General features: G+C 44.7%; 72 protein-coding genes, 1 rRNA gene, 1 pseudogene and 2 other annotated features (1 of these 76 cut by a window edge). Of the genes and pseudogenes, 3 read left to right on the top strand and 71 right to left on the bottom strand.

The features are described 5' to 3' along the window. A 16S ribosomal RNA gene (locus tag OTK50_RS18915) occupies window positions 1-124 on the bottom strand; the annotation flags it as partial. A gap of 339 nt (window positions 125-463) precedes the next feature. Here OTK50_RS18915 and pdaB point away from each other — a divergent pair. Continuing rightward, window positions 464-1228, top strand: a complete 765-nt coding sequence (pdaB, locus tag OTK50_RS18920) for a polysaccharide deacetylase family sporulation protein PdaB (protein ID WP_082999148.1) — start codon at window positions 464-466, stop codon at window positions 1226-1228. On the opposite strand, the gene kbaA is transcribed toward pdaB, so the two are convergent. Then, complete coding sequence (gene kbaA / locus OTK50_RS18925) at window positions 1229-1825, bottom strand: KinB-signaling pathway activation protein (RefSeq protein WP_082999147.1); 597 nt, start codon at window positions 1823-1825, stop codon at window positions 1229-1231. Window positions 1826-1932: 107 nt separating this feature from the next. Between kbaA and gerD the strand changes: the two genes are divergently transcribed. Beyond that, window positions 1933-2490, top strand: a complete 558-nt coding sequence (gene gerD, locus OTK50_RS18930; protein ID WP_007615280.1) for a spore germination lipoprotein GerD — start codon at window positions 1933-1935, stop codon at window positions 2488-2490. 32 nt (window positions 2491-2522) lie between these two features. Here the strand turns inward: gerD and OTK50_RS18935 are convergent, their stop codons facing one another. From OTK50_RS18935 to OTK50_RS18945, 3 genes are all read right to left on the bottom strand, one after another. Next, the gene (locus OTK50_RS18935) at window positions 2523-3575 is read right to left on the bottom strand and encodes an Mrp/NBP35 family ATP-binding protein (RefSeq protein WP_224223968.1); all 1053 of its coding nucleotides are present in this window, start codon (window positions 3573-3575) and stop codon (window positions 2523-2525) included. Window positions 3576-3654: 79 nt separating this feature from the next. Beyond that, entirely contained in the window at window positions 3655-4368 is a 714-nt protein-coding gene (cwlD, locus tag OTK50_RS18940; RefSeq protein WP_007615278.1) for an N-acetylmuramoyl-L-alanine amidase CwlD, read from the bottom strand. 60 nt (window positions 4369-4428) lie between these two features. Continuing rightward, window positions 4429-4872, bottom strand: a complete 444-nt coding sequence (locus tag OTK50_RS18945; protein WP_011996201.1) for a DUF2521 family protein — start codon at window positions 4870-4872, stop codon at window positions 4429-4431. Window positions 4873-5002: 130 nt separating this feature from the next. On the opposite strand from OTK50_RS18945, the gene OTK50_RS18950 reads away from it, so the two are divergent. Further along, the gene (locus OTK50_RS18950) at window positions 5003-5476 is read left to right on the top strand and encodes a DinB family protein (protein WP_101670652.1); all 474 of its coding nucleotides are present in this window, start codon (window positions 5003-5005) and stop codon (window positions 5474-5476) included. Between the two features lie 13 nt (window positions 5477-5489). Here the strand turns inward: OTK50_RS18950 and OTK50_RS18955 are convergent, their stop codons facing one another. The 66 genes and pseudogenes from OTK50_RS18955 to radA all read right to left on the bottom strand — a co-directional run. Beyond that, complete coding sequence (locus tag OTK50_RS18955) at window positions 5490-6257, bottom strand: class I SAM-dependent methyltransferase (RefSeq protein WP_105938174.1); 768 nt, start codon at window positions 6255-6257, stop codon at window positions 5490-5492. A gap of 137 nt (window positions 6258-6394) precedes the next feature. Then, entirely contained in the window at window positions 6395-6787 is a 393-nt protein-coding gene (gene rpsI / locus OTK50_RS18960) for a 30S ribosomal protein S9 (protein WP_003225846.1), read from the bottom strand. A 20-nt stretch (window positions 6788-6807) separates the two neighbouring features. Further along, window positions 6808-7245: a 50S ribosomal protein L13 gene (rplM, locus tag OTK50_RS18965; protein WP_003225844.1), complete on the bottom strand. Its 438-nt coding sequence runs from the start codon at window positions 7243-7245 to the stop codon at window positions 6808-6810. A 159-nt stretch (window positions 7246-7404) separates the two neighbouring features. Further along, window positions 7405-8148 (bottom strand): tRNA pseudouridine(38-40) synthase TruA, encoded by a 744-nt coding sequence (truA, locus tag OTK50_RS18970; RefSeq protein ID WP_017419475.1) that lies wholly within the window; start codon window positions 8146-8148, stop codon window positions 7405-7407. A 12-nt stretch (window positions 8149-8160) separates the two neighbouring features. Continuing rightward, window positions 8161-8958, bottom strand: coding sequence for an energy-coupling factor transporter transmembrane component T family protein (locus OTK50_RS18975; protein WP_014304219.1), 798 nt, complete (start codon window positions 8956-8958; stop codon window positions 8161-8163). Then, window positions 8955-9824, bottom strand: coding sequence for an energy-coupling factor ABC transporter ATP-binding protein (locus OTK50_RS18980; protein WP_014416754.1), 870 nt, complete (start codon window positions 9822-9824; stop codon window positions 8955-8957). Before OTK50_RS18980 ends, OTK50_RS18975 begins: the two co-directional genes overlap by 4 nt. Next, window positions 9800-10645 (bottom strand): energy-coupling factor ABC transporter ATP-binding protein, encoded by an 846-nt coding sequence (locus tag OTK50_RS18985; protein ID WP_007615256.1) that lies wholly within the window; start codon window positions 10643-10645, stop codon window positions 9800-9802. The genes OTK50_RS18980 and OTK50_RS18985 overlap by 25 nt, the downstream gene beginning before the upstream one ends. A gap of 131 nt (window positions 10646-10776) precedes the next feature. Next, entirely contained in the window at window positions 10777-11139 is a 363-nt protein-coding gene (rplQ, locus tag OTK50_RS18990) for a 50S ribosomal protein L17 (protein ID WP_003156550.1), read from the bottom strand. A gap of 77 nt (window positions 11140-11216) precedes the next feature. After that, window positions 11217-12161, bottom strand: coding sequence for a DNA-directed RNA polymerase subunit alpha (locus tag OTK50_RS18995; RefSeq protein WP_003156549.1), 945 nt, complete (start codon window positions 12159-12161; stop codon window positions 11217-11219). A gap of 176 nt (window positions 12162-12337) precedes the next feature. Next, window positions 12338-12733, bottom strand: coding sequence for a 30S ribosomal protein S11 (gene rpsK, locus OTK50_RS19000; protein WP_003156547.1), 396 nt, complete (start codon window positions 12731-12733; stop codon window positions 12338-12340). Window positions 12734-12757: 24 nt separating this feature from the next. Continuing rightward, window positions 12758-13123 (bottom strand): 30S ribosomal protein S13, encoded by a 366-nt coding sequence (gene rpsM, locus OTK50_RS19005; protein WP_003156545.1) that lies wholly within the window; start codon window positions 13121-13123, stop codon window positions 12758-12760. 22 nt (window positions 13124-13145) lie between these two features. Then, complete coding sequence (rpmJ, locus tag OTK50_RS19010) at window positions 13146-13259, bottom strand: 50S ribosomal protein L36 (protein WP_003156543.1); 114 nt, start codon at window positions 13257-13259, stop codon at window positions 13146-13148. A 33-nt stretch (window positions 13260-13292) separates the two neighbouring features. Beyond that, window positions 13293-13511 carry a translation initiation factor IF-1 gene (infA, locus tag OTK50_RS19015; protein WP_003156508.1) on the bottom strand — a complete coding sequence of 73 codons (219 nt, stop codon included), beginning with the start codon at window positions 13509-13511 and terminating at the stop codon, window positions 13293-13295. Continuing rightward, a pseudogene (locus OTK50_RS19020) lies at window positions 13489-13813 on the bottom strand (RNA-binding protein). The gene infA and the pseudogene OTK50_RS19020 overlap by 23 nt, the downstream one beginning before the upstream one ends. Before the next feature lie 22 nt (window positions 13814-13835). After that, window positions 13836-14582 (bottom strand): type I methionyl aminopeptidase, encoded by a 747-nt coding sequence (gene map, locus OTK50_RS19025; protein WP_007410408.1) that lies wholly within the window; start codon window positions 14580-14582, stop codon window positions 13836-13838. Further along, window positions 14579-15232 (bottom strand): adenylate kinase, encoded by a 654-nt coding sequence (locus tag OTK50_RS19030; RefSeq protein ID WP_007410407.1) that lies wholly within the window; start codon window positions 15230-15232, stop codon window positions 14579-14581. The genes map and OTK50_RS19030 overlap by 4 nt, the downstream gene beginning before the upstream one ends. Window positions 15233-15283: 51 nt before the next feature. Continuing rightward, entirely contained in the window at window positions 15284-16579 is a 1296-nt protein-coding gene (gene secY, locus OTK50_RS19035; RefSeq protein ID WP_007615246.1) for a preprotein translocase subunit SecY, read from the bottom strand. Window position 16580: 1 nt separating this feature from the next. Next, window positions 16581-17021 carry a 50S ribosomal protein L15 gene (gene rplO, locus OTK50_RS19040; protein WP_003156499.1) on the bottom strand — a complete coding sequence of 147 codons (441 nt, stop codon included), beginning with the start codon at window positions 17019-17021 and terminating at the stop codon, window positions 16581-16583. 30 nt (window positions 17022-17051) lie between these two features. Continuing rightward, window positions 17052-17231, bottom strand: coding sequence for a 50S ribosomal protein L30 (gene rpmD / locus OTK50_RS19045; protein WP_003156497.1), 180 nt, complete (start codon window positions 17229-17231; stop codon window positions 17052-17054). Between the two features lie 13 nt (window positions 17232-17244). Then, on the bottom strand, window positions 17245-17745 hold the full coding sequence (rpsE, locus tag OTK50_RS19050) for a 30S ribosomal protein S5 (RefSeq protein WP_003156493.1): 501 nt from the start codon (window positions 17743-17745) through the stop codon (window positions 17245-17247). A 24-nt stretch (window positions 17746-17769) separates the two neighbouring features. After that, window positions 17770-18132: a 50S ribosomal protein L18 gene (gene rplR, locus OTK50_RS19055; protein WP_003156492.1), complete on the bottom strand. Its 363-nt coding sequence runs from the start codon at window positions 18130-18132 to the stop codon at window positions 17770-17772. A gap of 34 nt (window positions 18133-18166) precedes the next feature. Next, entirely contained in the window at window positions 18167-18706 is a 540-nt protein-coding gene (rplF, locus tag OTK50_RS19060) for a 50S ribosomal protein L6 (protein ID WP_003156490.1), read from the bottom strand. Between the two features lie 30 nt (window positions 18707-18736). Then, entirely contained in the window at window positions 18737-19135 is a 399-nt protein-coding gene (gene rpsH / locus OTK50_RS19065; protein WP_003156489.1) for a 30S ribosomal protein S8, read from the bottom strand. Between the two features lie 31 nt (window positions 19136-19166). Continuing rightward, window positions 19167-19352, bottom strand: a complete 186-nt coding sequence (gene rpsN, locus OTK50_RS19070) for a 30S ribosomal protein S14 (RefSeq protein WP_003156488.1) — start codon at window positions 19350-19352, stop codon at window positions 19167-19169. 22 nt (window positions 19353-19374) lie between these two features. Continuing rightward, a complete protein-coding gene (gene rplE, locus OTK50_RS19075) occupies window positions 19375-19914 on the bottom strand; it encodes a 50S ribosomal protein L5 (RefSeq protein ID WP_003156487.1) in 540 nt (179 codons plus the stop codon). Window positions 19915-19940: 26 nt separating this feature from the next. Continuing rightward, on the bottom strand, window positions 19941-20252 hold the full coding sequence (rplX, locus tag OTK50_RS19080; protein ID WP_003156486.1) for a 50S ribosomal protein L24: 312 nt from the start codon (window positions 20250-20252) through the stop codon (window positions 19941-19943). Window positions 20253-20288: 36 nt separating this feature from the next. Next, window positions 20289-20657 (bottom strand): 50S ribosomal protein L14, encoded by a 369-nt coding sequence (gene rplN, locus OTK50_RS19085; RefSeq protein WP_007410404.1) that lies wholly within the window; start codon window positions 20655-20657, stop codon window positions 20289-20291. Window positions 20658-20697: 40 nt separating this feature from the next. Then, a complete protein-coding gene (gene rpsQ / locus OTK50_RS19090; protein WP_003156484.1) occupies window positions 20698-20961 on the bottom strand; it encodes a 30S ribosomal protein S17 in 264 nt (87 codons plus the stop codon). Window positions 20962-20983: 22 nt separating this feature from the next. Further along, complete coding sequence (gene rpmC, locus OTK50_RS19095) at window positions 20984-21184, bottom strand: 50S ribosomal protein L29 (protein ID WP_003156482.1); 201 nt, start codon at window positions 21182-21184, stop codon at window positions 20984-20986. Further along, window positions 21174-21608 carry a 50S ribosomal protein L16 gene (rplP, locus tag OTK50_RS19100; protein ID WP_003156478.1) on the bottom strand — a complete coding sequence of 145 codons (435 nt, stop codon included), beginning with the start codon at window positions 21606-21608 and terminating at the stop codon, window positions 21174-21176. Before rplP ends, rpmC begins: the two co-directional genes overlap by 11 nt. Before the next feature lies 1 nt (window position 21609). After that, window positions 21610-22266: a 30S ribosomal protein S3 gene (rpsC, locus tag OTK50_RS19105; RefSeq protein WP_003156476.1), complete on the bottom strand. Its 657-nt coding sequence runs from the start codon at window positions 22264-22266 to the stop codon at window positions 21610-21612. 3 nt (window positions 22267-22269) lie between these two features. After that, the gene (gene rplV / locus OTK50_RS19110; protein WP_003156475.1) at window positions 22270-22611 is read right to left on the bottom strand and encodes a 50S ribosomal protein L22; all 342 of its coding nucleotides are present in this window, start codon (window positions 22609-22611) and stop codon (window positions 22270-22272) included. A 16-nt stretch (window positions 22612-22627) separates the two neighbouring features. After that, a complete protein-coding gene (gene rpsS, locus OTK50_RS19115; RefSeq protein WP_003156472.1) occupies window positions 22628-22906 on the bottom strand; it encodes a 30S ribosomal protein S19 in 279 nt (92 codons plus the stop codon). Window positions 22907-22963: 57 nt separating this feature from the next. After that, on the bottom strand, window positions 22964-23797 hold the full coding sequence (gene rplB, locus OTK50_RS19120; RefSeq protein ID WP_003156470.1) for a 50S ribosomal protein L2: 834 nt from the start codon (window positions 23795-23797) through the stop codon (window positions 22964-22966). 31 nt (window positions 23798-23828) lie between these two features. Then, window positions 23829-24116, bottom strand: a complete 288-nt coding sequence (gene rplW / locus OTK50_RS19125; RefSeq protein ID WP_003156467.1) for a 50S ribosomal protein L23 — start codon at window positions 24114-24116, stop codon at window positions 23829-23831. Beyond that, window positions 24116-24739, bottom strand: a complete 624-nt coding sequence (rplD, locus tag OTK50_RS19130; protein ID WP_007615239.1) for a 50S ribosomal protein L4 — start codon at window positions 24737-24739, stop codon at window positions 24116-24118. Before rplD ends, rplW begins: the two co-directional genes overlap by 1 nt. Window positions 24740-24766: 27 nt before the next feature. After that, window positions 24767-25396: a 50S ribosomal protein L3 gene (gene rplC, locus OTK50_RS19135; protein ID WP_007410402.1), complete on the bottom strand. Its 630-nt coding sequence runs from the start codon at window positions 25394-25396 to the stop codon at window positions 24767-24769. Window positions 25397-25435: 39 nt separating this feature from the next. Further along, complete coding sequence (gene rpsJ / locus OTK50_RS19140; RefSeq protein ID WP_003156464.1) at window positions 25436-25744, bottom strand: 30S ribosomal protein S10; 309 nt, start codon at window positions 25742-25744, stop codon at window positions 25436-25438. A 248-nt stretch (window positions 25745-25992) separates the two neighbouring features. Then, window positions 25993-26958, bottom strand: coding sequence for an alpha/beta fold hydrolase (locus OTK50_RS19145; RefSeq protein ID WP_020955221.1), 966 nt, complete (start codon window positions 26956-26958; stop codon window positions 25993-25995). A 103-nt stretch (window positions 26959-27061) separates the two neighbouring features. Further along, window positions 27062-28252 (bottom strand): elongation factor Tu, encoded by a 1191-nt coding sequence (gene tuf, locus OTK50_RS19150; protein ID WP_007410400.1) that lies wholly within the window; start codon window positions 28250-28252, stop codon window positions 27062-27064. Between the two features lie 119 nt (window positions 28253-28371). After that, a complete protein-coding gene (fusA, locus tag OTK50_RS19155) occupies window positions 28372-30450 on the bottom strand; it encodes an elongation factor G (protein ID WP_007410399.1) in 2079 nt (692 codons plus the stop codon). Window positions 30451-30502: 52 nt separating this feature from the next. Continuing rightward, entirely contained in the window at window positions 30503-30973 is a 471-nt protein-coding gene (gene rpsG / locus OTK50_RS19160) for a 30S ribosomal protein S7 (RefSeq protein ID WP_003156447.1), read from the bottom strand. A 39-nt stretch (window positions 30974-31012) separates the two neighbouring features. After that, window positions 31013-31429 (bottom strand): 30S ribosomal protein S12, encoded by a 417-nt coding sequence (gene rpsL, locus OTK50_RS19165; protein WP_003156445.1) that lies wholly within the window; start codon window positions 31427-31429, stop codon window positions 31013-31015. Window positions 31430-31544: 115 nt separating this feature from the next. Beyond that, complete coding sequence (locus tag OTK50_RS19170) at window positions 31545-31793, bottom strand: 50S ribosomal protein L7ae-like protein (protein WP_003156443.1); 249 nt, start codon at window positions 31791-31793, stop codon at window positions 31545-31547. 168 nt (window positions 31794-31961) lie between these two features. Continuing rightward, the gene (gene rpoC, locus OTK50_RS19175; RefSeq protein WP_007410398.1) at window positions 31962-35561 is read right to left on the bottom strand and encodes a DNA-directed RNA polymerase subunit beta'; all 3600 of its coding nucleotides are present in this window, start codon (window positions 35559-35561) and stop codon (window positions 31962-31964) included. Between the two features lie 62 nt (window positions 35562-35623). Further along, window positions 35624-39205, bottom strand: coding sequence for a DNA-directed RNA polymerase subunit beta (rpoB, locus tag OTK50_RS19180; protein WP_003156440.1), 3582 nt, complete (start codon window positions 39203-39205; stop codon window positions 35624-35626). A 244-nt stretch (window positions 39206-39449) separates the two neighbouring features. Continuing rightward, on the bottom strand, window positions 39450-40055 hold the full coding sequence (locus OTK50_RS19185) for a class I SAM-dependent methyltransferase (protein WP_224223967.1): 606 nt from the start codon (window positions 40053-40055) through the stop codon (window positions 39450-39452). Between the two features lie 91 nt (window positions 40056-40146). Then, window positions 40147-40518 carry a 50S ribosomal protein L7/L12 gene (gene rplL, locus OTK50_RS19190; protein WP_003156436.1) on the bottom strand — a complete coding sequence of 124 codons (372 nt, stop codon included), beginning with the start codon at window positions 40516-40518 and terminating at the stop codon, window positions 40147-40149. Between the two features lie 41 nt (window positions 40519-40559). Then, window positions 40560-41060, bottom strand: coding sequence for a 50S ribosomal protein L10 (rplJ, locus tag OTK50_RS19195; RefSeq protein ID WP_007410396.1), 501 nt, complete (start codon window positions 41058-41060; stop codon window positions 40560-40562). A gap of 63 nt (window positions 41061-41123) precedes the next feature. Then, window positions 41124-41266 (bottom strand) — a sequence feature (ribosomal protein L10 leader region). Window positions 41267-41314: 48 nt separating this feature from the next. Continuing rightward, the gene (gene rplA, locus OTK50_RS19200) at window positions 41315-42013 is read right to left on the bottom strand and encodes a 50S ribosomal protein L1 (RefSeq protein ID WP_003156431.1); all 699 of its coding nucleotides are present in this window, start codon (window positions 42011-42013) and stop codon (window positions 41315-41317) included. Between the two features lie 94 nt (window positions 42014-42107). Continuing rightward, a complete protein-coding gene (gene rplK, locus OTK50_RS19205; protein ID WP_003156430.1) occupies window positions 42108-42533 on the bottom strand; it encodes a 50S ribosomal protein L11 in 426 nt (141 codons plus the stop codon). 167 nt (window positions 42534-42700) lie between these two features. After that, window positions 42701-43234, bottom strand: coding sequence for a transcription termination/antitermination protein NusG (gene nusG / locus OTK50_RS19210; RefSeq protein ID WP_003156423.1), 534 nt, complete (start codon window positions 43232-43234; stop codon window positions 42701-42703). A gap of 166 nt (window positions 43235-43400) precedes the next feature. Continuing rightward, window positions 43401-43580, bottom strand: coding sequence for a preprotein translocase subunit SecE (gene secE, locus OTK50_RS19215; protein WP_003156422.1), 180 nt, complete (start codon window positions 43578-43580; stop codon window positions 43401-43403). Between the two features lie 32 nt (window positions 43581-43612). Continuing rightward, window positions 43613-43762 carry a 50S ribosomal protein L33 gene (rpmG, locus tag OTK50_RS19220; RefSeq protein WP_003156421.1) on the bottom strand — a complete coding sequence of 50 codons (150 nt, stop codon included), beginning with the start codon at window positions 43760-43762 and terminating at the stop codon, window positions 43613-43615. Between the two features lie 85 nt (window positions 43763-43847). Beyond that, complete coding sequence (gene sigH, locus OTK50_RS19225) at window positions 43848-44504, bottom strand: RNA polymerase sporulation sigma factor SigH (protein WP_224223966.1); 657 nt, start codon at window positions 44502-44504, stop codon at window positions 43848-43850. 62 nt (window positions 44505-44566) lie between these two features. Then, entirely contained in the window at window positions 44567-45079 is a 513-nt protein-coding gene (gene rae1, locus OTK50_RS19230; protein WP_003156414.1) for a ribosome-dependent mRNA decay endonuclease Rae1/YacP, read from the bottom strand. Window positions 45080-45085: 6 nt separating this feature from the next. After that, the gene (gene rlmB, locus OTK50_RS19235; protein ID WP_003156413.1) at window positions 45086-45835 is read right to left on the bottom strand and encodes a 23S rRNA (guanosine(2251)-2'-O)-methyltransferase RlmB; all 750 of its coding nucleotides are present in this window, start codon (window positions 45833-45835) and stop codon (window positions 45086-45088) included. Then, window positions 45819-46250 carry a Mini-ribonuclease 3 gene (locus tag OTK50_RS19240; RefSeq protein WP_003156412.1) on the bottom strand — a complete coding sequence of 144 codons (432 nt, stop codon included), beginning with the start codon at window positions 46248-46250 and terminating at the stop codon, window positions 45819-45821. The genes rlmB and OTK50_RS19240 overlap by 17 nt, the downstream gene beginning before the upstream one ends. A 4-nt stretch (window positions 46251-46254) precedes the next feature. Further along, on the bottom strand, window positions 46255-47655 hold the full coding sequence (gene cysS, locus OTK50_RS19245; RefSeq protein WP_224223965.1) for a cysteine--tRNA ligase: 1401 nt from the start codon (window positions 47653-47655) through the stop codon (window positions 46255-46257). Next, window positions 47652-48305 carry a serine O-acetyltransferase gene (gene cysE / locus OTK50_RS19250; RefSeq protein WP_003156410.1) on the bottom strand — a complete coding sequence of 218 codons (654 nt, stop codon included), beginning with the start codon at window positions 48303-48305 and terminating at the stop codon, window positions 47652-47654. Before cysE ends, cysS begins: the two co-directional genes overlap by 4 nt. Before the next feature lie 74 nt (window positions 48306-48379). After that, window positions 48380-48613: a binding site (T-box leader), on the bottom strand. Between the two features lie 2 nt (window positions 48614-48615). Continuing rightward, complete coding sequence (gene gltX / locus OTK50_RS19255; protein WP_266122002.1) at window positions 48616-50067, bottom strand: glutamate--tRNA ligase; 1452 nt, start codon at window positions 50065-50067, stop codon at window positions 48616-48618. A 91-nt stretch (window positions 50068-50158) separates the two neighbouring features. Next, complete coding sequence (gene ispF, locus OTK50_RS19260) at window positions 50159-50635, bottom strand: 2-C-methyl-D-erythritol 2,4-cyclodiphosphate synthase (protein ID WP_003156407.1); 477 nt, start codon at window positions 50633-50635, stop codon at window positions 50159-50161. Further along, window positions 50628-51326 carry a 2-C-methyl-D-erythritol 4-phosphate cytidylyltransferase gene (ispD, locus tag OTK50_RS19265; protein ID WP_072588724.1) on the bottom strand — a complete coding sequence of 233 codons (699 nt, stop codon included), beginning with the start codon at window positions 51324-51326 and terminating at the stop codon, window positions 50628-50630. The genes ispF and ispD overlap by 8 nt, the downstream gene beginning before the upstream one ends. A 12-nt stretch (window positions 51327-51338) precedes the next feature. Continuing rightward, window positions 51339-52439 (bottom strand): PIN/TRAM domain-containing protein, encoded by a 1101-nt coding sequence (locus OTK50_RS19270; protein WP_003156403.1) that lies wholly within the window; start codon window positions 52437-52439, stop codon window positions 51339-51341. A 115-nt stretch (window positions 52440-52554) separates the two neighbouring features. After that, window positions 52555-53637 (bottom strand): DNA integrity scanning diadenylate cyclase DisA, encoded by a 1083-nt coding sequence (disA, locus tag OTK50_RS19275; protein WP_007615225.1) that lies wholly within the window; start codon window positions 53635-53637, stop codon window positions 52555-52557. A 3-nt stretch (window positions 53638-53640) separates the two neighbouring features. Further along, on the bottom strand, window positions 53641-54796 hold the 3' portion of the coding sequence (gene radA, locus OTK50_RS19280; RefSeq protein WP_014416742.1) for a DNA repair protein RadA. The gene runs 224 nt beyond the window's last position; 1156 of the gene's 1380 nt are visible here — the last part of the coding sequence; the start codon falls outside the window, past its right edge; its stop codon occupies window positions 53641-53643.

A 54796-nucleotide genomic window follows, 5' to 3' on the forward strand; every position in this document is an offset into this window, starting at 1 on the left:
CCCACGTGTTACTCACCCGTCCGCCGCTAACATCAGGGAGCAAGCTCCCATCTGTCCGCTCGACTTGCATGTATTAGGCACGCCGCCAGCGTTCGTCCTGAGCCAGGATCAAACTCTCCGATAAAGTAGTTTGACTGACTACGCACATCACTGTGCGATTTATTTAAAACTTTGAATTAACAGGTACGTTTTGTCTTGTTTAGTTTTCAAAGATCATTACCGCTTGTTGAAGCAGCTTTATTATCTTACCACTCAGCTTCTTTTATGTCAACAACTTTTTTTAAGTTGTTTCCGAAGCTTTTTGTTGTTGTCTGCTGTTCATCAGCGACGTTTAATAATATACCATGCATTCTTTAAATTTAGCAAGTGTTTTTTTCATTTTTTTAAAACGTATTTCGTTATATTCATCTCCGCCGCAGCATACGATGTAATCAAGCATGGACAAGATAAGGAGGCGTCATCAGTGAATAACTTCTACGTGTGGCACATCAGAAGGATAAAACAGCTGCTTATTATTATCATTGCCGCATTTGCAGCAGCCAGCTTTTTTTATATACAGAGAGCCGTCCCCCTTCCTGTATTTTTAACTGATAGCGGCCCGAAGGCTATTTCAAAAGGGGAGACGAAAGCGGGCGAAGTCGCATTAACATTCGATATCAGCTGGGGCGACGAAAAAGCAGTTCCTATTCTGAACGCGCTAAAAGCAAACGGTATTAAAAACGCCACTTTTTTTCTGTCAGCTTCTTGGGCGGAACGGCACCCGGACACAGTTGAACGTATGATAAAAGACGGACATCAAATCGGCAGCATGGGATATGCGTATAAGAATTATACCAACCTAGAGGACAATGAAATAAAAAAAGATATCCTCCGGGCCCAGACTGCATTTAAAAAGCTGGGTGTAAAGAATGTTCATTTACTCCGCCCGCCGACCGGACAATTTAATAAAAAGGTTCTTACCATTGCACAGCAGTACCACTATTCAGTGGTTCATTACAGCGTTAACTCGCAGGATTGGACAAATCCCGGCCCTGATAAAATCATTGAAAATGTAAACAGTCATATAAAAGGCGGCGACATTGTCCTGCTGCACGCCTCTGATTCAGCAACACAGACTGAAGAAGCGCTCCCCGCCATTATTCACAATTTAAAGCAAAAAGGACTGAAAAACGTGACCGTCGGCGACCTGATCGCAAATACTGACGTCAAGTCATCAGAAGTGAAATAACTACCTCTGGGCAAACTTCGGCAGCATTAACAGCTGAAACGCATTGCAGCCCATCAGCGGAATCAGCATCAAATAAAGCCAGTCCTCATTATTCACTCGTAGCGCAGGAACCCATTCAAGCGCTGTAATAACGACCATTAAAAATAATGATGAAACGAACGTATTTTTTGAGGACTGCTTTTGTTTTATATATGCCGTCAACAGGCCGACGGCAAGCAGAGCCAGCGGCAGCCAGACAAACCCCGAAATCGAGTCATCCCGCTCTCCGAAAAACAAAAATCTGACGTACATTAAATCAAAAGCGACAAACAGAATGATAAACAGCTGAAGCAGATTCCAAAGCGAGCTTGATCTGAGAATTTCAAGGGCAAACCGGTGCACCGTCAGAAAAACGAAGAATCCCATCTGGCTGATCACACTGAAAATCATGCCTACCCCGATAAACCAGATCAGAACGGAGAAAATCTGACCGGCCTCAAAATTCAGAAAGAACCCCTTGTACTCCCCCCACTTCAGAGCAAATCCCACGACGCTTGTAATAAGAGCGCCCACAGCTAAAATCGAAAAGAAAAATCGAACAAGCCCGCGGCTTTTCATCTCTTATTCATCCCCCTGACAATCGCGTTCAGCGATATTTTGTTATGTATAAATCCATTCCGATGAATCATATTAAAAATAAGTACAAGTAAGGAAGGAGCTTATGCATGTCAAAAGCCAAAACGCTATTGATAAGCTGTTTTGTTGTATTATCTGTAACAGCTTGTGCTCCAAAAGACCAAGCAGCGGATATGGATTATGACCAGACTAAAAAAATGGTTGTTGATATATTAAAGACAGATGATGGAAAAAAAGCAATTAAGGAAATATTAAATGATGATGCGATGAATGAGGCATTGGTGATTGATCAAAATGCCATTAAAGGCACAATAGAGAAAACCCTCACCTCTAAAAAAGGGGCGGAGTTCTGGAAAACCATCTTTGAAGACTCAAAGTTCGCCGAGAGCTTTGCAAAAACTCTTCAGCCCGAGCACGAAAAAATCATAAAAAAACTGATGAAAGACCCTGATTATCAGAAAAGTTTTATGCAGATCATGCAGGACCCCGGCATGGATAAAAAATACTATGAGCTGGTGAAAAGCCAAAAGTTCCGCAGTTACTTAGAGGATGTAATTACAGAGACACTTTCCAGCCCGCTTTTCAAAAAGCAATTCGAGGATGAATTGAAAAAAGCGGCTTCAAGCTCTGAAAAAGAAAGCCAATAAAAGGCCGGGCCGTGTTGATCCCGGCCCCTTTTTTATTCAGCTGTTTTTTCAATGACGTTCTGGGCGATCCCCATATAAATTTCCCCGATCGGATGACTTCTGTCATAGACAGAAGGCGCAAATTGATCCTTGTCCCAATCAGGCTGTTTTAAAGGAATTCTGCCAAGCAGCGGCACTTGCAATTCCTCTGCAAGCTTATCTCCCCCGCCTTGACCGAACACATATTCTCTCTCGCCGGTTTTTGCACTTTCATAGTAAGCCATATTTTCAATGACCCCTACAACTTCATGATCGGTCTTAATCGCCATAGAACCCGCTCTCGCCGCTACAAATGCGGCTGTAGGGTGCGGCGTTGATACGATAATCTCTTTGCAGCTCGGAAGCATCGTGTGTACATCGAGCGCCACATCACCCGTGCCGGGCGGCAGATCAAGAACGATATAATCAACCTCTCCCCAGTCAACTTCATGGAAGAAGTTATTCAGCATCTTGCCCAGCATCGGCCCTCTCCACACAACCGGAGCGTTTTCTTCGACGAAAAAGCCCATCGACATAACCTTTACTCCAAATCTTTCGACAGGAAGCAGTTTTTCTCCTTCTACTGTCGGGCGAACTGTAATACCCATCATGTCCGGCACGCTGAATCCGTATATATCCGCGTCAATCAAGCCGACTTTTTTTCCGAGCCGCGCAAGAGAAATGGCCAGGTTGACGGAAACCGTTGATTTGCCGACACCGCCTTTTCCGCTTGCCACCGCAAGAAAGACCGGCGGGTGTTTCCTATTCAGCAGGGTTTCGCTTTCAGCAGCCGGCCGGCTGAATTTCGCCAATGTTTCTTCCGGCAGCTCTTCAAATCGCAGTCCCACAGTTTCCGCACCCGCTTCTTTCAAAACGGATACGATTTCCTGCTGAATACCCATCTGTTCAGCCGTCCCCGTTTTTGCCAATGCAATTTTTACACTGACATGCCGTTTTTCCGGCTTGATCTTTACTTCTTTGATGGCATCCAATTCTCCCAGCGGTCTATGAAGAAAAGGTTCGCGCATGTTTCCGACTATATTTCTTACTTCATCTTCTCTTATCATCGAACCCTCACCCTTTGTGTATTCGTTTACAAATGGTATTATACCATATATTAAACATAGAATCGGCGAAAAACCCTCCTTACTCGGGAGGGTCTCCTTTCTCTGTAAAATATCTCAATACGCCCTTATACACGGAAGAAGCGATTTTGTCCTGATATTTGGGCTGGCCGAGCCTTTTCGCTTCCGCGGGATTGGACAGAAATCCGATTTCCACCAGCGCGCCCGGTTTGGTTACATTCTGCATTAAGTAAATGCCGTGTATCCGTTTCGCCTTTCTCGTTGTATTCTCCAAATTGATTCTCAATTCGTCCTGTATATATTTTGCCACTTTTTCATTTTCTTCGTATTTTCCATAGTAGAAGCTTTGGGCGCCGCTCCATCTCGGTGACGGTATGGCGTTCAGATGAATGCTGATATAAAGCTCCGCCTCTGAACGGTTGATGATTTCCACGCGCTTTCTCAGATCTTCCGCTTTGCGTCTGCTGTAGCCTTTCGTCCCTTCAGGAGCTAAATCAGTATCCGTCTCCCGCGTCATAATGACCAAAGCTCCCTGCTCCTGCAAATAGTCTCTTACCCTGGAGGCCACTTCGAGAGTAATGTCCTTTTCAAGGTGACTGCCTCCCGTGGCGCCTCCGTCCGGCCCGCCGTGTCCCGGATCGAGATAGATGATTTTCCCGCTCAGGGGCAGACTCCACGGCCGCCAGGAATCATCATTTTGGAATTGAAACCGGAATAAACACAATAATATGATAAAGCCAAGTAAAAAACCGAGCCATTTCAGCTTTTTTGTCATACCTTTCCCTCCCGCTTGTCCCCGTTATTAATAAGTATGGGACAAGGGAAGAAATTATGATTATCTCATGCGGAGCTTACATTGTTTTTCTCTTTGCAGAAATCCTTCCGTCCACCAGCTGTTGATAAACCGGCAGGACGCTTCATAGATTTCTTTTTGTTTAACGGAAGAATATTGCTCATGCGTCCAATTGCAAAGATATTCAAAAAAATCGACCGTCAGTTCTTCCTCTTCCTCAGCCGAACGGGCGTTTGCCCTCTGCAAAGACTCACCATAATAGCCAAAGACGCCGAACCTGCCGCCTAATAAATACGCTTCAATTGCAAAATCTATGCATCCTTCACTCAGAATGCCGTTTTCGTCTTGAAGAAAGGGAAACAAAGGGGTAAGACATGCTTTTACGGACTGAATGATCTGCGTCAGTGACAGCTCCTTTAGTAAACTCTTCTCAAGCTCAAAATCCTTCTGCCGTTTCACGTCTGAAAAAGATAATACTTCTGCCATTGCCAGCCACGCTCCTTTTTACTGTTATTTTGAAAGGAAAAGGGAAAAAGCATGCTTTGTTGATAGTGGAAATCCTCCCAAATGAAGGAGTTTTATGTTAACTGGAAGAATAAAGAGCTGAGGTGACGTGATGAAAAAGCTGTTTCAATACAATTGGACGGTGCGTGACGAGTGGTTTATGATATGTGAAAAGCTGAGCCGGGAGGAACTGACGAAAACCCGGACGGGCGGTATGGAGAGCATCTTGCGGACTTTATTTCATATCATTGATGTCGAGATCAGCTGGGCTCGTGCCATTTTAGGTAAAGATGATGTTTTACCTGCTGAGTCTGACTATACGAGCATTCAGGATCTCAGAAAGCTGTCTGAACAGTATCGGGAGGATGTCATTCATGCGGTCTCCCTCAAAAGACCGGATCTTGTTAAGCCGGACTGGATGGACCAAACCTTTCCTAAAGAAGATATTCTCCGCCACATCCTTGCGCATGAGATTCACCATATGGGACAACTGTCGGTTTGGGCCAGAGAAATTGGAATAGAACCGGTTTCGGCTAATGTGATCAGCCGTCCGCAGGAAAAAGCCGCAAAAAAACAGCACCTCTGACGGGATGCCGTTTTTATATTTTAATGCTTCTTGTTACGGAGTATGTATTAATGTATTCATCCAGCACGAGGCCGCCTTTGTCCTCGTAAAAACCGGCAACCATGAAGCCTGCGTCAATCTGACCTTTAATTTGATCCTCCAGCGTATGGCCGAATTCAAGCGCTTCATGATTATCAATAAGTTCCTTTACCTTTTGCTTACTCAGGTCTTTTTCATCCGAAAACGGAATGGAATACTTTACTTTGAGTACACCTTCCTGCTCTAAATCCATATCAAATAAGAACACGACGGGATTTACAAAACCGGAGACTAAAGACCCGCCTTTTTTCAATACGCGATGAGCTTCTTTCCATACCGGAAGAACCGTATCAACAAAGCAATTCGATACCGGGTGCACGATAAAATCAAATGACTCATCATCAAAGCAGCTCAGATCATTCATGCTGCCTTTGACAGTCCGAAGCGTAAGATCGTCCCGCTCGGCAACCATTTTGTCTTGCGCAAGCTGTTTTTCCGAATTGTCAAAGATGGTCACGTCCGCTCCTGCAGCAGCAAGGACAGGCCCTTGCTGTCCTCCTCCTGAAGCGAGACAAAGAACCTTCAGACCGTCTATGGGCGGAAACCAATCCGCCGGCACATCTTTTCCGGGGGTCATTCTGATGCTCCAATTGCCTTTTTTCGCTTCACCAATCGTATGAGAATCAACCGCAACCGTCCATTCATTGCCTGTTTCGACTTTTTTATCCCATGCCTTGCTGTTATGTATGACTAACTTATTCATTATAACTGCGCTCCTTATTGGTAATGAATAGAGTATAACAAACAATTCTAGAAAAACATCGGATAACCTCTTGGATATGAGAAAAAAATACAAAAAAACCACAACCAAGAAGTTGTGGTTTTTGCCATCCAAAACGATTAACGTTTTGAGAACTGAGGTGCACGACGAGCGCCTTTAAGACCGTATTTTTTACGTTCTTTCATACGAGCGTCACGAGTCAGAAGACCAGCACGTTTAAGTGTTGCACGGTATTCTGGATCTGCTTCAAGCAAAGCACGAGCGATACCATGACGGATTGCTCCAGCTTGACCAGATAAGCCGCCTCCATGTACGTTTACTAAAACATCATAAGTACCAGCTGTTTCAGTTAAAGTTAATGGTTGTTTGATATCTTCGATTAGGGCTGGAGATGGAATGTGCTCGCTGATTTCACGATTATTAACGACGATACGACCTTCTCCTGGAACTAAGCGCACACGCGCTACAGAACTTTTACGACGGCCAGTACCGTAATATTGAACCTGTGCCAAATTGGTAACCTCCTTTTTAATTAACCGCGAAGTTCGTAAACTTCAGGTTTTTGTGCTTCATGTGGATGCTCAGAACCACGGTATACGTTCAATTTTTTGAACATTTGACGACCTAGAGAACCTTTTGGAAGCATGCCTTTGATAGCAAGCTCAAGCATTTTCTCAGGGTAGTTTGTACGCATTTCAAGAGCAGTTCTTGATTTTAATCCGCCTGGATGTTGAGTGTGACGGTAGTAGATTTTGTCAGTTAACTTTTTACCAGTTAACTCGATTTTTTCAGCGTTGATGATGATCACATGATCTCCAGTATCAACGTGCGGTGTGTAAGTCGGTTTGTGTTTCCCGCGAAGGATAGATGCAACTTCTGTAGAAAGACGTCCTAAAGTCTTGCCAGCTGCATCAACAACTAACCACTTGCGTTCAATAGTACTTGCGTTAGCCATAGGTGTTGTACGCATTGAATTTCCCTCCTAAATGATCTGTCATTTTCAATAATCTTCGATTACGTTCTATTTCACAACACAATAAGTTCCGGGGCTTATCGTGGGGTTGAAATACATACCATATGATATCTTATAACTTTATGCAGACTCTGTCAAGAAAATGTTACACCTGGTTTAGTTGTCATAGCAAACGCTCCATAAATACAGCCCGTGCCCCGGTGCGGTGCGCCCCGCGGCTTCGCGATCTTTCGCTTCGAGCATTGCTTTTACATCATCGGGAGAAAATTTTCCAGCTCCTGTATCCAATAACGTTCCGGCAATGATTCTGACCATATTATAGAGAAAACCGTTACCGGTGATCCGCATCTGCAGGCCGTCTCCGGTCTCAGTCCAATCCAGCTCGTAAATCGTTCTGACCTTATCCTGAACCGCGGTATCAGCCGCGCAAAAGCTTGTGAAATCATGTGTCCCGATGAGGTGCCTTGAAGCTTCCCTCATTTTCTGCACATTAAGCTGATATGCAAAATGGTAAGCGTAATGTCGTTTAAATACGTCCGGGTGTTTCTCCGTATATACAATGTAGCGATATTCCTTTTGGACCGCGCTAAATCGTGCATGGAACCCATCATCCGCAATCTCTGCTGTTTTGACGGCAATATCATCAGGCAGCAGGGCATTGAGCGCAAACGGCCATTTCTCAGCCGGGATGGACAGCGGCGTATCAAAATGAATGACCTGCCCGGCAGCATGAACATCGCTGTCCGTGCGGCCGGATGAGTACACAGGCACTCTGCCGTCCGTTTTATGGATGACGGCCAGCGCTTTTTCCAATTCACTTTGAACGGTCCGCTTTCCAGGCTGAACCTGATATCCGTTAAATAAATGCCCGTCATAAGCAATGGTACATTTCACTCTCATTCAGCAGCACCTCTAACTTCTTAAGAAAAACAATAACACGGCTAATACGATGATGAGCAGAATAGCTCCGGTATCCTTTCCGGTCCAGACGAGCTTTCTGTATTTCGTTCTCCCCTCACCGCCCTGGTAGCCTCTCGCCTCCATGGCGACCGCGAGCTCTTCTGCGCGTTTAAAGGCGCTGACAAACAGCGGGACAAGCAGCGGAACAACCGCTTTGATTCTGTCTTTCACCGGGCCGCTTGTAAAGTCCGCACCCCTCGCCATTTGCGCCTTCATGATTTTATCTGTCTCTTCCATCAATGTCGGGATAAATCGCAATGATATCGACATCATCAATGCGAGTTCGTGTACGGGCAGCTTCACCTTTTTAAAAGGATTCAGCAGCTGCTCCATTCCATCCGTTATTTCAATCGGCGTTGTTGTCAGCGTCAGCAGCGTCGTCATAAAGATAAGGTAAACGAAACGGAGGGAGATAAAAATCCCCTGTATAAGTCCGCCCTCATATACTTTAAACCAGCCAAGCTGAAAAATGACAGATCCTTCATGCGTCATGAAAATGTGTAATAAAAAGGTAAACGCCACAATCCAGATAATCGGCTTAAGCCCCTTCAGCAAAAAGCTGAACGGCACGCGCGTTAAGGCAATCACCCCGAATGTAAACAAACCGAGCAAAGCGTACGTCTGTACGTTGTTTGCCAAAAAAACAATACATACAAAAAGAAAGATGCTGACAAGTTTTGTTCGCGGGTCCAATCGGTGAATAAGCGATGATCCGGGAACATACTTTCCGATAATCATGCTGTCCATCATTGATCCTTTTCCTCCTGAAAGAAAGCCTTAATTTCACTGGCGGCATCCTGCAGGGTCAGCATGGGTTTCTCATACTTGACGCCGAGAGCCTTCTCAAGCCGTCTCTGAAACTTCACCGATTCAGGAAGATCCAGGCCCATTTCGGCCATCTCTTCACCTTTTACAAACAAGTCACGCGGACTCCCCGTCGCTTTAATGGTTCCTTTGTGCATGACGATCATTTCGTCAGCATAGCGGGCGGCGTCCTCCATACTGTGGGTGACGAGAACGGTTGTCAGGTTTCCCCGCTGATGAAGCGCATAGAACATGTCCATAATGTCCTGGCGCCCTCTCGGATCAAGACCGGCCGTCGGTTCATCCAAAACCAGCACTTCCGGCTCCATCGCGAGAACGCCGGCAATCGCCACTCTGCGCATCTGGCCGCCGCTGAGCTCAAATGGTGAACGATCCAAAATGTCTTCCGGAAGGCCCACAAGCCCCAGCATTTCTTTTGCTTTCCGTTCAGCGTCTTCTTTTTTTACACCGAAATTCATCGGTCCGAATGCGATGTCCTTCAGCACAGTCTCTTCAAACAGCTGATGTTCGGGAAATTGGAAAACGATTCCGACTTTTTTTCGTAAAGTCTTAAGGTCTTTATTCTTTTTACCGGCTGCCAGAATCGTGCTCCCGAGTTCAAGCTGTCCTTTAGTCGGTTTCAGCAAACCGTTTAAATGCTGCAGGAGCGTCGATTTGCCCGACCCTGTATGCCCGATGACGGCAACGTAGCTGCCCTCTTTTATTACGGCATTGATATCATACAGAGCAAGCCGTTCAAACGGTGTTTTCATTTGATAGCGGTGTTCTACATCTTTGATTTTAATGTCCACAGCTCATTCACCAGCCCTTCCTGAGTCAGATGGTTTTTCGTTAACGCCAGTCCGCTTTCTTTCAAAAGCAGGCTGAGCTGGAATGAGAAAGGCAAATCAAGACCGATGCGAACCAAGTCTTCGTTTAATTTAAAAATCTCTTCAGGCGTGCCCTCTGCATATTTTCTGCCGCCGTTCATCACAATGATCCTGTCCGCCCTTGCGGCTTCTTCCAGATCATGTGTTATCGAAATGACGGTGGCCATGCCCTGATCTTTTAAGCGTCTGACAGTATCAAGGACTTCTTCTCTCCCAATCGGGTCAAGCATGGATGTCGCTTCATCCAAAATCATAATATCAGGACGCGCGGCAATAATTCCCGCGATCGCCACTCTTTGTTTTTGACCTCCGGAGAGATGGTGCGGCTCTTGATCAAGAAAATCCTGCATATTGACTTGTGTGACAGCCCAATCTACTCTCTCAATCATTTCTTCGCGCGGAACACCATTGTTTTCTAAACCAAAAGCCACATCATCGCGAACAGTCGTTCCGACAAATTGGTTATCGGGATTCTGAAAGACCATCCCTATTTTTTTTCGCACATCCCACACGGTATCCTCAGTCAGTTTGATGCCGCCGACTTCAATTTCTCCGGCCTCGGGCAAAATCAGCCCGTTCAGCGCTCTGGCCAAAGTCGACTTCCCTGAACCGTTGTGGCCTACGATAGCAAGCCATTCTCCTTCGTATACCTCCAGACTCACACCGTCTAGCGCCGGTCTTTCCGCATCTTTGCGGTATCGGAATAGAATGTCTTTTACGGATATAAGCTGTTTTTGATCCACGGGCGCCTGGCCTCCTCTCAGCTATAGCTCTGCTTGTCTGTCTCATGATAAAAAGTTCTGATATCTAAAAAAAGGGCATAGATCCAGTTAGAAACTGTCCCGCCCTTCTTTAGATACACAAAAATATGTGATTAAACCAATTCGATGATTGCCATTGGTGCACCGTCACCACGGCGAGGACCAAGCTTCATAATACGTGTGTATCCGCCTTGGCGCTCCTCGTAACGAGTTGCAATGTCAGAGAACAATTTTTGAAGTGCATCTTGGTTATTTTCTTCATTAGCAACCTCGTTGCGAATGTATGCAGCAGCTTGACGACGAGCATGCAAGTCACCGCGCTTACCAAGAGTGATCATCTTTTCAACAACAGAGCGAAGTTCTTTCGCACGTGTTTCAGTTGTTTCAATTCTTTCGTTGATGATCAAATCTGTTGTAAGATCACGAAGCATAGCTTTACGCTGTGAACTCGTACGTCCTAGTTTTCTGTATGACATGTGATGTCCCCTCCTTTAATGGAATGCTGTTTCTAAATAAAAAACACACGAAAATCCTAGTTCACATGGAAACTAGATCAATCGTCTTTGCGAAGGCCGAGTCCAAGTTCTTCTAGTTTCGCTTTCACTTCTTCAAGTGATTTGCGTCCCAGGTTGCGAACTTTCATCATATCTTCTTCCGTCTTGTTCGCAAGTTCTTGAACCGTGTTAATGCCCGCACGCTTCAAGCAGTTGTAAGAACGGACAGAAAGGTCAAGTTCCTCAATCGTCATTTCAAGAACTTTTTCTTTTTGGTCCTCTTCTTTTTCAACCATGATTTCAGCATGCTGAGCTTCGTCAGTTAAACCGACGAATATATTAAGGTGTTCAGTTAAAATCTTTGAACCGAGCGCAATTGCTTCCTTCGGTCCAGTGCTTCCGTCAGTCCAAACATCAAGTGTAAGTTTGTCATAGTTTGCAACCTGGCCTACACGAGTGTTTTCTACCTGATAAGATAAACGAGAAACTGGCGTAAAGATTGAATCGATCGGAATCACGCCGATTGGCTGATCGTCTCTCTTGTTCGAATCAGCAGGTGTATACCCACGTCCTCTTTGTGCAGTAAGGCGAACTCGGAAACTCGCATTCTCACCAAGAGTCGCGATATGAAGATCCGGATTAAGGATTTCAACATCGCTGTCGTGTGTAATATCAGCTGCTGTGACAGTTCCTTCGCCCTGTACATCAATTTCAAGCGTCTTCTCTTCATCAGAGTAGATTTTCAATGCAAGCTTTTTAATGTGCAAGATTATCGTTGTAACATCTTCCACAACGCCTTCGATTGTCGAGAATTCGTGCAGTACACCATCTATCTGGATCGATGTTACAGCGGCACCAGGGAGTGAGGATAAGAGGATACGACGTAAGGAGTTACCCAGAGTTGTACCATATCCACGCTCAAGCGGCTCTACGACAAACTTACCAAATTTGGCATCGTCGCTGATTTCAACCGTTTCGATTTTTGGTTTTTCAATCTCGATCATTACTTAAAACCCTCCTTCAAAACGTCGAAACCTCGAATAGAATCATATGAGATTCCATCCGAAATTCCCCATTGTTTAGTCCCGTATGTGCTCAGGCAACGAGTCGGTGCATTCGTTTCATAAATAACTGTATCATAACCCATTATTGACAGGGACACAAAATCTATACAAACAAATTACACGCGGCGACGTTTTGGTGGACGGCATCCATTATGAGGAACAGGAGTTACGTCTCTGATAGCTGTAACTTCAAGCCCGGCAGCTTGTAAAGCACGGATTGCAGCTTCACGGCCAGAACCTGGTCCTTTAACAGTTACTTCAAGAGTTTTAAGTCCGTGTTCGATTGAACCTTTAGCAGCTGTTTCAGCAGCCATTTGCGCAGCAAAAGGAGTAGATTTACGAGAACCTCTGAATCCTAGAGCTCCGGCACTTGACCAAGAAATAGCATTACCATGAGTATCAGTGATCGTAACGATCGTGTTATTGAAAGTTGAACGAATATGAGCGATTCCTGACTCAATATTCTTTTTCACGCGACGTTTACGCGTGTTTTGTTTACGAGCAGCAGCCATTGTTTAGGTACCTCCCTTACTTACTTATTTTTTCTTGTTAGCTACAGTACGACGCGGACCTTTACGAGTACGCGCATTGTTTTTAGAGTTTTGTCCGCGAACAGGCAAACCTCTGCGATGGCGGATTCCGCGGTAGCTTCCGATTTCGATCAGACGCTTGATGTTAAGAGAAACTTCACGGCGAAGGTCACCTTCTACTTTCAGTTTGTCAATAACATCACGGATTTTACCAAGTTCTTCTTCAGTAAGATCACGCACACGAGTATCTTCAGAAACACCAGCCTCTTTCAAGACTTGCTGAGCCGTTGTGCGGCCAATTCCGAAGACATATGTTAAAGAAATAACAACACGTTTGTCACGTGGGATATCTACACCAGCAATACGAGCCATTCTCTGGGCACCTCCTTATTAATTATCCTTGTTTTTGTTTATGCTTTGGATTTTCACAGATCACCATTACTTTTCCTTTTCTGCGAATAACTTTACATTTTTCGCAGATTGGTTTAACTGATGGTCTCACTTTCATGTGTTTCCAACCTCCTTCAGTTTCCGGAGTGCTTTATTTGTAACGGTACGTAATCCTGCCACGAGTTAAGTCATATGGAGATAATTCTACCGTAACTTTGTCTCCAGGTAAAATGCGAATGAAGTGCATGCGGATTTTACCAGATACGTGAGCCAAAACCGTATGGCCATTTTCGAGTTCAACTTTGAACATCGCGTTTGGCAGTGTTTCGACAATCGTACCTTCCACTTCAATTACATCGTCTTTCGCCATTCAAGTGTTCTCCCTTCTTCAAATCAGTAACTTGCTCTCTGACAAATTTCAAAAGAGAAAATCTCAGTTATCCGTTTGTCACACGCCCTGTTTCGTTTATACTGTTCTGAACTTCCGGAGATACGCAATCATAAAGGGTGAATGATTGATATTCTTTTTCTAAGGAGAATGAAATGTACGCTTTTCTCCGTCTGCTTTAGTACACGATGATGAATCTTCATTCCGATGACAGCAGCTAGCCGGTTTTTCTTCCGACCAATTGTAAACCTACAATCTGCCCAGGTGCGGAATGAAAAACATATGTCATGGAATTCATTTCATCATCTAGACTTTTGTCAGTATATCAAAACCCGTTTCCGTAATCGCAATCGTATGTTCAAAATGAGCACACTTTTTCCCATCTACCGTTACAACCGTCCAGTTATCAGCCAATGTTTTCACATATCGGCTGCCAGCGTTAACCATCGGTTCTATAGCGAGAACCATACCAGGCTTCAGCCTAGGTCCTTTGTTTGGCGGACCGTAATGAGGAATTTGCGGATCCTCATGCAAGTCTTGACCAACACCATGTCCGACATACTCCCTAACAACTGAAAACTGCTCATTTTCGACATACGTTTGTATTGCGTGGGAAATATTCGACAAACGTTCACCTGGTTTTGCTTCCTTCAAGCCTTTATATAAAGACTCCTCTGTTACCTCCAGCAGTCGTTTATCATCATCACTGATGTTTCCTACCGGATATGTCCAAGCAGAGTCACCATGATAACCATTTAATTTAGCACCGATATCAATGCTGATAATGTCACCGTCACGCAAAACCCTTTTACCGGGTATTCCGTGAACGAGTTCTTCATTAACTGATACACAGATGCTCCCGCGAAACCCATTATACCCCTTAAAAGATGGGATTGCACCCTGCTTCTCAATAAAACGTTCGGCAATTTGATCCAATTCTTTTGTCGAGATTCCTGGTTTAATGTGCTTTTTCATCTCTTCATGAGTCAAAGCCACGATTCGCCCTGCTTCCCGCATGATGCCAAGCTCACGAGGGGTCTTACAGATAATCATTTGCTCAATCCTCCAAGAAGCTCTTTCACATCTTTGTACACGTCGTTAATGTCCTGCTGGCCATTGACGTTGACAAGATACCCTTTCTCAGAATAAAAATCGAGTAAAGGCTGAGTCTGCTTCATGTTGACCTCAAGCCGTTTTGAGACGGTTTCCTCATTATCATCTGCCCGTTGATAAAGGTCTCCTCCGTCTTTATCACAAACACCCGGCGTTTTCGGCGGATTGAAAACCAAATGATAGGTTGTGCCGCAAACACTGCAAATTCTGCGTCCAGTCAAACGTTCCATTAAAGAGTCTTTGTCTACTTTAATGTTAATGACATAATCAATCGGCTTGCCGTATTCCTCAAGAATGTTTTCAAGAGCTTCAGCCTGAGCGACTGTTCGCGGAAATCCGTCCAGAAGAAAACCTCTTTCACAATCATCTTTGCCGAGTCTTTCTTTGACAATGCCGATTGTGACTTCGTCCGGTACGAGCTCGCCTTTATCAATATAAGACTTTGCTTCGAGTCCGAGTGGTGTTTCTTCTTTCATAGCAGCACGGAACATATCTCCCGTTGAGATATGAGGTATCCCATAATCCTCAACAATTCGTTCTCCCTGTGTGCCTTTACCGGCTCCAGGAAGTCCCATTAAGACTAAGTTCATTCGGATTTCCCCCGTCCTCTCTTATTTAGAGGAATGGTTAAAACCAGTCCTCTAATTTTTCATAAATCCTCGGTAATTACGTTTCACTAACTGGCTCTCCAGCTGCTTCATTGTCTCCAAGGCTACCCCGACGACAATTAACAATGATGTTCCGCCAATCTGTGCACTTTGAGGCAATCCAGCGAATTGAATGAAAAAGATAGGAAGAATGGAAATCACGGCTAAGAATATAGAACCCACAAACGTAAGTCGATACAAAATGCTCGTAATTCTATCTTGAGTCATTTTCCCTGGACGAACCCCCGGGATATAGCCACCCTGTTTTTTAAGGTTATCAGCCATTTGTTCAGGGTTTACCTGCACAAAAGCATAGAAGTACGTAAAGGCGATAATTAATGCGACATAAACCGCCATGCCCACCGGATGTGTATTGTCAAAGTTGGCTTGAATCCACTTTGTCACATTGTTTTCTCCGAAAAATGACGCGATAGTACGCGGCGTAATAAGAAACGCAACCGCAAAGATTACCGGAATAACCCCTGCCGGATTCACTTTAAGCGGAAGGTGAGTTGACTGGCCTCCGCCAACAGGTGAACGACCTTGCCCTTTTGCATATTGAATCGCGATTTTGCGTACGGCCTGCTGAATGAATATAACACCAACAATAACGGCCAAAATCGCAATCACCAGTAAGGCGATTTTTACAATATGAATAAACAGCTGATCGCTGCTGCCGACAAATTGAGTCTCATAAATCTGCCCAACAGTTTTCGGAATACTAGCCACAATCCCCGCGAAGATGATGATCGAAATTCCGTTACCTACTCCATTGGAAGTAATTTGTTCTCCCAGCCACATTAAAAAAGCAGTTCCTCCAGTGAGTACTAAAGCAATAATCAGATATGTCGATATGCCGGATTTCTCAATCAGCATACCGTTTGCCAGGTTGTTAAACCCGTAAGACATACCTAATGCCTGGATAAAACCAAGCACAATCGTAAAATATCTCGTGAACTGAGCTAATTTACGGCGGCCGACTTCACCTTGCTTAGACCACTCGGTAAACTTCGGCACAACATCCATCTGAAGCAGCTGAATGATGATTGAAGCAGTGATGTAAGGCGTAATTCCCATCGCAAAAATGGAGAACTGATAAAGCGCACCGCCGCCAAATGTATTAAGGAGATCAAAAACCCCCATCGAACTTTGTGTCTGCAACGCCTGAGCATTTACATATGGCACAGGGATAAACGCACCTATGCGAAAGACGATAAGCATGAGTAATGTAAAAATGATTTTATTCCGAATATCACTCACACGCATAAAGTTGGAGATTGTCTTAAACAAGTTAGATCACCTCAGCTGTACCGCCAGCAGCTTCAACAGCTTCTTTCGCAGAAGCAGAGAATTTATTGGCTTTTACAGTTAATTTTTTCTCTAATTTACCGTTGCCAAGAATCTTTACTCCTGCATTAAGTTTGCTAATAACACCAGTCTCAAGAAGAAGTTCAGGAGTGACTTCCGTTCCTTCCGCAAAACCGTTCAATTTGTCTACGTTCACAATAGCGTATTCCTTACGGTTGATGTTTGTAAAACCGCGTTTAGGAAGACGTTGGAATAAAGGCATTTGTCCCCCCTCGAATCCAGGGCGTACACCGCCGCCAGAACGAGCGTTTTGACCTTTGTGACCTTTACCAGCTGTTTTACCGTTACCAGAACCAATACCACGACCTACGCGATTGCGTACTTTACGTGAACCTTCTGAAGGCTTTAATTCATGAAGTTTCATTAGGACACCTCCTTAGCCTATAATTTATTTTTATTGTTCTTTAACAGAAACTAGATGAGATACTTTATTAATCATACCGCGGATCGCAGCGTTATCTTCATGAACGACAGTTTGGTTTGTTTTCTTTAAACCAAGTGTTCTTACAGTAACGCGCTGATCTTCCGGGCGACCGATTACACTGCGTTTGAGGGTAATTTCTAATTTAGCCATTAATGTTCCCTCCTTATCCTAACAGTTCTTCTACAGATTTTCCACGAAGCTTCGCAACCTCTTCGGCACGTTTAAGCTCACTTAAACCTTGAAGTGTTGCACGGATCATGTTGATCGGTGTGTTAGAACCTAAAGACTTAGAAAGGATATCAGCAACGCCAGCAAGCTCAAGTACCGCACGTACAGGGCCTCCAGCGATAACTCCAGTACCTTCAGAAGCAGGTTTCAACAAGATATTGCCTGCACCGAAACGTCCGATGATTTCGTGTGGAATCGTAGTTCCAACCATTGGTACTTCAATCAAATTCTTTTTCGCATCTTCAACAGCTTTGCGGATTGCTTCAGGTACTTCTTGTGCTTTACCAGTACCGAAACCTACGTGACCGTTTTTGTCACCGACAACGACTAGAGCTGCGAAACGGAAACGACGACCACCTTTAACAACTTTCGCTACGCGGTTAACCGTAACTAAGCGTTCTTCTAACTCTAATTTGCTTGGGTCAATACGACGCATAATCATGTGTCCCTCCTTTTTTTATTAAAATTTCAGTCCGGCTTCACGAGCTGCATCGGCCAGAGCTTTTACACGTCCATGGTATAAGTATCCGCCGCGGTCAAATACTACGTCAGAAACACCTTTCTCAGAAGCGCGTTTCGCAACGAGTTCACCGACTTTAGCAGCAGCAGCGCTGTCACCAGTGCTTTCCACGTTCAAATCCTTATCGAGAGTAGAGGCACTAGCAAGTGTAACGCCATTTACATCATCGATGATTTGAGCATAAATGTGTTTGTTTGAACGGAACACATTCAGACGAGGTCTTTCAGCTGTGCCTGAAAGTTTAGCACGAACACGGGCATGTCTTTTTTGACGAGCAGCATTTTTGCTAGTTTTCGTAATCATCCTTAGGTCACTCCTTTCTTCACTTTAAGCGGTCTTACTTAGCAGATTTACCTTCTTTACGGCGAACAACTTCACCTTCGTAGCGGATTCCTTTACCTTTGTAAGGCTCTGGAGAACGTACAGCGCGGATGTTAGCAGCGATAGCTCCTACACGCTCTTTGTCTGTACCTTTTACAACTACTTTAGTTTGAGAAGGAACTTCGATTTCGATGCCCTCTTCAGGAACGATCTCAACAGGATGAGAGTATCCAACGTTTAAAACAAGTTTGTTTCCGGATTTAGCCGCACGATAACCGACACCGACTAATTCCAAACCTCTTTCAAATCCTTTAGATACGCCTTCAACCATGTTTCCAAGCAGACTGCGAGTCGTACCATGCAGCGCACGGTGCTCTTTGTGATCAGAAGGACGAGTAACTGTAAGCACGTTGTCCTCAATTTTGATTTCCATATCAGGATGGAAAGTACGAGTTAATTCTCCTTTTGGTCCTTTTACAGCTACAGTGTTGCCTTCGTTCAGCGTTACTGTAACTCCAGAAGGGATCTCAAGCAGTTTTTTTCCTACACGAGACATACTAAAACACCTCCATTCTTGTTAAACTTCTTACCAAACGTATGCTAGAACTTCTCCACCAGCTTGTTTTGCACGGGCTTCTTTGTCCGTTAAAACACCTTGTGATGTAGAAATAATCGCGATTCCAAGACCGTTAAGTACGCGAGGTACTTCATTTGATTTAGCGTATACACGCAAACCTGGTTTGCTGATTCTTTTAAGACCAGTGATAACGCGCTCGTTGTTTTGTCCGTATTTCAAGAAAACGCGGATGATACCTTGTTTGCTGTCTTCTACGAACTCAACGTCACGAATGAAACCTTCACGCTTTAAAATGTCAGCAATTTCTCTTTTCAATTTAGAAGCAGGAATTTCAAGCTTCTCATGACGTACCATGTTTGCATTGCGAATACGAGTCAGCATATCTGCAATTGGATCTGTCATAACCATTATATAATTACCTCCTTCCCATTCTTGGGGATTACCAGCTGGCTTTTTTCACGCCAGGAATTTGTCCTTTATATGCAAGCTCACGGAAACAAATACGGCAAAGTTTAAATTTACGAATGACTGAGTGCGGACGTCCGCAGCGTTCACAGCGAGTGTACTCTTGCACTTTAAACTTTGGTGTACGTTGTTGTTTCGCAATCATTGACTTTTTAGCCACGATTTCGCCTCCCTTTCATTGATTATTTCTGGAACGGCATACCTACTTGAGTTAATAGCTCACGAGCCTCTTCGTCAGAGTTAGCAGTCGTTACAATAACGATGTCCATTCCGCGAACCTTTGTTACTTTATCGTAGTCAATTTCAGGGAAGATTAACTGTTCTTTGATACCAAGAGTGTAGTTTCCGCGACCGTCGAAAGATTTCTTAGAAATCCCGCGGAAGTCACGTACACGCGGTAAAGATACAGAAATAAGTTTATCAAGGAAATCATACATGCGCTCTCCGCGAAGAGTTACTTTCGCACCGATAGGCATTCCCTCACGAAGACGGAATCCAGCAATTGATTTCTTCGCACGAGTAACGACAGGTTTTTGACCTGCGATAAACGTTAATTCTTCAACAGCACTGTCGATTGCTTTCGCGTTTTGAACAGCATCACCGACACCCATGTTGATTACGATTTTTTCGATTTTCGGCACCTGCATAACAGAGTCGTAGTTGAACTTCGTCATTAAAGCAGGTGAAATTTCTTTATTGTACTTTTCTTTAAGGCGGTTCATGAGATAGACCTCCCTTCCTTTAAATACTATTTATCTAAGACTTGCCCAGATTTTTTTGCAACACGAACTTTTTTGCCATCTTCCACTTTGTATCCTACGCGAGTCACTTCACCTGTTTTAGGATCGAGCGGCATAACGTTTGATACATGAATTGGCGCCTCTTGATTAGAAATACCGCCTTGAGGGTTTGCTTGAGTTGGTTTAGAGTGCTTCTTCACCATGTTTACGCCCTCAACTAGAACGCGGTCCTTTTTAGGGAAAGCAGCAAGGATCGTACCTTGTTTGCCTTTATCTTTACCAGAGATAACCATTACTTTATCGCCTTTTTTCACATGCATCCTGATCGCACCTCCTTGAGTAAGGCATTTATTTCATTAGATAACTTCTGGAGCCAGAGAAACAATTTTCATGAAGTTGTTTTCACGTAATTCACGGGCAACCGGTCCGAAGATACGAGTTCCACGCGGGCTCTTGTCGTCACGGATGATAACACATGCATTCTCATCGAAGCTGATGTATGATCCGTCAGTTCTGCGTGCTCCGCTTTTTGTGCGAACGATAACAGCTCTTACGACTTCACCTTTTTTGACAACGCCTCCTGGTGTTGCTTGTTTAACCGTGCAAACAATTACATCACCAATGTTAGCCGTTTTACGTCCAGAACCGCCAAGAACTTTAATAGTAAGTACCTCACGCGCACCGGAGTTGTCAGCAACTTTTAAACGAGTCTCTTGTTGAATCATTATTTGTTACCTCCCTTCGGAAAAAGAATTCCGAACTTTATTAGATAATAACAGCTTCTTCGACAACTTCTACTAGACGAAAACGCTTAGTTGCAGATAATGGACGAGTTTCCATGATCTTTACGATGTCTCCGATTTTAGCTTGGTTATTTTCATCATGTGCTTTGAATTTCTTCGAGTATTTTACGCGTTTACCGTAAATAGGATCCTTTTTGTATGTTTCAACAACAACAGTGATGGTTTTATCCATTTTGTCAGAAACAACACGGCCTTGGTAAACTTTGCGTTGGTTACGTTCGCTCATGCTCACGACCTCCCCTCAGTGATTATTTGTTGGCAGCAATTTCTCTTTCACGAATCACAGTTTTCATGCGCGCGATAGCTTTGCGCACTTCACGAATGCGAGCAGTATTTTCAAGTTGTCCTGTCGCTAATTGAAAGCGAAGATTGAAAAGTTCTTCTTTAAGAGACTTTACTTTTTGTTCAATTTCAGCAGTGGTAAGGTCACGAATTTCATTAGCTTTCATTTGATTCACCACCAATTTCTTCACGTTTTACGAACTTCGTTTTAATTGGCAATTTGTGAGATGCAAGGCGAAGAGCTTCACGAGCTACCTCTTCAGACACACCAGAAATTTCAAATAAAACTTTGCCCGGTTTTACAACAGCTACCCAGCCTTCAGGAGCCCCTTTACCGGAACCCATCCGTACCTCAAGCGGTTTAGCAGTGTAAGGTTTTGAAGGGAAAATTTTAATCCAAACTTTACCGCCACGTTTCATGTAACGAGTCATCGCAATACGTGCAGCTTCGATTTGGCGGTTCGTGATCCAAGAAGCTTCAAGAGCCTGGATACCGTACTCACCAAAATGTACTTCAGTACCGCCTTTAGCGCGACCGCGCATTTTTCCGCGATGCTCTCTGCGATATTTAACGCGTTTTGGTAATAACATATTATTTTCCTCCTTCCTCAGTTTTCTTCTTAGTAGGAAGAACCTCTCCACGATAGATCCAGACTTTTACACCAAGCTTACCGTAAGTTGTGTCAGCTTCAGATGTTGCATAGTCGATGTCAGCACGCAAAGTGTGCAATGGAACAGTTCCTTCACTGTAGTATTCAGAACGAGCAATGTCAGCTCCGCCAAGACGGCCGGAAACCATTGTTTTCACACCTTGTGCTCCAGCACGCATAGTGCGTTGGATTTGTTGTTTCTGCGCACGGCGGAAAGAAATACGGTTTTCTAGTTGACGAGCGATGTTGTCAGCTACAAGCTGAGCATCAAGATCTGCTCTTTTGATTTCAAGAATGTTAATGTGTACACGCTTGCCAGTAAGGCTGTTAAGGGCTTTACGAAGTGCTTCAACTTCAGATCCGCCTTTACCGATTACCATACCAGGCTTAGCAGTGTGGATCGTAATGTTAACGCGGTTTGCTGCGCGCTCGATTTCTACTTTAGAAACAGAAGCGTCAGAAAGGCGTTTGCTAATGAATTCACGAATTTTTAAATCTTCGTGCAGGAAGTCAGCGTAATCTTTACCAGCGTACCACTTAGATTCCCAATCACGAATGACTCCGATACGAAGACCGACTGGATTTACCTTTTGACCCACTACTTATCCCTCCTTCTTTTCTGATACAACGATTGTAATGTGGCTCGTACGTTTGTTGATTTGGCTCGCACGTCCCATAGCACGCGGGCGGAATCTTTTTAACGTTGGGCCTTCGTCAACAAATGCCTGAGAAATAACCAGATTGTTAGCGTCCATCTCGTAGTTGTGCTCAGCATTTGCGATAGCAGATTTTAAAACTTTTTCGATGATCGGAGAAGCAGCTCTCGGAGTTAAGTTCAGGATAGATACTGCTTCGCCTACTTGCTTACCTCGAATCAGGTCCATTACTAGACGTGCTTTACGAGGAGCAATACGGACTGTTCTTGCAACAGCTTTAGCTTGCATTTAAAAGCCTCCTCTCTTAGCGTCTTGTTTTTTTATCGTCACTGGCGTGGCCTTTGTAAGTACGAGTCGGTGCGAATTCGCCCAACTTGTGGCCTACCATGTCTTCAGAAATGAATACAGGCACGTGTTTACGTCCGTCATATACTGCGATAGTGTGACCGATAAATTGTGGGAAAATAGTTGAACGGCGAGACCAAGTTTTTACAACTTGTTTCTTGTCCGTTTCATTTAATTTCTCGATTTTTGTCATCAAGTGTCCATCGACAAATGGTCCTTTTTTCAAGCTGCGAGCCATTTTGGAACCTCCCTTCGTGATTGCACTACGGTCCGAAATGAACCGTAGACAACCCCGTTATTTATTTTTACGACGACGTACGATAAATTTATCAGATTTGTTCTTTTTCTTACGTGTCTTGAATCCAAGAGTCGGTTTGCCCCAAGGAGACATTGGTGATTTGCGTCCGATTGGCGCGCGACCTTCACCACCACCGTGCGGGTGATCGTTAGGGTTCATTACAGAACCGCGGACTGTAGGGCGGATGCCTTTCCAGCGAGAGCGTCCTGCTTTACCAACGTTGATAAGTTCATGCTGCTCGTTACCTACTTGACCGATAGAAGCGCGGCAAGCAGAAAGGATCATGCGAACTTCACCAGAGTTAAGACGTACAAGAACGTATTTGCCTTCTTTACCAAGAACCTGAGCAGATGTACCAGCTGAACGTACAAGCTGTCCGCCTTTACCAGGTTTTAATTCAATGTTATGCACAACTGTACCAACAGGGATGTTGATAAGCGGAAGTGCGTTACCTACTTTGATGTCAGCTTCAGGGCCGGACATGATTTCAGTACCTACTTGAATTCCTTTTGGTGCAAGAATGTAACGTTTTTCTCCGTCTACATAGTTGATTAGTGCAATGTTAGCTGAACGGTTTGGATCGTACTCAACTGTAGCAACGCGTCCAGGTATACCATCTTTATCGCGTTTGAAGTCGATAACACGGTATTGGCGTTTGTGTCCGCCACCTTGGTGACGTACAGTCAATTTACCTTGGTTGTTACGTCCGCCTTTTTTGTGAAGGGGCGCAAGCAAGGATTTTTCCGGCTGGTCAGTCGTGATTTCAGCAAAATCTGAAGTTGTCATGCCACGACGTCCGTTAGAGGTCGGTTTATACTTTTTAATCGCCATTTTGAATTTCCCTCCTTCTTTTTACAGATAATTAAGCTTCAAAAATTTCGATTTCTTTGCTGTCTGCAGTAAGTTTTACGATCGCTTTTCTGCGACGGCTAGTCATACCAGTGTAGCGGCCGACACGTTTTGATTTCCCTTTGTAGTTCATGATGTTGACTTTGTCAACTTTCACTCCAAAGATACTTTCAACTGCATCTTTCACTTCTGTTTTATTAGCTCTTACATCAACTTCAAAAGTATATTTCTTTTCAGTCATTAAATCAGCAGAACGTTCAGTAATGACGGGGCGCTTAAGAACATCACGAGGATCTTTCATTATGCAAGCACCTCCTCTACTTTTTCAACCGCAGCTTTTGTAATCAGAAGCTTCTCGTGGTTGACAACGTCTAACACGTTGATTCCGTTAGCTTGAACAACTGTAACTCCAGGGATGTTGCGTGCAGAAAGAGATACTGCTTCGTTTGCATCCGCAGTTACGATTAAAGCTTTTTTCTCAACAGATAATCCTTTAAGGATAGCTGCCATTTCTTTTGTTTTAACCGTATCAAGAGTAAGATCTTCAAGAACAATAATGTTGTTGTCGTTCACTTTAGAAGACAATACTGATTTGATTGCCAAGCGGCGAACTTTTTTAGGTAATTTGTAAGAATAGCTGCGTGGTGTTGGGCCGAATACGACACCACCTCCGCGCCATTGCGGTGAACGGATTGAACCTTGACGGGCACGACCTGTACCTTTTTGACGCCATGGTTTGCGACCTCCGCCGCGTACTTCAGAACGATTTTTTACTTTGTGAGATCCTTGACGTAAGGAAGCTCTTTGCATAAGAATAGCGTCGAATACTACGCTCTCATTTGGCTCAATTCCAAATACAGACGCGTTTAATTCGATATCACCAGCAGTAGAACCGTTTTGGTTGTATAATGCTACTTTTGGCATGATCAATTTCCTCCTTTCCTAAGAGACTTATTTAGATTTAACAGCACTTTTAACAGTGATTAAAGTTTTTCTCGCACCAGGCACGTTACCTTTAATCAAAAGAAGATTGCGCTCAGCATCTACTTTTACGATTTCAAGGTTTTGGACAGTGATTTGATCTCCGCCCATGCGTCCAGGTAATAGTTTACCTTTGAATACACGGTTAGGATCTACAGGTCCCATTGAACCAGGACGACGGTGGTAGCGTGAACCGTGAGACATAGGTCCGCGAGATTGTCCGTGGCGCTTGATTGCACCTTGGAAACCTTTACCTTTAGATACTCCTGTTACATCTACGATTTCTCCTGCAGAGAAAATTTCAACCTTGACTTCCTGACCAATTTCATACGCATCCATATCCACGCCGCGTAATTCTTTAACGAAGCGCTTAGGAGCAGTTTCCGCTTTTGCAACGTGTCCTTTTTCCGGTTTGTTTGAAAGCTTTTCACGCTTATCGTCAAAACCAAGCTGGATCGCTTCATAGCCATCGTTTTCAGCTGTTTTCTTTTGAAGAACAACGTTTGGAGCTGCTTCAATAACAGTTACCGGGATAAGATCACCGTTCTCTGCGAATACTTGCGTCATACCAATTTTTCTTCCTAAGATTCCTTTGGTCATTCGTCACACCTCCTATTAAGATCATTCTATATTTTAGAATTAAAGTTTGATTTCGATATCGACACCAGATGGTAAGTCTAATCGCATGAGAGCATCAACAGTTTGTGGTGTTGGGTTCACAATGTCGATTAAACGTTTATGTGTACGCATTTCAAATTGCTCACGAGAATCTTTGTATTTGTGCACCGCACGAAGGATTGTGTAAACTGATTTTTCAGTTGGCAACGGAATCGGACCAGATACGCTGGCACCAGAACGTTTTGCCGTTTCAACAATCTTCTCTGCAGATTGATCAAGGATTCTATGATCATATGCTTTTAAACGAATACGAATTTTTTGTTTTGCCATTATTTTCCCTCCTTTTCGCCTACATCACGTTAGACAGTTCTCCGTGAGAAAAACCTGATCACCTTGCCATGGCAAAGCGGCCGGGTGTGTCAGCAACCTCTCACTTCATCGCAGTCAAAGACCAACATACACTATTATACAGAAAATAGACGCATGTTGCAAGGTTTATTTAAAGAACCTTGTGGTTTTCACACTTTGATTATTATACAGGTGATACCATGATTAATCAAGGATATGCCTGTTTTCTTTCAGAGATGGAACGATGCGAACCGGCTGACAACTTCGGCAAAGCGATCCGGTTCCTCCAAGTGAGGCGAATGGGCTGAGTTCTCAAACCAATGCCATTCTTTATACGGCGCATCAACCTTCTGATAATATTCATAAGACGTCGTCCCCGGGACCGTCAAATCGTATCTCCCTGACATAAAACAGCACGGTATTATAATAGAAGAAACTGATTCCCCGGCATTAAAGAAAATGAGATCCTCCCACAGGTGTTTCAGGCTGAACATTTGTCCCCGCGCGGCTAAGAAGCTCCCCCTCACACCGTACGGTTCACCAAACAGCATTCGCCCCCCTGCTTTAAGAGCGCCGATCGGATGATGGGTAAAGCCCCCTCCCCTCATCTCGATACAAAGCAGAAACAACGTTCGCTGCAGCTGTTTCTCCCATGGAGGCGCTCCGATAAAGCGCAGCGTCTTTTCCAGCAGGAAATGTTTGCGTCGCCTGCTCCATTCCAGCATCAGCCGGTAAGCTTCCGATTCTTCCTTTTGAATATTAACCACCTGACTGATACCGATATACGCATAATACAAATCAGGTCTCTCTTGAAGAACATGAAGCGCCAGAACTGACCCCCACGAATAGCCGGCGATATATATTTTTTGCCTGCTGAATTGCTTGCATAAGCGTTCGGTCAAATGAATGGTATCGGCTGTCAGCTGATCCAAGGTCATAGATGAGCCCGGAATTTCCTTTGAATAAGAGAGACCCGCCCCTCTCTGATCCCAGTTCACAACGGTGAAATGCTTTTCCAGCTTATTCTGGTATTTTCTCGCATAGCCGATTTGAGGAGTGCCGGGACCGCCGTGCAAAAACAAAAGCAGCGGATTACTCCTGTCATCACCATTAATCATAATGGTTTGTTCACTGCCATTAATCAGCAATTGCTGAAGCATTGAAATACGATTGGTTTTCTTGAAGTTATCGTTCATCGGTCTGCTCCTAAAATTTGTATACGTTCTATTATACATGGAATCAGCGGGGAAACAAAAAAACGAGGCCCCATAAGGGACCCCGCATTAATGAACGAGTCGATTACTCAGTGATTGTAGAAACAACGCCTGAACCAACTGTACGTCCGCCTTCACGAATAGAGAAACGAGTTCCTTCTTCGATAGCGATTGTAGAGATAAGTTCAACGATCATTTCAGTGTTATCTCCAGGCATAACCATTTCTACGCCTTCTGGAAGATTGATGATACCAGTTACGTCAGTTGTACGGAAGTAGAACTGAGGACGGTAGTTAGAGAAGAATGGAGTATGACGTCCACCCTCTTCTTTAGAAAGAACGTAAACTTCAGCTTTGAATTTGCTGTGTGGAGTGATTGTACCTGGTTTAGCAAGTACTTGTCCACGTTGGATGTCTTCACGAGCTACACCGCGAAGAAGTGCACCGATGTTGTCTCCAGCTTCAGCATAGTCAAGAAGCTTACGGAACATTTCAACACCTGTCACAGTTGTTTTGCTGTTTTCTTCTTGAAGACCGATGATTTCAACTTCGTCACCGACTTTAACTTGTCCGCGTTCTACACGGCCAGTAGCAACTGTACCACGACCAGTGATTGAGAATACGTCCTCAACTGGCATCATGAATGGTTTGTCAGTGTCGCGTTCTGGAGTTGGGATGTACTCGTCAACTGCAGCCATAAGTTCAAGAATTTTTTCTTCGTACTCAGCGTCACCTTCAAGAGCTTTAAGAGCAGAACCTTTAACAACTGGTACATCATCACCAGGGAAGTCGTATTCGCTAAGAAGATCGCGAACTTCCATTTCAACAAGCTCAAGAAGCTCTTCGTCGTCTACCATGTCGCATTTGTTAAGGAATACTACGATGTATGGTACACCAACGTTTTTAGAAAGAAGGATGTGCTCACGAGTTTGTGGCATTGGGCCATCAGCAGCAGATACTACAAGGATAGCTCCGTCCATTTGCGCAGCACCAGTGATCATGTTTTTAACATAGTCAGCGTGTCCTGGGCAGTCAACGTGTGCATAGTGACGAGTGTCAGTTTCGTACTCAACGTGTGCAGTAGAGATTGTGATACCGCGCTCACGTTCTTCTGGAGCACCATCAATTTGATCGTACGCCATAGCTGTACCTTTACCAGATTTCTTATGAAGTACTGTTGAGATAGCAGCAGTTAATGTTGTTTTACCATGGTCAACGTGTCCAATTGTACCGATATTGGCATGTGATTTGGAACGGTCGAATTTTTCTTTAGCCATTCTAAAATCCTCCTTAAGAGCTTTTAATTAGTAATGTATAGAGTGATAGAAAGTGAAAGCAAGCTCTCACTTCCTCATCTTACAATAGTAGTTATACTTGAGTTAAGTGGCAAAATCAATTATTCGCCTTTATTTTTTTTGATAATTTCTTCAGCGATGCTCTTCGGCACTTCTTCGTAGTGATCCATGAACATTGTGAACGTACCGCGTCCTTGCGTGTTAGAACGAAGGGCAGTAGCGTAACCGAACATTTCAGCAAGAGGTACCATCGCACGCACAACTTGAGCGTTACCGCGAGCTTCCATACCTTCTACGCGTCCGCGACGAGAAGTAACATCACCCATGATGTCTCCCATGTATTCTTCAGGAATAACAACTTCAACTTTCATGATTGGTTCAAGAAGAACTGGGTTACATTTGCTGACTGCATTTTTCAATGCCATAGAAGCAGCGACTTTAAACGCCATTTCGTTTGAGTCAACATCATGGTAAGATCCATCAAAAAGTTTCGCCTTGATGTCGATTAGCGGGAATCCGGCTAGGACACCATTTTCAAGAGAGTCTTCAAGACCTGCTTGTACGGCTGGGATGTATTCACGAGGAACAACACCACCGACGATTGCGTTTTCGAATTCAAAGCCAGCGCCTTCTTCGTTCGGTTCAAATTCGATCCAAACGTGACCGAACTGACCGCGTCCGCCTGATTGACGTACGAATTTACCTTCAACTTTTGCACCGGTACGGAATGTCTCACGGTACGCAACTTGAGGAGCACCAACGTTAGCTTCAACTTTGAACTCACGCTTCATACGATCAACAATGATATCAAGGTGAAGCTCACCCATACCAGAGATGATTGTTTGACCCGTTTCAGGGTTAGTTTGTGTACGGAATGTAGGATCTTCTTCAGCAAGTTTCGCTAAAGCGATACCCATTTTATCTTGGTCAGCTTTTGATTTAGGCTCAATCGCTACGTCGATAACAGGCTCTGGGAATTCCATTGATTCAAGGATTACAAGATCCTTCTCATCACATAGAGTATCTCCAGTAGAAGTATCTTTTAGACCTACAGCAGCTGCGATGTCTCCAGCGTAAACAGTAGAGATCTCTTCACGGCTGTTAGCGTGCATTTGAAGGATACGTCCTACGCGCTCACGCTTGCCTTTTGTAGAGTTCTTTACATATGAACCGGAATCAAGTGTACCGGAATATACGCGGAAGAATGTCAGCTTACCGACATAAGGGTCAGTCATAACTTTAAATGCAAGTGCAGAGAATGGCTCTTCATCAGAAGAATGACGAACGATCTCTTCATCTGTGTCAGGACGTACACCTTTGATTGCAGCAACATCAGTTGGCGCAGGAAGGTAGTCAAGAACAGCATCAAGTACAAGCTGAACACCTTTGTTTTTGAAAGCAGAACCAACAAGTACAGGGTAGAATTCAACATTCAGTGTACCTTTACGGATAGCAGCTTTCAGTTCAGGGATAGTGATTTCTTCACCTTCAAGGTACTTTTCCATAAGCTCTTCATCAAGCTCAGCTACAGCTTCAATCAGGCTGCTGCGAAGCTCTTCAGCTTGTTCTTTGTACTCTTCAGGGATTTCTTTCGCATCTGAACGAGTTCCAAGGTCATCTTCGTAGAAATACGCAACGTTTTCTACTAAGTCGATAATACCTTCGAAGTTGTCTTCAGCGCCGATCGGCAATTGAATTGCGTGAGCGTTAGCTTGAAGACGGTCTCTTAAAGTGCCTACAGAGTAAAGGAAGTCTGCGCCGATTTTGTCCATTTTGTTGACAAATACAACACGCGGTACTCCGTAAGTTGTTGCTTGGCGCCATACTGTTTCTGTCTGAGGCTCAACACCTGATTGAGCATCAAGTACGGCAACCGCACCATCAAGTACACGGAGTGAACGTTCAACTTCAACTGTGAAGTCTACGTGTCCCGGTGTATCGATGATGTTTACACGGTAACCTTTCCACTGTGCAGTCGTTGCTGCAGAAGTGATTGTGATACCGCGTTCTTGTTCCTGCTCCATCCAGTCCATTTGCGAAGCACCTTCGTGAGTTTCGCCAATTTTGTGGATACGGCCTGTGTAGAACAAGATCCGTTCTGTAGTAGTCGTTTTACCGGCATCGATGTGAGCCATGATCCCGATATTACGAGTTTTTTCTAAGGAGAACTCTCTTGCCATTGGGTAATTTCTCCTTCCTTATTAGGGAATTATTATTTTGATTATATGAATCCTACCAGCGGTAATGAGCAAATGCTTTGTTCGCTTCTGCCATCTTGTGAGTGTCTTCACGTTTCTTAACGGCAGCACCAGTGTTGTTAGCTGCATCAAGAATTTCGTTAGCAAGGCGCTCTTCCATTGTTTTTTCTCCGCGAAGACGCGCATAGTTAACCAACCAGCGAAGACCAAGAGTTGTACGGCGTTCAGGACGAACTTCTACAGGCACTTGGTAGTTAGCTCCACCTACACGGCGTGCTTTTACTTCAAGTACAGGCATGATGTTTTTCAATGCTTGTTCGAAAACCTCCATTGCATCATTGCCAGTGCGTTCTTTAATGATATCGAATGACTTGTATAGGATTGTTTGAGATTTACCTTTTTTACCGTCGATCATCATTTTGTTGATCAGGCGGGATACCAGCTTAGAGTTGTAAAGCGGATCAGGTAAAACATCTCTTTTTGCTACAGGACCTTTACGTGGCATCTGAATATCCTCCCTTCATAGTTTTAATGATTTATTTGATTACTTTGCTTTAGGACGTTTCGTACCGTATTTAGAACGGCCTTGCGCACGGTTTTCAACTCCGGCAGTATCAAGCGCGCCACGAACGATGTGGTAGCGTACCCCCGGTAAGTCTTTTACACGTCCGCCGCGGATCAGTACAACGCTGTGCTCTTGCAGGTTGTGACCGATACCAGGAATGTAGGCAGTAACCTCGATTCCGTTAGTCAAACGAACACGAGCATATTTACGAAGTGCTGAGTTCGGTTTTTTCGGTGTCATTGTACCCACACGAGTACATACCCCGCGTTTTTGTGGAGAAGATACGTTAGTGTGCTCTTTTTTAAAGCTGTTGTATCCTTTGTTTAGTGCAGGTGACTTAGAGTTTTCAACTTTGCTCACGCGTCCCTTGCGAATTAGCTGATTAATTGTAGGCATGTTGTGTTCCTCCCTTCATTACGTTTTATAACCCACATACCCAGGTGGTTCATCATTAGGCAAAAAACAATGTCTTTACACAAGAATGATATCTTATATAAAAACAAAAAGTACGCTATAACATAATGGCAACAGCTGCTGCTCCCACTTCAATTCCGCAGGCTTTGCCGAGCTTTTTCATGGAATCCACCATACAGACAGCGGTATTTTGGTTCTTTGCAAGCTGGATAACGCCAGCTGTAAGAACTGAATCCGCGTCTTTTGCCACGACGACTTCCTTCACTGAACCTCGTTTTAGAGCTTTCACTGTTTGCTTCGTACCAATAATAATTGATTTGGCCTGTGATACTTTATCATAAGACATAAACATATCCTCCAAAGTAACAGGTTTTATTTCGAGCACCTTGGTTATATTATCACTCTGCGGGACGGATGTCAACAATGTATGACATTTTTTAGTGCAGTCCCCCGCCAGAATAATTGTAATACTGAGGAAAAGCTGTCGAAACAGCCTTTCCTGCAGCAGTTTCTATTATTCAGCCGGAACCATATCTTCCGAAGGCTGAACGTTTGAAACAGGTTTTACTTTTCTGTAATTCATCATACCGGTACCGGCCGGAACCAGTTTACCGATGATAACATTCTCTTTCAGGCCGAGAAGTTCATCGCGCTTGCCTTTAATCGCAGCATCTGTAAGAACACGTGTTGTTTCTTGGAATGATGCGGCAGACAAGAATGAATCCGTCTCGAGTGAAGCTTTTGTGATACCGAGAAGGACAGGGCGGCCTGTAGCAGGTCGATTGCCTTCAAGCAACACTTTTTTGTTCGCTTCTGTAAATTGGTGAATATCAAGCAATGTGCCAGGGAGAACATCAGTATCTCCGGCATCGATCACACGGACTTTGCGAAGCATCTGGCGAACCATTACTTCTACGTGTTTATCGCCGATTTCAACCCCCTGCATACGGTAAACCTTCTGAACCTCATGCAGAAGATATTCCTGAACCGTTGTCAGGTCAGTGACTTTAAGAAGTTCTTTCGGATCGATAGAACCTTCTGTCAGCACTTGACCGCGGGTAATCTGATCACCCTCAGCCACTTTCAGGCGTGAGTTGTAAGGTGCCGTGTATGAACGTGTCTCAACAGCGCCCTGAACAACAATCTCCTGCTGTTTGTCGCGGACTTCATTGATTTCGGCAATTGTACCGTCAATCTCAGAAATCGTCGCTTGACCTTTCGGATTACGCGCTTCGAAAAGCTCTTGGATACGCGGAAGACCTTGTGTGATATCGTCTCCGGCAACCCCGCCTGTGTGGAACGTACGCATTGTTAACTGTGTTCCAGGCTCACCGATAGATTGAGCGGCGATAATACCTACTGCTTCGCCGACTTCAACATCAGTTCCGGTTGCAAGGTTACGTCCGTAGCATCGTTTACATACACCATGAGGAGTGTTACATGTGAACGCGGAACGGATCCACACCTCTTCGATTCCGGCTTCAACGATTTCCAGCGCTTTATCTTCATCGATCAATTCATTTTCGTTAATGAGCACAGCACCCGTTTCAGGATGTTTGATCTGTTTTCTGGCGAAACGTCCGATCAGACGCTCTTCCAGGCGCTCGATGATTTCCGTGCCTTCTTTGAGCGGTTTTGCAAGAATACCGCGGTCTGTTCCGCAATCTGTTTCACGAATGATAACATCCTGCGCAACATCAACAAGACGGCGTGTAAGGTAACCTGAGTCAGCTGTTTTCAGGGCGGTATCGGCAAGACCTTTACGCGCACCGTGAGTGGAGATAAAGTACTCCAATACTGTCAGACCTTCACGGAAACTTGATTTAATCGGCAATTCAATGATTCGTCCAGCCGGGTTGGCCATCAGGCCTCGCATACCCGCAAGCTGTGTAAAGTTAGATGCGTTACCACGGGCTCCTGAGTCACTCATCATGTAGATCGGGTTGACTTCGTCTAATGATTTCATCAATTTGCCTTGGATAACATCTTTCGCTGAACTCCAAATTGAAATGACTCTTTCATAACGTTCTTCTTCGGTGATTAAACCGCGTCTGAACTGTTTCAGGACATTATCAACTTTGCTTTGTGCTTCTTCAAGGATTTCCTGTTTGTCATCGAGAACGACGATATCAGAAACCCCTACTGTGATGCCGGCTTTCGTTGAATATCTGAAACCGAGGTTTTTCATGCGGTCAAGCATTTTAGACGTTTCCGTGATATGGAATCGTTTAAAGATTTCCGCGATGATTTTACCGAGAATGCCTTTTTTAAACGGTGCGTTGATCGGCTGCTCAGCAATCACAGCTTTTACGTCAGCACCTTTATCTAAGAAGAAACGGTCAGGTGTCTTCTCTTCAATGTTGCTCTTCGTTGGTTCATTCATGTAAGGGAATGATTCCGGAAGAATTTCATTGAAGACGAGCTTACCGACAGTTGTAATTAACAATTTTGAACGCTGTTCTTCAGTAAATGTCACATTCTTAAGGGAGTTCGCTGCAACAGCTACTCTCGTATGAAGGTGAACATAACCGTTTTGATAAGCAAGAAGCGCTTCGTCCGTATTTTTGAAAACCATACCCTCGCCGACTGCTCCCGCGCGCTCAAGCGTCAGGTAGTAGTTTCCTAATACCATATCCTGAGACGGCGTAACAACCGGTTTACCATCTTTAGGGTTCAAGATGTTTTGGGCCGCAAGCATCAGAATGCGCGCCTCAGCTTGAGCCTCAGCTGATAAAGGTACGTGAACCGCCATTTGGTCACCGTCAAAGTCAGCGTTATAAGCTGTACATACTAACGGGTGAAGACGGATGGCGCGTCCTTCAACAAGCGTCGGTTCGAAAGCCTGGATACCTAATCTGTGAAGAGTAGGGGCACGGTTCAGTAAGACCGGATGCTCCTTAATGACAGATTCAAGTACATCCCATACTTCAGGCTGCACGCGTTCGATTTTGCGTTTTGCGCTCTTGATATTGTGAGCAAGGCCTTTTTCAACAAGCTCTTTCATGACGAAAGGCTTGAAGAGCTCAAGCGCCATTTCCTTCGGCAAACCGCACTGATACATTTTCAGATGCGGACCTACGACGATAACGGAACGTCCTGAGTAGTCTACACGTTTACCGAGAAGGTTCTGACGGAAACGCCCTTGTTTCCCTTTCAGCATGTGAGAAAGAGATTTAAGCGGACGGTTACCCGGTCCGGTAACCGGACGGCCGCGGCGTCCGTTGTCAATCAGAGCATCGACTGCTTCCTGAAGCATACGTTTTTCGTTCTGAACGATGATGCTTGGCGCGCCGAGGTCTAACAGACGTTTTAAACGGTTATTACGGTTGATGACACGACGGTAAAGGTCGTTCAGGTCAGACGTTGCGAAACGTCCGCCGTCAAGCTGAACCATCGGTCTTAATTCAGGCGGAATAACCGGAAGCACGTCGAGGATCATCCAAGACGGCTTGTTTCCTGAATTACGGAAGGCTTCAAGCACTTCAAGGCGTTTGATCGCACGTGTGCGGCGCTGTCCCTGAGAAGTCTTCAGCTCTTCTTTTAACATATCAACTTCTTTGACAAGGTCGATGTCCTGCAGAAGTTTATTAATGGCTTCCGCACCCATAGAGGCTTGGAATTTGTTTCCGTACTTATCCAGATACGCACGGTATTCCTTTTCAGATAAAAGCTGTTTCTTTTCGAGCGGTGTATTGGCCGGGTCAGTTACGACGTAAGAAGCAAAGTAAATAACTTCTTCCAGCGCACGCGGTGACATATCCAATACAAGACCCATACGGCTCGGAATACCTTTGAAATACCAAATGTGAGAAACCGGGGCAGCCAGTTCAATATGCCCCATTCTCTCACGACGGACTTTAGCCCGCGTTACTTCAACTCCGCAACGGTCACAAACTACGCCTTTATAACGAACCCGCTTGTACTTGCCGCAATGACATTCCCAGTCCTTAGTCGGTCCGAAAATGCGTTCACAGAACAGGCCGTCCTTTTCAGGTTTCAATGTACGATAGTTTATCGTTTCAGGCTTTTTCACTTCACCAAAAGACCATGAACGGATTTTATCCGGTGAAGCAAGACCGATGTTCATATACTCAAAATTGTTCACATCTAGCAAGGGGCCTACCTCCCTTTTTATCTTCGGATTAACCGATGTCACTTGCCTTTATCAATCAGAGACTATTCTTTCGTTACTGCGTCACGTTCAACGTCTGGAGATGCTGTTTCTTCCGGCGCTTCATCACCTGATAATGCAAGGCCGTCAGCTTGTTTCGCATCTTCCTCGTCTTCTAGATCTCTCATTTCTATTTCTTCTTCATCGCCTGAAAGGATTTTTACGTCCATACCTAAGCTTTGAAGCTCTTTGATCAATACTTTGAATGATTCCGGAACACCAGGCTCTGGAACATTGTCGCCTTTGACGATGGCTTCATATGTTTTCACACGTCCGACCACGTCATCGGACTTCACAGTCAGGATTTCTTGAAGCGTGTAAGCTGCGCCGTAAGCTTCAAGCGCCCAAACCTCCATCTCACCGAAACGCTGTCCGCCGAATTGGGCTTTACCGCCGAGAGGCTGCTGCGTAACAAGTGAGTAAGGACCTGTAGAACGGGCATGAAGTTTATCATCAACCATGTGCGCCAGTTTGATCATGTACATGATTCCGACAGATACACGGTTGTCAAACGGTTCTCCCGTACGGCCGTCATAAAGAACTGTTTTAGCGTCTCTTGACATGCCTGCTTCTTCAAGTGTTTCCCATACATCTTCTTCACGCGCGCCGTCAAATACAGGTGACGCGATGTGAATGCCGAGGTAGCGGGCAGCCATACCCATGTGAAGTTCTAATACCTGACCGATATTCATACGTGATGGTACACCCAGCGGGTTAAGCATGATATCGATCGGCGTGCCGTCAGGAAGGTAAGGCATATCTTCTTCAGGAAGAATCTTCGAAATAACCCCTTTGTTTCCGTGACGTCCGGCCATTTTATCACCTTCAGAAATCTTACGTTTCTGAACGATATATACGCGTACAAGCTGGTTCACTCCCGGAGGAAGTTCGTCGCCGTCTTCACGGTTGAAGACTTTTACGTCGTGGATAATTCCGCCGCCGCCGTGAGGCACACGGAGAGAAGTATCACGGACTTCACGCGCTTTTTCTCCAAAGATCGCATGCAGAAGGCGTTCTTCAGCCGTAAGCTCAGTTACACCTTTAGGCGTTACTTTACCTACGAGAAGGTCTCCGTCGTTGACTTCCGCACCAATACGGATAATTCCGCGGTCATCAAGATTGCGAAGCGCGTCTTCCCCTACGTTTGGAATATCGCGGGTGATCTCTTCAGGCCCAAGCTTTGTATCACGTGCTTCTGATTCATATTCTTCAATGTGAATAGATGTGTATACATCATCTTTCACAAGGCGTTCACTCATGATGATGGCATCCTCATAGTTATAACCATCCCATGTCATGAAGCCGACCATTACGTTACGGCCGAGAGCAAGTTCGCCAAGCTCCATTGAAGGTCCGTCAGCAAGGATTTCTCCTTTGACTACTTCATCGCCGACACTGACGATCGGACGCTGGTTGTAGCACGTACCTTGGTTGGAGCGGACAAATTTCAGCAAGCTGTACTTATCCAGGTTGCCTTTTACTTTTTGGCCGTCAATTTCTTCATAGCGGCGCACCCATACGTTTTTCGCTTCCACCCGTTCAACGATACCAGGGTGTTTACAAATAACGGCTGCACCGGAGTCTTTACCGGATACGTATTCCATACCCGTTCCGACGATCGGAGCTTCCGGCTGCATCAAAGGCACAGCCTGACGCTGCATGTTCGCTCCCATGAGGGCGCGGTTCGAGTCATCGTTTTCCAAGAACGGAATACATGCTGTCGCAGCAGATACAACCTGTTTAGGAGATACGTCCATGTAATCCACGCGGTTGCGGGCTACAACGGTGTTTTCCCCTCTGAAACGCGCTACGATGCTGTCATCCAAGAAAGAACCGTCATCGCTCAGCTTAGCATTCGCTTGGGCTACGACATAGTTATCCTCTTCATCAGCAGTCAGGTAGTCGATTCTAGGCGTTACTTTTCCTGTTTCAGGATCAACGCGGCGGTATGGCGTCTCAATGAAACCAAAGCGGTTTACTTTCGCAAATGATGACAATGAGTTGATCAAACCGATGTTCGGGCCCTCAGGCGTTTCAATCGGACACATACGGCCATAGTGAGAGTAGTGAACGTCACGTACTTCCATACCTGCGCGCTCACGTGTCAAACCGCCCGGTCCGAGAGCTGACAGACGGCGTTTGTGCGTCAATTCAGCAAGCGGGTTCGTCTGATCCATGAATTGAGAAAGCTGTGAGCTTCCGAAGAACTCTTTAATAGACGCAATAACAGGTCTGATGTTAATCAGCTGCTGCGGCGTAATTGTATTTGTGTCTTGAATAGACATTCTTTCACGTACGACACGTTCCATCCGGCTTAAACCGATACGGAATTGATTTTGCAGGAGCTCACCTACAGAACGCAGACGGCGGTTTCCGAGATGGTCGATATCATCAGTGTCGCCCACTCCGTGCAGGAGGTTGAAGAAGTAGCTGATAGAAGAAATAATATCAGCAGGCGTAATGTTTTTAATCGCTTCTTCGATGTAAGCATTGCCGATCACATTGATCGTCTGCTCTCCTTCTGCATCGGTAGGAGCATAGATTTTAATGGATTGAAGCATCACTTCATCCTCGACAACGCCGCCGTTAGGATAAAGTTTTCTGAAGCCGATTCCATTTTCTAAGTATGGCAGTACTTTATCAAGTGTTCTTCTGTCAAGAATCTGCCCTTTTTCAGCGAGAATTTCACCGGTTTCCGGATCCACCAGTGTTTCTGCAAGGCGCTGGTTAAACAGGCGGTTCTTGATATGAAGCTTTTTATTAATTTTATAGCGTCCTACATTCGCAAGGTCGTATCGCTTCGGATCGAAGAAACGGGAATCCAGCAAGCTTTTTGCGTTTTCTACTGTAGGCGGCTCTCCGGGACGAAGGCGCTCATAGATTTCAAGAAGCGCTTTGTCACTGTTTTCAGTGTTGTCCTTATCCAGTGTATTGCGGAGATATTCGTTCTCACCAATGAGATCGAGAATCTCTTGGTCGGAACCGAAGCCGAGAGCACGCAAAAGAACCGTAACCGGCAACTTACGTGTGCGATCAATGCGGACATACACAACATCTTTCGCATCAGTTTCGTATTCTAACCATGCGCCACGGTTTGGAATGACAGTCGCGGTAAAACCTTTTTTACCGTTTTTGTCTACTTTACCACTGAAATATACACTTGGAGACCGAACAAGCTGAGATACGATAACACGTTCTGCACCGTTGATGATAAAAGTACCGGTATCTGTCATAATAGGGAAATCACCCATGAAGACATCCTGGTCTTTTACCTCTCCAGTTTCTTTGTTAATTAAACGAACCTTCACTCTCAGCGGAGCTGAGTAAGTCACATCACGTTCTTTTGACTCTTCAACGGGATACTTAGGATCTCCTAAACTGTAGTCAATGAACTCTAGAGAGAGGTTACCAGTGAAATCCTCAATTGGTGATATGTCTTGAAACATCTCTCTAAGACCCTCATCAAGAAACCACTGATAAGAAGAGGTTTGAATTTCAATGAGATTTGGTAATTCTAACACTTCGCTAATGCGAGCATAGCTTCTGCGCTGGCGGTGTCGTCCATACTGAACTAGTTGACCTGTCAACTGATTCACCCCTCAAATCATGCGTATTATATGTGTAATAAGCATCTCTTACGATAAAGAAATACTTTTACAAGACAAAAGAAAAAAGGGTTTCTAATTAAGAAAACCACATCCAAAAACAAATACCGATTTTATTAGCATTTCCATGTTTGTATAATTTATACATGCACTATGATTATTTCAGCATATCATGCAAAATATATACATTGGCATTTTACAATATTAACATAGCTGAAAATTCAAGTCAAACTTTTTTTGCTTTTATGATATAATAGCCTTTCTTTTTTTGAACCACAGAAACTTCGTCAAAAAGCTCCTTCAGTTTTTCAATGGCAGAAGGCCCGCCCTGTTTTTTCTGTATAACGATCCACAATTCACCTGAAGCCCTTAAATGCTCAGCGCTTTTTTCAAAAATGGCATGGACAACTTTTTTTCCGGCGCGGATTGGGGGGTTTGTAAAAATAGAAGCAAATGTTTGAGCAGAATCAATATTTGAAAATAAATCACTCTGATAAATCCGAACGTTTTTTATTCCGTTTTTTTCTGCATTTTCATTTGACAGCTCTACGGCTCTTTCATTCACGTCAATCATGTGCACGGTCCGGTCTGTAAATGCACCGGCGAGCGACAGACCGATCGGGCCGTAACCGCAGCCTGCATCCAGGAAGTCACCGTCGATCTCCGGCTCTTCAAACGCTTCAATTAAGAGACGCGAACCGAAATCAACTTCCTTTTTCGAGAAAACGCCGCTGTCACTTGTGAATGTATAAGATCTGTTCCGCAGTGTAAATGACCATGTCTGTTTATCGCTTTTAACTGAAGGTTTTTCTGAATAATAGTGTTCACTCATTATTAGAACCTCCTTTTTTAATGGCACTTAAAGAAAAGCAAAGAAAAAGCCCGCCTCATAAAAGCGAGCTTCCCCTACAGGCAAGTGAAGATTACTTAACTTCTACAGAAGCGCCAACTTCTTCAAGTTTAGCTTTAAGCTCTTCAGCTTCTTCTTTCGCAATACCTTCTTTAAGTGGTTTTGGAGTGTTGTCAACAAGTTCTTTAGCTTCTTTCAAGCCAAGACCAGTGATTTCACGAACAACTTTGATAACTTTGATTTTCTGAGAACCTGCACCAGCAAGGATAAGGTCGAATTCGCTTTGCTCTTCAGCAGCGCCGCCAGCAGCAGCTCCGCCAGCTACAGCTACAGGAGCAGCAGCAGTTACGCCAAATTCTTCTTCGATTGCTTTTACTAGGTCGTTCAATTCAAGTACAGTTGCTTCTTTAACGGAAGCAATGATTTCTTCGATATTTAAAGCCATTTGAAATTCCTCCATTTGTTTTATTTTAGGGTAAAATCAGATTAAGCGCCTTGTTCTTCCTTTTGGTCTGCAACTGCTTTAGCTGCAAGTGCAAGGTTGCGAACTGGAGCTTGAAGTACGCTAAGCAACATAGAAAGTAAGCCATCGCGTGAAGGAAGTTCAGCAAGAGCTTTCACTTCTTCAACAGAAGATACTTTTCCTTCGATAACGCCCGCTTTGATTTCCAGAGCTTCGTGATTTTTCGCGAACTCGTTAAGAACTTTGGCCGGAGCGATAACATCTTCAGTACTGAATGCGATCGCATTCGGTCCAGTTAAGACATCATTCAAACCATCAAGTTCAGCTTGTTCAACCGCACGGCGAGTCATTGTGTTTTTGTACACTTTGAACTCTACGTTAGCTTCGCGAAGCTGTTTACGGAGTTCAGTTACTTCAGAAACGTTAAGTCCGCGGTAGTCAACGATGATCGTTGATTTGCTTTCTTTCAGTTTAGAAGCAATCTCTTCAACAACAACTTTTTTTGTATCAATTGCGCTGCTCATGGTTACACCTCCTGTAGATTTTGTGTAACACTTATACCGCTAGGTGATCACGACTGTGACGACGATTTCATATAAAAAGCCTCCATGTGGACATGGAGGCTGTATATACAAGCATACGTAACGTAATAGCTGTGATATATATACACCTCGGCAGGATATTAAGCCTTAACGGCCCCTGCTGTCTACGGTATAAATGACATATTATATTTTACAACATTTTGAATCATATCAGAATGCTGATCTAAAGTCAAATATTATTTTACGTTGAAAGTAGAAGCGTCTACTTTGACACCAGGGCCCATAGTAGAAGTAACGGCAACGTTTTTCACGTAAACACCTTTAGCCGCAGCCGGTTTTGCTTTCAGGATTGTATCATACATTGTTGTGAAGTTCTCAACAAGTTTTTCATCCTCGAAAGAAACTTTTCCGATCGGAACATGGATGTTACCAGCTTTGTCAACGCGGTATTCTACTTTACCAGCTTTGATTTCGCCGATTGCTTTTTCTACTTCGAATGTAACAGTTCCTGTTTTAGGGTTTGGCATAAGACCTTTTGGTCCAAGCACACGGCCGATTTTACCGACTTCACCCATCATGTCAGGAGTCGCAACGATTACATCGAATTCGAACCAGCCTTGCTGGATTTTCGCGATGTAATCAGAATCGCCAACGTAGTCTGCACCGGCAGCTTCAGCTTCTTTTGCTTTTTCGCCTTTAGCGAATACAAGCACGCGCTGAGTTTTACCAGTTCCGTTAGGAAGTACAACTGCACCGCGGATTTGCTGATCGTTTTTACGAGGGTCAACCCCTAAACGAAAAGCAACTTCAACTGTAGCGTCGAATTTAGCTGTGTTTGTTTTTTTAGTAAGCGCCACTGCTTCAGCGACGTCGTAAGCTTTCGCACGGTCTACAAGCTTCGCAGCTTCAACGTACTTTTTACCTTTTTTAGCCATTTTAAAATTTCCTCCTTATGTGGTTATAGCGGAATAACCTCCCACGAATAAGGGTTGCGAACTTGTGAAAACTCGCAACCCGACAAGAAACAAATTAATCCTCGATAACGATACCCATACTGCGGGCAGTACCTTCAACCATGCGCATTGCCGCTTCAACGTCTGCTGCGTTTAAGTCAGGCATTTTCGTTTCAGCGATTTCGCGAACCTTATCGCGCTTAACGGTTGCCACTTTATTACGGTTTGGTTCACCAGAACCAGACTCAATTCCAGCTGCTTTTTTAAGCAATACTGCAGCAGGCGGAGTTTTTGTAATAAATGTAAATGAACGGTCTTCGTAAACCGAAATTTCAACAGGAATGATTAAACCAGCTTGGTCAGCTGTACGAGCGTTAAACTCCTTACAGAATCCCATGATATTTACACCGGCTTGACCTAGTGCAGGTCCAACTGGCGGCGCTGGGTTAGCTTTTCCAGCAGGAATTTGCAATTTTACAACTTTTACTACTTTTTTAGCCACGAGACACACCTCCTTAAGTCCGTGATGTGGTAATAGGGTAAACCCTCCCACTCAAGGTTTCATTCTTTATATGAATGACGAAATATCAAGCTAGCTGCCTTGGATTAGTCCAAGACGTACCTTTGCTATATTATCATTAATATATAGCAATTTCAAGTTTTTTCACATTACAATTTGTCGATCTGGGTAAATTCCAGTTCAACCGGCGTTTCACGGCCGAACATGTTAACGAATACTTTCACTTTGCTCTTATCATAATCAATCTCTTCAATTGATCCTGTAAAGTTGGCGAAAGGTCCGTCTATGACTTTGACTGTCTCATTCAATTCAAAATCAATGTCGGTTTTCCGCTCATCCATGCCCATGCGTTTTAAGATGGTTTCCGCTTCGCCAGGAAGAAGCGGAGTCGGCTTTGAGCCTGAACCGGCTGATCCGACGAATCCGGTAACGCCCGGCGTGTTGCGGACCACATACCAGGAATCATCAGTCATGACGATTTCAACAAGCACATAACCCGGGAACACTTTCTTTTTGACTACTTTTTTCTTGCCGTTCTTAATATCAGTCTCTTCTTCTTCAGGGACGACAACGCGGAAAATTTTATCCTGCATTCCCATTGATTCCACACGTTTTTCAAGGTTTGCTTTTACTTTGTTTTCATAACCGGAATACGTATGAACAACATACCAATTCTTTTCCATTCTATCAGGACTCTGCAGTCCTTCCCTCCCCGCATTTAAAAATGAAGTGTAAAACAAAAAATAGGCTCAGGGCCTATGAATCCTTTTTCAACAACACAATAAAAAACCCGCTGAACGGGTTTTGGCAAACGATATTATGATCTATTATAGCACGTATTGCTGATCATTATTCAACTATTAAACGAATTAATTGAGAAATTCCTGTATCAAGGAGGGCAAAAAAGATAACAAAAAAGATAACCGTTGAAATCACCGTGATCGTATAGCGCGTTAACTCTTTGCCTTTAGGCCAGCTAACCTTTTTCATTTCTTTCCCAACATCTTTAAAGAAACTCATCATGCGCATGTAAAAGACCTCCACAATTTAAAAAGCGAACACTATTTTGTTTCTAAATGAGCTGTATGTGAATTGCAAGTGCTGCAGTACTTCTTAACTTCTAACCGCTCAGCCGCTGATGCAGAGCTTTTCATTGTCGTATAATTACGATTTCCGCATGTTTTGCATGCCAGCGTAATCTTTTTTCTCATGTCGTTACACCTTTTCCTAAACATTCATTTATCTTAATAAAATAGCACAGTCAGAAAAATTCTGTCAATATGACACAGAAACCTGCTACAGGCTGATCTCTCTTATTTCTAAATATTTTTCAAGCTTGCGCTTCACGCGCTGCAGGGCATTATCGATTGATTTTACGTGTCGGTTTAAGTCATCTGAAATCTCTTGGTAACTTCTTCCATCCAAGTACAAAACAAGCACCTTTCTCTCCAGATCGCTCAGCAGTTCTCCCATTTTCAGTTCGATATCATCAAATTCTTCCTGATTAATAATCATCTCTTCAGGATTTAACGTTTTAGCGCCTGAAATGACATCAAGCAGTGTTCTGTCAGATTCTTCATCAAAAATAGGTTTGTCTAAAGAAACATAGGAATTTAAAGGAATGTGTTTCTGACGGGTAGCTGTCTTTATTGCGGTAATAATCTGGCGGGTAATGCATAATTCTGCAAAAGCTTTAAATGAAGTAAGCTTGTCCTCTCTAAAGTCTCGGATAGACTTATATAAGCCTATCATCCCTTCCTGTACAATATCTTCTCTGTCGGCCCCTATTAAAAAATAAGACCTTGCTTTCGCCCGTACAAAATTACGGTACTTCGTAATCAAGTAATCTAACGCATCACTATCCCCAACATGAACCTTTTCAATGACCTGCTCGTCCTCCAACTGGCAAAATTGCACTTTGTTGAACTTTCCCTTGCTGTTCTGTAGATTCACTGCGATCCCCCCGGCGCACGTAGATAGAAATATTATACATTAATGGGCGAAAAAGCGTCAACCTAATCCAGACCGCCTCGGCGCCACTTTTCAAACGTTTTCAAAACCTCTTCGGACAGCTCGATTTTACCCGGTGGTTTTTCAGAAGTGATCTTTGAAACCCGCCTTTGAATCCGGCGTTCTATCGTATCCACTTCCCTCAGGAGCTCCCGGGCGGATTTACGGAGAGCCCCTTGTCCGAAAATCGCCCACTGCTCCGTATAGTCGGAGGTTGCGACATGAATCTGTGTCGCAATATTATTCAGCGCCTGGGCAAGCTTCTCGATCCGCTCATCCGCCGTCTCATTCTCCCGTGTGAAAATCACTTCGACTCTATGATTCGTTTGTTTTTTCTCTATGCCTTTTACCAGGTGTGCGTCAAACACCACAATGACTCTGATTCCCGTGTAGGACTGATATTCCGCCATCTTCTGGATCAGTACATCTCTCGCTTCTTCAAAACTGTTCGCTTTTAAATCCTTTAGCTGCGGCCAAGCTCCAATCATGTTGTATCCGTCTACTAACAGGATGTCCATCTGTCTTCATTCCCCTAAAGGATTGCGCTTCCGGTAGACTTCATACATGAGAAGGCCGGCCGCTACCGACGCATTCAAAGACGTGACTTTTCCGGCCATCGGAAGCTTAATGAGAAAATCACATTTCTCTTTCACAAGCCGGCCCATTCCTCTGCCTTCGCTTCCGATAACGAGCGCCAAAGGCATCTTGCCGTCCATAGAGCGGTAGTCTTCCCGGGCGGATGCATCCGTTCCGACGACCCAAATCCCCCGCTCCTTCATTTCATCAAGTGTCCGGGCAAGGTTGGTCACCTTCACGACGGGAATGTGTTCAATCGCACCGGTCGAAGCTTTTGCGACTGTCGAAGTCAGTCCGACCGCTCTGCGTTTCGGAATCACGATGCCGTGTGCACCGACAGCGTCAGCCGTTCTCATGATGGAACCGAGATTATGAGGGTCTTCCAGCTCGTCCAGTATGAGAAAGAAAGGCTGTTCGTTTCTCTCTTCCGCTCTTTTATATAATTCGTCTAATTGTGCATATTCATATGCTGCCACCTGGGCGACAACACCCTGATGCTGCCCCTCCACCATCTGATCGAGTTTTTTCCTCGGTACAAATTGAATGGTGACGCCGCGCTTTTTAGCAAGCTCCATAACTTGCTGCGCCTGTCCTTTTACTGTGTTTTCCGCCATCCATAACTTATACAGCTTGCGATCTGACTTTAACGTCTCAATCACAGCGTTTTTTCCTATGACGTAATCATGTTGCTGACTCATTTGTTTTCCTCCCTGACGTCCCGACTTGTATAGCCTCAGCAATCAGCTGATTCAGTCTTTCTTCTCTTTTCTCAAGAAAAAGGTATCCGAGTAAAGCCTCAAAAGCTGTACTATGGCGGTACGTCTGTACATCTGTGTTTTTAGGCGTCGTCCCTGATTTCGCGTTTCTGCCTCTTCTCAGCACGGCTTCCTCTTCCTCCGTGAAAAAGGATTCGTCCTGAAGGCGGAACAATATGTCTGCCTGTGATTTTGCCGATACAATCCGGCTCGCCTTCTTATGAAGGTCATTCGGTTTCGTAAAGCCCTGCTTAAGCAGGTGATGCCGGACGTATATTTCAAAAATGGCATCACCCATATAAGCAAGCGCAAGACCGTTTAACTGCTTTGAATCTTTGATTTGTTCAAATTGAAGCATCCGCTTACTCTCCCCGCTTCCAGCGAGTTCCCTGGGCCGTATCTTCAAGAATGATATTCATGCTTTTCAGCTGATCGCGAATCTGGTCTGACAAAGCAAAATCGCGATTGCGGCGGGCTTCATTTCTCTTCTCAATCAACTCTTCAATCTTTTCGTCGACAAGCTCTTCTTCGCCGAGCGTAAGTCCGAGAACAGATCCGATTCTGTCAAACATGCTGATAAAGGCTTTAATGACGTGATCCGCCGTATTGTCTTCCTGCATGTAGTAATTGGCGAGCTTCGCCAGATCAAACCAAACGGAAATCGCATTCGCCGTATTAAAATCATCATCCATTGCTTCTTCAAACGCAGTGCGGTGCTCTTCGATTTTAGCGAGCCACTCCTCATCATTGTCAGTCAGATTCGTGCTGCTAATCAAACGATGGTTTAAATTACTGTAGGCCGTCTTCAGGCGGTTAAACGCGTTTTTTGTTTTCTCAAGCAGCTCTTCCGAATAGTTGATCGGGTGGCGGTAATGAACGGACAGCATGAAAAATCTCAAAAGCTGCGGGTCATATTGCTTAATGATATCGTGCACCAAAACAAAGTTGCCGAGAGATTTTGACATCTTCTCATTATCGATATTGATATATCCGTTGTGAAGCCAGTATTTTGCGAATGTCTTGCCTGTTAATGCTTCAGATTGGGCGATTTCGTTTTCATGGTGCGGGAATGTCAGGTCCTGACCGCCGGCATGAATATCGATTTCGTCACCCAAATACTTTTTCACCATTGCGGAGCATTCAATATGCCAGCCCGGGCGGCCTTTTCCCCAAGGGCTATCCCATGAAATTTCTCCGTCCTTAGCAGCTTTCCAAAGAGCAAAGTCCAGCGCATCCTCTTTCTTCTCGCCGACCCGGATACGCGCGCCTGATCTGAGTTCATCAATTGATTGCTGAGATAGCTTGCCGTAGCCTTCGAAGGCCCTTGTTTTGAAATAGACGTCGCCTTCTGATTCATAAGCGTAGCCTTTTTTAATCAGCTCGCTGACAAATTCAATAATGGCGTCCATGTTTTCCATGACCCGGGGGTGAAGATCCGCTTTCCGGCATCCAAGGGCGCCCACGTCTTCAAAATACGCTTTAATGAACCGTTCAGAAACGGTCGGGACGTCCTCACCGAGCTCGTTGGCCGCCTTAATCAGTTTGTCGTCAACATCGGTGAAATTCGATACGTATTGAACATCGTATCCTTTATACTCTAAATAGTTGCGTACGGTATCATACACAATCGCCGGACGCGCGTTTCCGATATGAATATAGTTGTATACAGTCGGTCCGCACACGTACATTTTTACTTTGCCTTCCTCAAGAGGAACGAATGTTTCCTTTTTCCGTGTCAATGTATTATAAAGTGTAATGGTCATTTTTGGTTGATCCTTTCTTTTTTATCTTCCAGTTCAGCCTGCAGTTCAAAAATCTGCTGCTCCAATGCTCTAAACCGGTCAGCAACCGGATCGGGCAAGTCTTGGTGATTGAGATCGCGTTTGATTTTTCTTCCGTTCTGAATGACGACTTTCCCCGGTATGCCGACAACGGTCGAAAAGTCGGGAACATCACGAAGCACAACGGAACCGGCCCCTACTTTAGAACCCTGCCCGACCGTAATAGAGCCGAGCACCTTCGCTCCGGTTGCAATTAAAGCATCATCTTTTATGGTCGGATGCCGCTTCCCCTTTTCTTTTCCCGTTCCCCCGAGAGTGACACCTTGGAATACCGTCACGTTATTGCCGATTTCACATGTTTCCCCTATGACGACCCCCATACCGTGGTCAATGAAAAACCTTCTCCCGATGGTCGCGCCGGGATGGATTTCAATTCCGGTAAAGAAACGGGCAATCTGTGATATCAGGCGCGCCAGGAAGAAAAATCTCCGTTTATATAAAGCATGTGCAATCCGATGCGCCCATATAGCATGTAAACCAGAATAAGTTAAAACAACTTCGAAATAGCTTCTTGCTGCCGGATCTTGATCGAACACTGTATCTATGTCTTCTTTTAGCATTTTAAAAAACACATGCTTCCCCCCATTCTCTCCCCGCTCCAGTCTGTTTTTCCGCCTATAAAAAAAGCGCCTCTGCATGTAAACATGACAGAGACGCTTTTACCGCGCGGTTCCACTCTGTTTGAAAAACAAGTCACTGTTTTCCCAACTTAAAAGCCGGTAACGGCGGCGGCCGCCTTTAAATACTGATTTCCGCAGAAATGTTCTTCAAAGGTCTTAAGGGCGCACTTCTAAAACATGACGCATGAATCTCTCTCAGCCGATGAAGATTCTTTCTGTAATGGTCATTGTTTTATACTCTTCCCTATCAACAATCGTATATTTAAATGCTTTTCAGGCGTCTGACGGCTGTTTCTCTGCCGATCAGCTCAATGGCCTGCGGAAGCTCAGGACCGTGTGTCTGACCGGTAACCGCTACACGAATCGGCATGAACAGCTTTTTACCTTTATGGCCTGTTTCTTTCTGAACAGCTTTAATTGAGGCTTTGATCAGCTCAGGCGTAAATTCTTCAAGCTCTTCAAGCTTCGCAGCAAATACGCTGAGCACTTCAGGCACCTGTTCTTCTTCCAGAACGGCTTTTGCCTCTTGATTATACTCGATCTCATCTTTAAAGAACAAATCAGTCAGCTCGACAATTTCAGCGCCGTAGCTCAATTGCTCATGGTAAAGAGAGATTAATTTACGAACCCATTCCTGCTCCTCGGCAGAAAGCTCAGTGCCGACTTTTCCTGCTTTTTGCAGGTGCGGCAAGGTCAGCTCAACCACTTGATCAAGATCCAGCGCTTTGACGTATTGGTTGTTGACCCATTTCAGTTTATGCATATCAAACAGAGCCGGTGACTTAGACAAACGATTTACATCAAAAATTTCAATGAATTGTTCTCTTGTGAAAAGCTCTTCTTCACCGACGGGAGACCAGCCGAGAAGTCCGATAAAGTTAAACAGCGCTTCAGGCAGGTAACCCAGCTCATCATACTGCTCAATAAACTGGATAATTGATTCATCACGTTTACTTAATTTTTTGCGGCTTTCGTTTACGATAAGCGTCATATGTCCGAAGACAGGAACATCCCAGCCGAATGCCTGGAAAATCATGATCTGTTTCGGTGTATTTGAAATGTGATCCTCACCGCGGAGCACGTGCGTCATTTTCATTAAGTAATCGTCAATCGCGACAGCAAAGTTATACGTCGGTGTTCCGTCTTTTTTGACGATGACAAAGTCGCCGATGCCGTCTGATTCAAAAGAAATCTCACCTTTTACGATATCGTTAAACACGATGATTTTCCCTTCAGGCACGCGGAAACGGATGCTCGGCTGTCTGCCTTCGGCTAAAAACTGCTCCTGCTCTTCCTGAGTCAGGTTTCTGTGTTTGCCGGAATAGCGCGGCATTTCCCCGCGGGCGATTTGCTCTTCACGTTCTTTCTCAAGTTCTTCTTCCGTACAGAAACATTTATAAGCAAGCCCTTTTTCAAGAAGCGCTTCATAGTACTTTTTGTAAATGTCGTTACGCTCAGACTGGCGGTACGGGCCGTATTCTCCGCCGACATCCACACTTTCATCCCAGTCCATGCCGAGCCATTTCAAATAGTTGAGCTGGCTTTGCTCTCCGCCTTCAATATTTCGCTTTTTGTCCGTATCCTCAATCCGGATAATAAACTTTCCGCCTTGGCTGCGGGCAAATAAATAGTTAAAAAGCGCTGTTCTGGCGTTACCGATATGCAAATGTCCGGTCGGACTCGGTGCATAACGAACGCGTACTTCATTTCCCATGTTCAAATACTTCCTTTCATCTCGTCTGTAGCCTCTAGCCGAATATATGTATCTATTCTACCACCAAATAGACCGGGCATCAAAACAATGATCAGGCTTTTTGGATCAGAACGGTCGCCTGAGCGGCAATTCCTTCGGCTCTTCCGGTAAACCCGAGCTTTTCAGTCGTCGTCGCTTTTACGTTTACTTGAGAGACGTCCGCCTCAAGGCCTTCCGCTATCCGTTTTCTCATAGCATCAATATGCGGCGCCATTTTCGGCTTTTGCGCAATAATCGTGCAGTCTATATTTCCGAGTACGTATCCTTTCTCTTTAACAATGTTCCAGACATGCTGAAGCAGCTTAAAAGAATCCGCATCCTTGAATTCCGGATCAGTATCCGGGAAATGCTTGCCGATATCTCCTTCACCTGCCGCTCCGAGACACGCGTCTGCGACTGTATGCAGCAATACATCAGCATCTGAATGTCCGAGCAGCCCCTTTTCATAAGGAATTTCAATTCCGCCGATGATGAGAGGACGGCCTTCCGTTAATTGATGCACATCAAATCCTTGTCCGATTCTAAACATTATGATTCCCACTTTCCGCTTTCATGATTGCTTCCGCAAATATCAGGTCATCCGGCGTTGTCAGCTTAATATTGGTATAGCTGCCTTCAACGATACTCACCTGATATCCATCAAGACGCTCGACGAGGCTGGCGTCATCCGTCCCTAAGAAGCCTTTGTTTTCCGCTTCCATATGCGCCGTCTTCAATAAAGAAAGACGAAAAGCTTGCGGCGTTTGAACGGCCCACAAGCTTGAACGATCAAAGGTCTCCGCAACCCGGGAGCCTTCCGCCCGTTTTATCGTGTCTTTCACAGGAACAGCCAGGACAGCCGCTCCCGCCTCCTCTGCTGTTTCAACGAGCTTATCGATATGCTGATGTGTGACAAACGGGCGCGCTCCGTCATGAACAAGAACGACCGATTCCTTATCAATCACTTTCAGTCCTTCGTATACACTGTTCTGACGCTCCGCACCTCCGGTAACAAGCTCAATTTCCGTCTGAATCGGAAATTGGGCCAGCAGCTGGCGAAAATCTTCCTGTTCACTCTCGTTTATCACCAGGATTATTTTCTGACAGGGTGCGTGGCTTTCAAAAACCCGCAGTGTGTGTATAATAACAGGCGCACCTTTTAAGCTGATGAACAGCTTATTTTTCCCGGCCTTCATCCGTTTTCCTTGTCCGGCAGCCGGAATAACGACAACATACTCCATATGAACTCCCTCTTAAAGAGCTTTCTCAAGCAGCTTGGGCTTGGCAAAAATCATTCGTCCCGCCGCTGTCTGCAGTACGCTGGTTACGAGCACATCAATATGTTTCCCTATATAATTGCGGCCTTCTTCCACAACAATCATCGTCCCGTCATCCAAGTAGGCCACACCTTGATTATGCTCTTTCCCGTCCTTAATCACCTGCACATTCATCTCTTCGCCCGGAAGCACAACCGGCTTCACCGCGTTTGCAAGGTCATTAATATTCAGTACCGCAACCTTCTGAAGCTCACATACTTTATTTAAATTAAAATCATTCGTCACAACGACGCCGGATGTCAGCTTCGCAAGTTTGACAAGCTTGCTGTCAACCTCCTGAATGTCCTCGAAGTCGCCTTCATAAATTTCAACCGTAATATCCAGTTCCTTTTGAATGCGATTCAAGATATCCAGACCGCGGCGTCCTCTGTTACGTTTTAAAACATCTGAAGAATCAGCGATATGCTGTAATTCCTCCAGCACAAATTGAGGAATGACAATGACGCCTTCTAAAAAGCCCGTCTGACAAATATCTGCAATTCTCCCATCAATAATAACACTTGTATCTAAGATTTTCAGCCTTTTATCCTGTTCCTCCTGCTCCTCATCAGCACTTCCCTTTTTCTTCTGCATTCTTGCAGAAATGGAGAAAAGACTGATCAATTCATCCTTTTTCTTAAATCCGACTTGGAAGCCCAGATAACCGAGAAAGAAAGCCAGAAAGACCGGAATGATGGTGCTGAATATACGGTACGGAATATTGTCCAGCGGAATCACGTTTACAATGAGATATGCGATGATAAGTCCAAAAACCAATCCGAGACTCCCGAATAACAGATCCGGCACCGGAGCTCTCAGCAAAGAATCTTCAATCCATTTTACCCAATTAATCACATATTCTGTCGTCCATATACTGATGAGAAAAAAGATAATAGCACCAATTGCAGCAGACGTATATGCGTTTGTTATTAAAGGTATGTCCTGTATATTTGACAGCACAAACAATTCAGGTATTAAAAAGATACCGACAACGCCGCCCACAATAATGAAGAACGCCTGAACTATTCGTTTTAACATACCTCCACCTCCTTTTAAGTAGCATTTTTTCAGCAGACTGTCACAGAGCCTACAAATTCAGAATAAACAAAAACTAACAATAATATACCCGGATTCCGACAGGTTTAAGCGATTCTTAAAGCTGTCTATCTATATAGTGTTTTTCCTGAAGGCGTTTTAAGCCTTTTTTGATTTTTTTGGCGCGCACTTCGCCGATACCCTCAACATCATCAAGCTCTTCTACAGTGGCTTCCGTTATGCTTGGCAAAAATCCGAACGCCTCAACCACATTTTCAACAATCGGCATCGGCAGACGCGGAATTTTGTTCAGCAGCCTGTATCCTCTCGGGAGCACATAATCATCAATATTGGTAGAAGCCGGATATCCAAGCAGCTTAAACAGAATGGAATCATCAAGCAGATCATAGCTGGACATATCCTGAAGCTCTTTTAACAGCACGAACGGATCTTTGATTTTTTCTTTGACATAGTCTTTGATGAAAAGTGCCGCCTCTTCTTCCATGTCCGTAATCAGTTCAATCACCTGCAGACGGATTAAGTGGCCTTCCGTTCCGAGTTCTTTAATATACATATTGATTTCATTTTTTATTCGGAGCACCATTTCATATCGATGCATGACGGACAGCACGTCACTGAATGTCACAAGCTCCTCAAACTCTAATGCGTTTAAAGCCGTAATCGTTTTGTCTAAAATGGTTTTATACTTCTCAAGCGTTTGAATAGCCTGATTTGCCTTTGTTAAAATAAATCCTATGTCCTTTAGTGTGTACTTCATGCTGTCCTGATATAACGTAATGACATTTCTGCGCTCAGAAATGGCGATGACGAGACAGCCGGTCTGCTTCGCCACCCGTTCCGCCGTACGGTGCCTCATTCCCGTTTCTGAAGAAGAAATGGTCGCCTCCGGCATAAGCTGCGTATTCGCATAAAGAATTTTCTGGCCGGAATCACTTAAAATAATGGCACCGTCCATTTTGGCCAGCTCGTATAAGTGAGCGGGCGCAAATGATGTATTAATATGAAAACCGCCATCCACGACTTGCTTTACCTTATCATTGTATCCGACAACAATCAGGCCGCCTGTATTTGCCCGAAGTACATTCTCTATCCCGGCTCTGAGCGGGGTGCCCGGTGCAACGAACTGCAGAATTGCAGACAGGTCAAGCTCTTGTTTCGCCCCTTTTTTCTCTTTTTCCATCTATTATGATCCTCCTAATGAAGTACGAAGCGCTTCTGCAACATTTGCTACTCCGACAACCTCAATCCCTTTTGGTATTGTCCACCCATCTGCATTCGCCTCAGGTATGATCATACGCTTGAAGCCGAGTTTTGCCGCTTCTTTTACGCGCTGTTCGATTCTTGACACCCTGCGGACTTCTCCTGTCAGACCCACTTCACCGATAAAGCAATCTGCGGGATTCGGCGGTGTATCTCTGAAGCTTGAGGCAATGCTGACGGCTACTGCCAAATCAATCGCCGGTTCATCCAGTTTGACCCCGCCGGCGACCTTTAAATATGCATCTTGATTTTGAAGCAAAAGACCCACCCGCTTCTCAAGCACAGCCATAATTAACGACACCCTGTTGTGGTCAATGCCTGTAGCCATGCGGCGCGGGTTTCCAAAACTGGTCGGTGATATGAGCGCCTGGATTTCAACCAGGATCGGTCTCGTTCCTTCCATTGACGCAACGATACTCGAACCCGATGCCCCGGCAGAACGCTCTTCCAAGAAAATTTCAGAAGGGTTCAGCACTTCCGTAAGCCCCTCTTCCCGCATTTCAAAGATGCCCATTTCATTCGTGGAGCCGAAACGGTTTTTTACGGCCCGCAAAATACGGAATGTATGGTGCCGCTCTCCTTCAAAGTATAGAACGGTATCGACCATGTGCTCAAGCAATCTCGGCCCTGCGATCGATCCTTCTTTTGTGACGTGCCCGACGATAAAAATAGGTATGCCGTTTGTTTTCGCGATTTTCATCAATTCGGCCGTACACTCTCTTACTTGTGATACACTGCCGGGAGCCGAGGTGATATCACTTTGGTACACGGTCTGAATGGAGTCTACGACAACAAATGCGGGTTTCATCTCTTGTATAGCAGACGAAATATACTCCATATCGGTTTCAGATAAAACATGTAACATTTGGCTGTTGATTCCAAGTCTGTCGGCGCGCAGCTTCGTTTGCTTCACGGATTCTTCCCCTGAAATGTAAAGCACGCTGCCGGCCGTATCTGCTAATTGTGCGGATACTTGGAGAAGGAGCGTTGATTTTCCGATGCCGGGATCGCCGCCGATTAATACTAACGAGCCTTTCACAACGCCGCCGCCAAGCACTCTGTTGAATTCTTCAAGCTTT

It is taken from the genome of Bacillus sp. NEAU-CP5 (assembly GCF_026420705.1).
Lineage (GTDB): Bacteria > Bacillota > Bacilli > Bacillales > Bacillaceae > Bacillus > Bacillus velezensis.

Excerpts from the sequence above, each read along its gene's own strand:
- kbaA (WP_082999147.1), bottom strand. The coding sequence starts at position 1,825 with ATGAAAAGCCGCGGGCTTGTTCGATTTTTCTTTTCGATTTTAGCTGTG.
- gerD (WP_007615280.1), top strand. The coding sequence starts at position 1,933 with ATGTCAAAAGCCAAAACGCTATTGATAAGCTGTTTTGTTGTATTATCT.
- OTK50_RS18935 (WP_224223968.1), bottom strand. The coding sequence starts at position 3,575 with ATGATAAGAGAAGATGAAGTAAGAAATATAGTCGGAAACATGCGCGAA.
- cwlD (WP_007615278.1), bottom strand. The coding sequence starts at position 4,368 with ATGACAAAAAAGCTGAAATGGCTCGGTTTTTTACTTGGCTTTATCATA.
- OTK50_RS18945 (WP_011996201.1), bottom strand. The coding sequence starts at position 4,872 with ATGGCAGAAGTATTATCTTTTTCAGACGTGAAACGGCAGAAGGATTTT.
- OTK50_RS18950 (WP_101670652.1), top strand. The coding sequence starts at position 5,003 with ATGAAAAAGCTGTTTCAATACAATTGGACGGTGCGTGACGAGTGGTTT.
- OTK50_RS18955 (WP_105938174.1), bottom strand. The coding sequence starts at position 6,257 with ATGAATAAGTTAGTCATACATAACAGCAAGGCATGGGATAAAAAAGTC.
- rplM (WP_003225844.1), bottom strand. The coding sequence starts at position 7,245 with ATGCGTACAACACCTATGGCTAACGCAAGTACTATTGAACGCAAGTGG.
- truA (WP_017419475.1), bottom strand. The coding sequence starts at position 8,148 with ATGAGAGTGAAATGTACCATTGCTTATGACGGGCATTTATTTAACGGA.
- OTK50_RS18975 (WP_014304219.1), bottom strand. The coding sequence starts at position 8,958 with ATGATGGACAGCATGATTATCGGAAAGTATGTTCCCGGATCATCGCTT.
- rplQ (WP_003156550.1), bottom strand. The coding sequence starts at position 11,139 with ATGTCATACAGAAAACTAGGACGTACGAGTTCACAGCGTAAAGCTATG.
- OTK50_RS18995 (WP_003156549.1), bottom strand. The coding sequence starts at position 12,161 with ATGATCGAGATTGAAAAACCAAAAATCGAAACGGTTGAAATCAGCGAC.
- rpsK (WP_003156547.1), bottom strand. The coding sequence starts at position 12,733 with ATGGCTGCTGCTCGTAAACAAAACACGCGTAAACGTCGCGTGAAAAAG.
- rpsM (WP_003156545.1), bottom strand. The coding sequence starts at position 13,123 with ATGGCTCGTATTGCTGGTGTAGATATCCCACGTGACAAACGTGTTGTT.
- rpmJ (WP_003156543.1), bottom strand. The coding sequence starts at position 13,259 with ATGAAAGTGAGACCATCAGTTAAACCAATCTGCGAAAAATGTAAAGTT.
- infA (WP_003156508.1), bottom strand. The coding sequence starts at position 13,511 with ATGGCGAAAGACGATGTAATTGAAGTGGAAGGTACGATTGTCGAAACA.
- map (WP_007410408.1), bottom strand. The coding sequence starts at position 14,582 with ATGATTATCTGTAAGACCCCTCGTGAGCTTGGCATCATGCGGGAAGCA.
- OTK50_RS19030 (WP_007410407.1), bottom strand. The coding sequence starts at position 15,232 with ATGAACTTAGTCTTAATGGGACTTCCTGGAGCCGGTAAAGGCACACAG.
- rplO (WP_003156499.1), bottom strand. The coding sequence starts at position 17,021 with ATGAAACTTCATGAATTAAAGCCTTCAGAAGGTTCACGTAAAGTACGC.
- rpmD (WP_003156497.1), bottom strand. The coding sequence starts at position 17,231 with ATGGCTAAATTAGAAATTACCCTCAAACGCAGTGTAATCGGTCGCCCG.
- rpsE (WP_003156493.1), bottom strand. The coding sequence starts at position 17,745 with ATGCGTCGTATTGACCCAAGCAAATTAGAGTTAGAAGAACGCTTAGTT.
- rplR (WP_003156492.1), bottom strand. The coding sequence starts at position 18,132 with ATGATTACGAAAACTAGCAAAAATGCTGCTCGTCAAAAAAGACATGCC.
- rplF (WP_003156490.1), bottom strand. The coding sequence starts at position 18,706 with ATGTCTCGTGTAGGAAAAAAACTGCTTGAGATCCCTTCTGGAGTTACA.
- rpsH (WP_003156489.1), bottom strand. The coding sequence starts at position 19,135 with ATGGTTATGACAGATCCAATTGCAGATATGCTGACTCGTATTCGCAAT.
- rplE (WP_003156487.1), bottom strand. The coding sequence starts at position 19,914 with ATGAACCGCCTTAAAGAAAAGTACAATAAAGAAATTTCACCTGCTTTA.
- rplX (WP_003156486.1), bottom strand. The coding sequence starts at position 20,252 with ATGCATGTGAAAAAAGGCGATAAAGTAATGGTTATCTCTGGTAAAGAT.
- rplN (WP_007410404.1), bottom strand. The coding sequence starts at position 20,657 with ATGATTCAACAAGAGACTCGTTTAAAAGTTGCTGACAACTCCGGTGCG.
- rpsQ (WP_003156484.1), bottom strand. The coding sequence starts at position 20,961 with ATGAGCGAACGTAACCAACGCAAAGTTTACCAAGGCCGTGTTGTTTCT.
- rpmC (WP_003156482.1), bottom strand. The coding sequence starts at position 21,184 with ATGAAAGCTAATGAAATTCGTGACCTTACCACTGCTGAAATTGAACAA.
- rplP (WP_003156478.1), bottom strand. The coding sequence starts at position 21,608 with ATGTTATTACCAAAACGCGTTAAATATCGCAGAGAGCATCGCGGAAAA.
- rplV (WP_003156475.1), bottom strand. The coding sequence starts at position 22,611 with ATGCAAGCTAAAGCTGTTGCAAGAACAGTCCGTATTGCTCCTCGTAAA.
- rpsS (WP_003156472.1), bottom strand. The coding sequence starts at position 22,906 with ATGGCTCGCAGCTTGAAAAAAGGACCATTTGTCGATGGACACTTGATG.
- rplB (WP_003156470.1), bottom strand. The coding sequence starts at position 23,797 with ATGGCGATTAAAAAGTATAAACCGACCTCTAACGGACGTCGTGGCATG.
- rplW (WP_003156467.1), bottom strand. The coding sequence starts at position 24,116 with ATGAAAGATCCTCGTGATGTTCTTAAGCGCCCCGTCATTACTGAACGT.
- rplD (WP_007615239.1), bottom strand. The coding sequence starts at position 24,739 with ATGCCAAAAGTAGCATTATACAACCAAAACGGTTCTACTGCTGGTGAT.
- rplC (WP_007410402.1), bottom strand. The coding sequence starts at position 25,396 with ATGACCAAAGGAATCTTAGGAAGAAAAATTGGTATGACGCAAGTATTC.
- rpsJ (WP_003156464.1), bottom strand. The coding sequence starts at position 25,744 with ATGGCAAAACAAAAAATTCGTATTCGTTTAAAAGCATATGATCATAGA.
- OTK50_RS19145 (WP_020955221.1), bottom strand. The coding sequence starts at position 26,958 with ATGAACGATAACTTCAAGAAAACCAATCGTATTTCAATGCTTCAGCAA.
- tuf (WP_007410400.1), bottom strand. The coding sequence starts at position 28,252 with ATGGCTAAAGAAAAATTCGACCGTTCCAAATCACATGCCAATATCGGT.
- fusA (WP_007410399.1), bottom strand. The coding sequence starts at position 30,450 with ATGGCAAGAGAGTTCTCCTTAGAAAAAACTCGTAATATCGGGATCATG.
- rpsG (WP_003156447.1), bottom strand. The coding sequence starts at position 30,973 with ATGCCACGTAAAGGTCCTGTAGCAAAAAGAGATGTTTTACCTGATCCG.
- rpsL (WP_003156445.1), bottom strand. The coding sequence starts at position 31,429 with ATGCCTACAATTAATCAGCTAATTCGCAAGGGACGCGTGAGCAAAGTT.
- OTK50_RS19170 (WP_003156443.1), bottom strand. The coding sequence starts at position 31,793 with ATGTCTTATGATAAAGTATCACAGGCCAAATCAATTATTATTGGTACG.
- OTK50_RS19185 (WP_224223967.1), bottom strand. The coding sequence starts at position 40,055 with ATGAGTGAACACTATTATTCAGAAAAACCTTCAGTTAAAAGCGATAAA.
- rplL (WP_003156436.1), bottom strand. The coding sequence starts at position 40,518 with ATGGCTTTAAATATCGAAGAAATCATTGCTTCCGTTAAAGAAGCAACT.
- rplJ (WP_007410396.1), bottom strand. The coding sequence starts at position 41,060 with ATGAGCAGCGCAATTGATACAAAAAAAGTTGTTGTTGAAGAGATTGCT.
- rplA (WP_003156431.1), bottom strand. The coding sequence starts at position 42,013 with ATGGCTAAAAAAGGTAAAAAGTACGTTGAAGCTGCGAAGCTTGTAGAC.
- nusG (WP_003156423.1), bottom strand. The coding sequence starts at position 43,234 with ATGGAAAAGAATTGGTATGTTGTTCATACGTATTCCGGTTATGAAAAC.
- secE (WP_003156422.1), bottom strand. The coding sequence starts at position 43,580 with ATGCGCATGATGAGTTTCTTTAAAGATGTTGGGAAAGAAATGAAAAAG.
- rpmG (WP_003156421.1), bottom strand. The coding sequence starts at position 43,762 with ATGAGAAAAAAGATTACGCTGGCATGCAAAACATGCGGAAATCGTAAT.
- rae1 (WP_003156414.1), bottom strand. The coding sequence starts at position 45,079 with ATGGACATCCTGTTAGTAGACGGATACAACATGATTGGAGCTTGGCCG.
- rlmB (WP_003156413.1), bottom strand. The coding sequence starts at position 45,835 with ATGAGTCAGCAACATGATTACGTCATAGGAAAAAACGCTGTGATTGAG.
- OTK50_RS19240 (WP_003156412.1), bottom strand. The coding sequence starts at position 46,250 with ATGCTTCAATTTGAACAAATCAAAGATTCAAAGCAGTTAAACGGTCTT.
- cysS (WP_224223965.1), bottom strand. The coding sequence starts at position 47,655 with ATGACCATTACACTTTATAATACATTGACACGGAAAAAGGAAACATTC.
- gltX (WP_266122002.1), bottom strand. The coding sequence starts at position 50,067 with ATGGGAAATGAAGTACGCGTTCGTTATGCACCGAGTCCGACCGGACAT.
- ispF (WP_003156407.1), bottom strand. The coding sequence starts at position 50,635 with ATGTTTAGAATCGGACAAGGATTTGATGTGCATCAATTAACGGAAGGC.
- ispD (WP_072588724.1), bottom strand. The coding sequence starts at position 51,326 with ATGGAGTATGTTGTCGTTATTCCGGCTGCCGGACAAGGAAAACGGATG.
- OTK50_RS19270 (WP_003156403.1), bottom strand. The coding sequence starts at position 52,439 with ATGTTAAAACGAATAGTTCAGGCGTTCTTCATTATTGTGGGCGGCGTT.
- disA (WP_007615225.1), bottom strand. The coding sequence starts at position 53,637 with ATGGAAAAAGAGAAAAAAGGGGCGAAACAAGAGCTTGACCTGTCTGCA.